This window comes from Nonomuraea sp. NPDC049269, from assembly GCF_043197155.1.
In the GTDB taxonomy this organism is placed as follows: Bacteria; Actinomycetota; Actinomycetes; order Streptosporangiales; family Streptosporangiaceae; genus Nonomuraea.
In genome coordinates this window covers 57,081-114,014 of sequence record NZ_JBICSO010000010.1, presented here as the reverse complement: position 1 = coordinate 114,014, position 56,934 = coordinate 57,081, and the positions used below count along the sequence as shown (strand labels likewise).

Annotated in this window: 52 protein-coding genes and 2 pseudogenes; 35 read left to right on the top strand and 19 right to left on the bottom strand. The window is 69.0% G+C overall.

Annotated elements, in window-relative coordinates:
* Positions 1–86: 86 nt before the first annotated feature.
* The 3 genes from ACGFNP_RS46795 to ACGFNP_RS46785 are packed head-to-tail and all read left to right on the top strand — an operon-like array spanning position 87 to position 1,317.
* Entirely contained in the window at positions 87–569 is a 483-nt protein-coding gene (locus ACGFNP_RS46795) for a hypothetical protein (RefSeq protein WP_393329495.1), read from the top strand.
* Between the two features lie 48 nt (positions 570–617).
* Positions 618–1,079 carry a recombinase family protein gene (locus ACGFNP_RS46790; protein ID WP_393329493.1) on the top strand — a complete coding sequence of 154 codons (462 nt, stop codon included), beginning with the start codon at positions 618–620 and terminating at the stop codon, positions 1,077–1,079.
* Entirely contained in the window at positions 1,060–1,317 is a 258-nt protein-coding gene (locus ACGFNP_RS46785) for a recombinase family protein (RefSeq protein WP_393329492.1), read from the top strand. The genes ACGFNP_RS46790 and ACGFNP_RS46785 overlap by 20 nt, the downstream gene beginning before the upstream one ends.
* Positions 1,318–1,827: 510 nt before the next feature.
* Here the strand turns inward: ACGFNP_RS46785 and ACGFNP_RS46780 are convergent.
* A complete protein-coding gene (locus ACGFNP_RS46780) occupies positions 1,828–3,219 on the bottom strand; it encodes a 2-oxoadipate dioxygenase/decarboxylase family protein (RefSeq protein WP_393329490.1) in 1,392 nt (463 codons plus the stop codon).
* 145 nt (positions 3,220–3,364) lie between these two features.
* Positions 3,365–4,288, bottom strand: coding sequence for a LysR family transcriptional regulator (locus ACGFNP_RS46775; RefSeq protein WP_393329488.1), 924 nt, complete (start codon positions 4,286–4,288; stop codon positions 3,365–3,367).
* Positions 4,289–4,421: 133 nt separating this feature from the next.
* Between ACGFNP_RS46775 and ACGFNP_RS46770 the strand changes: the two genes are divergently transcribed.
* The 3 genes from ACGFNP_RS46770 to ACGFNP_RS46760 all read left to right on the top strand — a co-directional run bounded on the left by ACGFNP_RS46770 (position 4,422) and on the right by ACGFNP_RS46760 (position 9,925).
* Positions 4,422–7,277, top strand: coding sequence for an FAD-binding and (Fe-S)-binding domain-containing protein (locus tag ACGFNP_RS46770; RefSeq protein ID WP_393329486.1), 2,856 nt, complete (start codon positions 4,422–4,424; stop codon positions 7,275–7,277).
* A gap of 14 nt (positions 7,278–7,291) precedes the next feature.
* Positions 7,292–8,449: a Glu/Leu/Phe/Val dehydrogenase gene (locus ACGFNP_RS46765; protein ID WP_393329484.1), complete on the top strand. Its 1,158-nt coding sequence runs from the start codon at positions 7,292–7,294 to the stop codon at positions 8,447–8,449.
* A gap of 150 nt (positions 8,450–8,599) precedes the next feature.
* Entirely contained in the window at positions 8,600–9,925 is a 1,326-nt protein-coding gene (locus tag ACGFNP_RS46760) for an NAD-binding protein (RefSeq protein WP_393329482.1), read from the top strand.
* Between the two features lie 7 nt (positions 9,926–9,932).
* On the opposite strand, the gene ACGFNP_RS46755 is transcribed toward ACGFNP_RS46760, so the two are convergent.
* The gene (locus ACGFNP_RS46755; RefSeq protein WP_393329480.1) at positions 9,933–12,203 is read right to left on the bottom strand and encodes an ATP-binding protein; all 2,271 of its coding nucleotides are present in this window, start codon (positions 12,201–12,203) and stop codon (positions 9,933–9,935) included.
* Between the two features lie 248 nt (positions 12,204–12,451).
* On the opposite strand from ACGFNP_RS46755, the gene ACGFNP_RS46750 reads away from it, so the two are divergent.
* The 13 genes from ACGFNP_RS46750 (at position 12,452) to ACGFNP_RS46690 (ending at position 24,891) form a co-directional block, all read left to right on the top strand.
* Positions 12,452–13,447, top strand: a complete 996-nt coding sequence (locus tag ACGFNP_RS46750; protein WP_393329478.1) for an ornithine cyclodeaminase family protein — start codon at positions 12,452–12,454, stop codon at positions 13,445–13,447.
* Between the two features lie 23 nt (positions 13,448–13,470).
* The gene (locus tag ACGFNP_RS46745) at positions 13,471–15,021 is read left to right on the top strand and encodes an aldehyde dehydrogenase family protein (protein WP_393329476.1); all 1,551 of its coding nucleotides are present in this window, start codon (positions 13,471–13,473) and stop codon (positions 15,019–15,021) included.
* A gap of 42 nt (positions 15,022–15,063) precedes the next feature.
* A complete protein-coding gene (locus ACGFNP_RS46740; protein WP_393329474.1) occupies positions 15,064–16,212 on the top strand; it encodes a branched-chain amino acid ABC transporter substrate-binding protein in 1,149 nt (382 codons plus the stop codon).
* Complete coding sequence (locus ACGFNP_RS46735) at positions 16,209–17,102, top strand: branched-chain amino acid ABC transporter permease (RefSeq protein WP_393329473.1); 894 nt, start codon at positions 16,209–16,211, stop codon at positions 17,100–17,102. Before ACGFNP_RS46740 ends, ACGFNP_RS46735 begins: the two co-directional genes overlap by 4 nt.
* The gene (locus ACGFNP_RS46730) at positions 17,099–18,085 is read left to right on the top strand and encodes a branched-chain amino acid ABC transporter permease (RefSeq protein WP_393329471.1); all 987 of its coding nucleotides are present in this window, start codon (positions 17,099–17,101) and stop codon (positions 18,083–18,085) included. Before ACGFNP_RS46735 ends, ACGFNP_RS46730 begins: the two co-directional genes overlap by 4 nt.
* On the top strand, positions 18,082–18,849 hold the full coding sequence (locus tag ACGFNP_RS46725) for an ABC transporter ATP-binding protein (protein WP_393329469.1): 768 nt from the start codon (positions 18,082–18,084) through the stop codon (positions 18,847–18,849). Before ACGFNP_RS46730 ends, ACGFNP_RS46725 begins: the two co-directional genes overlap by 4 nt.
* Positions 18,842–19,564 (top strand): ABC transporter ATP-binding protein, encoded by a 723-nt coding sequence (locus ACGFNP_RS46720; RefSeq protein WP_393329467.1) that lies wholly within the window; start codon positions 18,842–18,844, stop codon positions 19,562–19,564. The genes ACGFNP_RS46725 and ACGFNP_RS46720 overlap by 8 nt, the downstream gene beginning before the upstream one ends.
* Positions 19,565–19,578: 14 nt before the next feature.
* Positions 19,579–20,475 carry a LysR substrate-binding domain-containing protein gene (locus ACGFNP_RS46715; RefSeq protein ID WP_393329465.1) on the top strand — a complete coding sequence of 299 codons (897 nt, stop codon included), beginning with the start codon at positions 19,579–19,581 and terminating at the stop codon, positions 20,473–20,475.
* Between the two features lie 577 nt (positions 20,476–21,052).
* Positions 21,053–21,400 (top strand): hypothetical protein, encoded by a 348-nt coding sequence (locus tag ACGFNP_RS46710; RefSeq protein WP_393329463.1) that lies wholly within the window; start codon positions 21,053–21,055, stop codon positions 21,398–21,400.
* A 521-nt stretch (positions 21,401–21,921) separates the two neighbouring features.
* A complete protein-coding gene (locus ACGFNP_RS46705) occupies positions 21,922–22,863 on the top strand; it encodes a tyrosine-type recombinase/integrase (RefSeq protein WP_393329461.1) in 942 nt (313 codons plus the stop codon).
* 327 nt (positions 22,864–23,190) lie between these two features.
* Positions 23,191–24,003 (top strand): alpha/beta fold hydrolase, encoded by an 813-nt coding sequence (locus ACGFNP_RS46700; RefSeq protein WP_393329460.1) that lies wholly within the window; start codon positions 23,191–23,193, stop codon positions 24,001–24,003.
* Between the two features lie 30 nt (positions 24,004–24,033).
* Complete coding sequence (locus tag ACGFNP_RS46695) at positions 24,034–24,396, top strand: hypothetical protein (protein WP_393329458.1); 363 nt, start codon at positions 24,034–24,036, stop codon at positions 24,394–24,396.
* 57 nt (positions 24,397–24,453) lie between these two features.
* Positions 24,454–24,891, top strand: a complete 438-nt coding sequence (locus tag ACGFNP_RS46690; RefSeq protein WP_393329456.1) for a helix-turn-helix domain-containing protein — start codon at positions 24,454–24,456, stop codon at positions 24,889–24,891.
* A 224-nt stretch (positions 24,892–25,115) separates the two neighbouring features.
* Here the strand turns inward: ACGFNP_RS46690 and ACGFNP_RS46685 are convergent, their stop codons facing one another.
* From ACGFNP_RS46685 to ACGFNP_RS46670, 4 genes are all read right to left on the bottom strand, one after another.
* Positions 25,116–26,072: a tyrosine-type recombinase/integrase gene (locus tag ACGFNP_RS46685; protein ID WP_393329454.1), complete on the bottom strand. Its 957-nt coding sequence runs from the start codon at positions 26,070–26,072 to the stop codon at positions 25,116–25,118.
* A 464-nt stretch (positions 26,073–26,536) separates the two neighbouring features.
* A complete protein-coding gene (locus ACGFNP_RS46680) occupies positions 26,537–27,088 on the bottom strand; it encodes a zinc-binding dehydrogenase (RefSeq protein ID WP_393329452.1) in 552 nt (183 codons plus the stop codon).
* Positions 27,089–27,191: 103 nt separating this feature from the next.
* Entirely contained in the window at positions 27,192–27,353 is a 162-nt protein-coding gene (locus ACGFNP_RS46675) for a hypothetical protein (protein ID WP_393329450.1), read from the bottom strand.
* Between the two features lie 269 nt (positions 27,354–27,622).
* A complete protein-coding gene (locus ACGFNP_RS46670) occupies positions 27,623–28,246 on the bottom strand; it encodes a TetR/AcrR family transcriptional regulator (RefSeq protein WP_358341599.1) in 624 nt (207 codons plus the stop codon).
* Positions 28,247–28,384: 138 nt separating this feature from the next.
* On the opposite strand from ACGFNP_RS46670, the gene ACGFNP_RS46665 reads away from it, so the two are divergent.
* On the top strand, positions 28,385–29,200 hold the full coding sequence (locus ACGFNP_RS46665; RefSeq protein ID WP_358341602.1) for an oxidoreductase: 816 nt from the start codon (positions 28,385–28,387) through the stop codon (positions 29,198–29,200).
* Positions 29,201–29,308: 108 nt separating this feature from the next.
* Complete coding sequence (locus tag ACGFNP_RS46660) at positions 29,309–30,151, top strand: alpha/beta fold hydrolase (protein ID WP_393329448.1); 843 nt, start codon at positions 29,309–29,311, stop codon at positions 30,149–30,151.
* Positions 30,152–30,273: 122 nt separating this feature from the next.
* Here the strand turns inward: ACGFNP_RS46660 and ACGFNP_RS46655 are convergent, their stop codons facing one another.
* On the bottom strand, positions 30,274–30,483 hold the full coding sequence (locus ACGFNP_RS46655) for a hypothetical protein (protein ID WP_393329447.1): 210 nt from the start codon (positions 30,481–30,483) through the stop codon (positions 30,274–30,276).
* Between the two features lie 323 nt (positions 30,484–30,806).
* Complete coding sequence (locus ACGFNP_RS46650) at positions 30,807–32,447, bottom strand: FAD-dependent oxidoreductase (RefSeq protein WP_358341611.1); 1,641 nt, start codon at positions 32,445–32,447, stop codon at positions 30,807–30,809.
* 363 nt (positions 32,448–32,810) lie between these two features.
* Here ACGFNP_RS46650 and ACGFNP_RS46645 point away from each other — a divergent pair, with 363 nt between their 5' ends.
* The 5 genes and pseudogenes from ACGFNP_RS46645 to ACGFNP_RS46625 all read left to right on the top strand — a co-directional run.
* A complete protein-coding gene (locus tag ACGFNP_RS46645) occupies positions 32,811–33,860 on the top strand; it encodes an NAD(P)/FAD-dependent oxidoreductase (RefSeq protein ID WP_358341614.1) in 1,050 nt (349 codons plus the stop codon).
* A gap of 222 nt (positions 33,861–34,082) precedes the next feature.
* Positions 34,083–35,339, top strand: coding sequence for an FAD-dependent monooxygenase (locus tag ACGFNP_RS46640; protein WP_358341617.1), 1,257 nt, complete (start codon positions 34,083–34,085; stop codon positions 35,337–35,339).
* Positions 35,340–35,543 (top strand): hypothetical protein, encoded by a 204-nt coding sequence (locus ACGFNP_RS46635; protein ID WP_393329445.1) that lies wholly within the window; start codon positions 35,340–35,342, stop codon positions 35,541–35,543.
* A gap of 57 nt (positions 35,544–35,600) precedes the next feature.
* Positions 35,601–36,077, top strand: coding sequence for an isoprenylcysteine carboxylmethyltransferase family protein (locus ACGFNP_RS46630; protein WP_358341623.1), 477 nt, complete (start codon positions 35,601–35,603; stop codon positions 36,075–36,077).
* A 99-nt stretch (positions 36,078–36,176) separates the two neighbouring features.
* Positions 36,177–36,419, top strand: a pseudogene (locus tag ACGFNP_RS46625) (M55 family metallopeptidase); the annotation flags it as partial.
* Positions 36,420–36,605: 186 nt separating this feature from the next.
* Here ACGFNP_RS46625 and ACGFNP_RS46620 read toward each other — a convergent pair.
* From ACGFNP_RS46620 to ACGFNP_RS46590, 7 genes are all read right to left on the bottom strand, one after another.
* Positions 36,606–36,902 (bottom strand): Tn3 family transposase, encoded by a 297-nt coding sequence (locus ACGFNP_RS46620; RefSeq protein WP_393330110.1) that lies wholly within the window; start codon positions 36,900–36,902, stop codon positions 36,606–36,608.
* Positions 36,903–36,908: 6 nt separating this feature from the next.
* Positions 36,909–37,598: a Tn3 family transposase gene (locus ACGFNP_RS46615; protein WP_393330108.1), complete on the bottom strand. Its 690-nt coding sequence runs from the start codon at positions 37,596–37,598 to the stop codon at positions 36,909–36,911.
* On the bottom strand, positions 37,577–37,891 hold the full coding sequence (locus tag ACGFNP_RS46610; protein WP_393329444.1) for a hypothetical protein: 315 nt from the start codon (positions 37,889–37,891) through the stop codon (positions 37,577–37,579). Before ACGFNP_RS46610 ends, ACGFNP_RS46615 begins: the two co-directional genes overlap by 22 nt.
* Positions 37,891–38,643: a DUF4158 domain-containing protein gene (locus ACGFNP_RS46605; protein WP_393329442.1), complete on the bottom strand. Its 753-nt coding sequence runs from the start codon at positions 38,641–38,643 to the stop codon at positions 37,891–37,893. Before ACGFNP_RS46605 ends, ACGFNP_RS46610 begins: the two co-directional genes overlap by 1 nt.
* A gap of 437 nt (positions 38,644–39,080) precedes the next feature.
* Positions 39,081–39,302 carry a Tn3 family transposase gene (locus ACGFNP_RS46600; protein WP_358341629.1) on the bottom strand — a complete coding sequence of 74 codons (222 nt, stop codon included), beginning with the start codon at positions 39,300–39,302 and terminating at the stop codon, positions 39,081–39,083.
* Positions 39,303–40,080: 778 nt separating this feature from the next.
* Positions 40,081–42,726, bottom strand: coding sequence for a caspase family protein (locus ACGFNP_RS46595; RefSeq protein ID WP_393329440.1), 2,646 nt, complete (start codon positions 42,724–42,726; stop codon positions 40,081–40,083).
* Between the two features lie 523 nt (positions 42,727–43,249).
* On the bottom strand, positions 43,250–44,173 hold the full coding sequence (locus tag ACGFNP_RS46590; protein WP_358341635.1) for an NmrA family NAD(P)-binding protein: 924 nt from the start codon (positions 44,171–44,173) through the stop codon (positions 43,250–43,252).
* Positions 44,174–44,268: 95 nt separating this feature from the next.
* Between ACGFNP_RS46590 and ACGFNP_RS46585 the strand changes: the two genes are divergently transcribed.
* Positions 44,269–44,835 (top strand): TetR/AcrR family transcriptional regulator, encoded by a 567-nt coding sequence (locus ACGFNP_RS46585; protein WP_358341638.1) that lies wholly within the window; start codon positions 44,269–44,271, stop codon positions 44,833–44,835.
* Between the two features lie 177 nt (positions 44,836–45,012).
* Positions 45,013–45,384 (top strand): hypothetical protein, encoded by a 372-nt coding sequence (locus ACGFNP_RS46580; protein WP_393329438.1) that lies wholly within the window; start codon positions 45,013–45,015, stop codon positions 45,382–45,384.
* A gap of 299 nt (positions 45,385–45,683) precedes the next feature.
* On the opposite strand, the gene ACGFNP_RS46575 is transcribed toward ACGFNP_RS46580, so the two are convergent.
* On the bottom strand, positions 45,684–46,637 hold the full coding sequence (locus ACGFNP_RS46575) for a M24 family metallopeptidase (protein ID WP_393329436.1): 954 nt from the start codon (positions 46,635–46,637) through the stop codon (positions 45,684–45,686).
* A 315-nt stretch (positions 46,638–46,952) separates the two neighbouring features.
* On the opposite strand from ACGFNP_RS46575, the gene ACGFNP_RS46570 reads away from it, so the two are divergent.
* The 5 genes from ACGFNP_RS46570 to ACGFNP_RS46550 all read left to right on the top strand — a co-directional run bounded on the left by ACGFNP_RS46570 (position 46,953) and on the right by ACGFNP_RS46550 (position 54,093).
* The gene (locus ACGFNP_RS46570) at positions 46,953–47,525 is read left to right on the top strand and encodes an RNA polymerase sigma factor (protein ID WP_358341647.1); all 573 of its coding nucleotides are present in this window, start codon (positions 46,953–46,955) and stop codon (positions 47,523–47,525) included.
* Positions 47,522–48,484, top strand: a complete 963-nt coding sequence (locus ACGFNP_RS46565; protein ID WP_393329434.1) for a CU044_5270 family protein — start codon at positions 47,522–47,524, stop codon at positions 48,482–48,484. The genes ACGFNP_RS46570 and ACGFNP_RS46565 overlap by 4 nt, the downstream gene beginning before the upstream one ends.
* Positions 48,485–48,782: 298 nt before the next feature.
* Entirely contained in the window at positions 48,783–52,016 is a 3,234-nt protein-coding gene (locus ACGFNP_RS46560) for a S8 family serine peptidase (protein ID WP_393329432.1), read from the top strand.
* 315 nt (positions 52,017–52,331) lie between these two features.
* Positions 52,332–52,799: a hypothetical protein gene (locus tag ACGFNP_RS46555; protein ID WP_358341656.1), complete on the top strand. Its 468-nt coding sequence runs from the start codon at positions 52,332–52,334 to the stop codon at positions 52,797–52,799.
* Positions 52,800–52,851: 52 nt separating this feature from the next.
* On the top strand, positions 52,852–54,093 hold the full coding sequence (locus tag ACGFNP_RS46550; protein ID WP_393329430.1) for a glycoside hydrolase family 71 protein: 1,242 nt from the start codon (positions 52,852–52,854) through the stop codon (positions 54,091–54,093).
* Here ACGFNP_RS46550 and ACGFNP_RS46545 read toward each other — a convergent pair.
* On the bottom strand, positions 54,066–55,121 hold the full coding sequence (locus ACGFNP_RS46545; RefSeq protein ID WP_393329428.1) for an IclR family transcriptional regulator C-terminal domain-containing protein: 1,056 nt from the start codon (positions 55,119–55,121) through the stop codon (positions 54,066–54,068). The genes ACGFNP_RS46550 and ACGFNP_RS46545 overlap by 28 nt on opposite strands.
* Positions 55,122–55,811 carry a M20 family metallopeptidase gene (locus ACGFNP_RS46540; protein ID WP_393329426.1) on the bottom strand — a complete coding sequence of 230 codons (690 nt, stop codon included), beginning with the start codon at positions 55,809–55,811 and terminating at the stop codon, positions 55,122–55,124.
* A gap of 171 nt (positions 55,812–55,982) precedes the next feature.
* Here ACGFNP_RS46540 and ACGFNP_RS46535 point away from each other — a divergent pair, with 171 nt between their 5' ends.
* Together ACGFNP_RS46535 and ACGFNP_RS46530 are read left to right on the top strand one after the other, a co-directional pair.
* A complete protein-coding gene (locus tag ACGFNP_RS46535) occupies positions 55,983–56,393 on the top strand; it encodes a RidA family protein (RefSeq protein WP_393329425.1) in 411 nt (136 codons plus the stop codon).
* A gap of 34 nt (positions 56,394–56,427) precedes the next feature.
* A pseudogene (locus ACGFNP_RS46530) lies at positions 56,428–56,865 on the top strand (aminotransferase class V-fold PLP-dependent enzyme); the annotation flags it as partial.
* Positions 56,866–56,934 lie beyond the last annotated feature (69 nt).

Here is a 56,934-nt window from a genome sequence, read left to right as displayed (position 1 = left end):
CTATCTGTAGGTCGTCGGCTGGATACGACCGGTACGATCAGGAGAAGATCACGAGCTGGCGCACAGGTGTGGCACGAGGAGATTGGTTGAGCGACAGCGTGGCCGCCGATGCTGAGGACGAGGCCGGTGAGGCGGCTGCGCCGCCTCCGTTCGAGCCTGTGCGGGTGGTGCCGACTCGGCCGGATGGCTGGCCGGACTGGCTCGGCCGCAGGCCGATCAGCTCGGTCGACCGGGACAGGATCCTGAAGGATCTAAGCGCCGATCAAGAAGAGTTGGACGCTGTCAAGCGACGGGACGGCCTGCGCCTCGCACCGCTGTTCTCGTCTGTAACGATCGAAGGGTTCGGCGGGCAGGGTGATCCACGGAAAGTGGCCCGGCTGCGAGCCGCCATTAACGCTGCGTGCCGGGTCGCGGCGGGGGATCGGCGGACCAGTTATCACGCGACCGGTGAGCGCAGCACGATCGGGATCACGGGGCCGGACGCGCGTGAGCGGATCGCGATGCTGCGCCAGCAGCTCGCCAAGATCGGCGGTAGCCGCGGCTGGACGATCACCGAAGATCTGAACTGACCCAGCTCTCACGGCGAGCGAGGGTGGTGACTGTGTGTCGTCCCAGAAATGATCGTTATCGAGACACGGTCCAGTGATCTTGTCGATTCCATAGCATTCCAGGTCGACCATTCTCAAAAGACGCGCCCGAAAACAACGTCTCAATACAGAGTGACGTCACCGTTTGTGACTCACTTCTCCAGTGAGCAAGATCGGCTATGGGCGGGCCAGCACCCGCGATCCCAGCGCGACGCGCTGGCTGCTGCTGGATGCGACCGCGTCTTCATCGACAAGGCTTCCGGCAAGCTCGACCGACGGCCCGAGTTGGACGAGGCCCTGGATTACCCGCGACCGGGTGACACCTTCGTCATCACCCGCTTGTCCCGAGCCGCCCGCTCTTTGCGACATCTGCTGGACCTAGCGGCAGACTTGCGCGGGCGCGAGGTCGACCTGCTGGTGCTCAAGCAGGGTATCGACACCTCCACCCCCGACTGGGCGCCTGCAGTTCCACATGTTCGGCGCGTTCGATGAGTTCCTGCGCGAACTCATCGTGGAGGGAACACTTGAAGGTCTCGCCTCCGCGCGAGCTCGCGGCCGGGTCGGTGGCCGGCCACGGGCACTGGACGCCGATGGAATCGAGATGGCCCGAGCGCTGTACGAGATGAAAGGCCACGACGGCAAGCGCAAGTACACCGTTCAGCAGATCGCGGACCGGCTTGGTGTCGGCCGCGCCACCATATACCGGAGCCTCGATGCTGACCCCAGATAAGAGCCTGGCGGCGTCGCCCCGATAAGTCCCGCTCGACATGGGAGCCCCCAGGTGAGCACGATTGAGGAACCGGACCTTGACAGCATCGTCTCGGTCAACCGGAGTTATCCCGACCAGGAGATCTGGGAGCACGTGTCTCCCGGCTCACGGTCCAATGCCGGTCGCCACCGAGTTACCTGTCCTGGGAAGAGTTGGGCGGGGTGAGATCACCCTGTTGGTCCCCGCTGGTCAAGACCGTTAAGTGGCGGGATGGCGGGCAGGACGCTTCGAGTTGCTGAACGAACTGCAGGCGAAGCCCAACGAGATCGGTGCCGAGACCCACCGTGCCGACACGAGTTGAGCTGGTCATCTCCTGCGTAGTTGGTGCCGATCGCGGCCTGTGCTGGCGGCCGCTACGGCCCACCACGGTCAACGAGTCCGGCACCTCATTCGTGCTCCCCCGGGTGATGTGGCAGGGAAGTGACGATTTCTTACTGTTATTTGCCGCTGAAGATCCTTCCCTCATTCTCGTCAACGGTACCGCAAGGCGGTCAGCCCGAGCGCCCGTAGCGTAAGAGCCAGGGACTCGTCCTGTTGTGCCGCGTAGAGCTCGAAGGGATCGTGCACGGGTCGCTCGATGGTCTCGGTGAGCCATCGTGCGTCATAGTGGGCTCCACTCACGGTGGCGTTCCAGGTGCCTTCGCCTGTGAGGTTGGATTGGAAGATCCCAGCGGCCGAGCGAGGCAGGAAGTCCTCGTAGACGATGGGGTGGGCGGTGATCCAACCGTCTGCGAATAGTCCGGCGACGTCTGCGGGTGGTTGCCGCCGGTCGCCGGGACGTCTGGTGGCCGGTTGGTAGGTGAAGTACGCCAGGCGCTCGGTGAGCAGCTGGCGCTCGTTCCCGGGGAAGCGGGCCTGCCAGATGCTCCGGGCTAGATCCTGCCTGGTGACATGGGGATGGTCGGCGCTCCGCAGGTCGGTTTCGGTGACGAGCTCGTCGTACAGGGCGCGGCCGGCCGGGGTGAGGGCGAGGCCCCGTGCCTCGACCTCACCGAAGCGGACACGCAGCGACCCGGTGGTGACGCTGCCATCGGGTTCGCGAAACTTCCTCGGTTCGGCGAGTGCGCGAAAGGAGGTCTGGCGCAGTAGGACGTCCGGGCCGTCCCAGCTCGGCGGGCCCTGGACAGCATCGATCATGGCGATGCTGCGGGCCGCCATGCGCTGGTAGAGCAGGTCGATGTCGAGCACGCGCGGCGTGAGGTGGTTGATGTGCGTGCTGGAGACGCCGCCTATGTCGGCGGCGACGGCGGAGACGCGCTCCAGCTCCGCGTACCACGTGCGGTCCACCGGCTCGGCGGACAGCTTGAAGGCGACCACGGCGAGGGCGAGGAAGCGTTCGGCCTGTTCGTGCGGCAGCCCCGCGTCACGTTCGGCGCGGCGGGCAAGGTCAAGGAGCTCCGGCGCGAAGAGTTCGCGGCGGGAGAGGAACTTCTCCAGGCGGTCCTGCAGGTCGGCGTCGAAGAAGCGCCGGTCGGCGGTGGTGAGCAGGGAGGTGAAGACCCGGAACGGGTTGCGGGCCAGTTCGAGGGCGTCGATGGGACGGAAAGCGGTGGAGATCACCGGTACCGCGCTGAAGGTCGCATCGCGCAGGTCGTAGAAGCCCACGGGGTACATGCCGAAGGCGGCGAAGATCTGGGCCGCCTGGCGCATCTCCAGCGGGGTGCCGACACGAATGGCACCGTGGCGTTCTGCCGTGATCCGGTCGATGCCGCCCAGACGTTCGGCATTGGCGTTCTCACGCATCACCTCGTGGTTGACCTCGCCGGCGACGTCGAGGAGCGTGGTGTATGCGGGCACTTCGGTCCCGTACATGTCCGACAGGCGGCGGGCGAATGCGGCGCGCAGCCGCCAGGTGGGAACCATGCGAGTCTCCTGCGTGTCGTTCCACTGATCCGGGGCGCGGCTCGGTGGGGCCGCGGTTTCCAGCCTGGGAGCAGGGCGGCGATTAGCCAAGACCCAGCAGGGCAGGAGCTGGCGACCGCCAGACCAAGCTAATCTTGCCCTGCGATCATTCCCCTGATACGGCGAGCCACGGGTCGTCCGTGGCGACAGCCGCTTTGATCGCCCGCAGCGCGGGTTGCAGGAGCGGGTTGACGTTGGCCGCGCGATGGGCCACGAGGACGCGGCGATGAGCCAGATGAGAGGCGATCGGCTCGGCATGGACGCGTTCGTCGGGCACATGTCCCAGCGCGGGCACGACAGCCACGCCCAACCCTGCCCCGACGAGTTGGCGCACGACGTCGTAGTTGTCGCTGCGCCGCGTTATGGCGGGCGCGAAGCCGGCAGCCGCGCACAGGCGCTCCAGCGAGATCGCGCCCGCCGTGCCCTCCCGGCTGGTGATCCACTGCGCCGCCCGGAGTGCCGGCAGTCGCGCCGTCGCCTCGCCGGTGTTCGCGCGCTGATGCTGCGTCAGGAGCAGCAGCGCCTCGCGCAGCAGGGGCACCGTCACCAGCTCCGTCGGCCACCGCTGAGGCACGTGCCCGTACTCGTACAGCAGGGCAGCGTCCAGCTCGCCGTTGACCAGCATCTGGGCCAGTTCGTCCGGCTCGCCCTCCTCCAGCAGGATCTCCGCCGCGGGATGGCCGGCCACCAGGTCCGTCAGTGCGTCGGGCACCAGGCGCACGCTGGCCGTGGGGAAGCTGCCCAGCCGCAGGCGGCCCACCCGCCCGGCGGCCAGGTCACGTATCTCGTCCTCGAACTCCCCGAGCACCGCCAGCACTCGGCCGGCCCGCTCCACGAGCTGGTCGGCCGCCGCGGTCGGCCGGATGCCATGGGCTTGCCGTTCGAACAGCAGGAGGCCGCACGCCCGCTCCAGGCCCGCCATCTGCTGTGACACGCCCGAGGAGGTGTAGCCGAGCTCGCGCGCCGCGATGGCGAACGAACCGGTGCGGCAGACCACCTCAAGGGTGAGCAGATGAGTCGGATTCAGCATGAACCGGCTCCAGGCCAAGGATCGATTGCTCTCACAGCTACAGGCTACCGGGCTTCTGGCTCTTGGCCCGCCAGGCCCCTTCCCCTCACGCTGGAGGGGAACTCCTCCGTATGACTACGACCCGGGGGCCACCATGGCATCATCGGCCGGCGAGCCGATCCTGACCGCACTGCGCCGCGTCGTCCGCGGCGAGGTGACCGCCGATCGCGGCCGCCTCGCCCAGTACGCCGCGGATGCCTCCAACTATCGCCGCGTCCCGCTGGGCGTGGTCTTCCCGCTCGACCGCGAGGACGTCATCGCAGCCGTGGCGGCGTGCGGACACCACGGTGTGCCGCTGACCTGCCGCGGCGCCGGAACCAGCACCTCCGGGCAGGCCATCGGCTCCGGCATCGTCCTGGACTTCTCCCGGCACTGCAACCGCATCCTCGACCTCGATCCCCGGGCGCGCACCGCCCGGGTCGAGCCGGGGCTGGTCCTGGACGACCTCCAGGCCGCAGCGGCCCCGCATGGCCTGGCCTTCGGCCCGGATCCGTCCACCCACAGCCGGTGCACCATCGGCGGCATGATCGGCAACAACGCCTGCGGGTCACACTCCCTCGCCTGGGGGCGCACCAGCGACAACGTCATCGAGCTCGAAGTCCTCACCTACGGCGGGACGGTCCTCACCGTCGGGCCGATGACACCAAGCCAACTCGAGGACGCCATCGCCGAACGCGGCGAACGCGGCCGACTGCTGGCCGGCGTACGCGACCTCGCGATGGAGAACCTGAGCACATTGCGCACGGAGTTCGGCCGCTTTCCCCGGCAGGTCTCCGGGTACGCGCTGGAGCACCTCCTGCCCGAAGCGCGGTTCAACCTGGCCCGCGCCCTGGTCGGCTCCGAAGGCACCTGCGCCGTGGTGCTGTCCGCCAAGCTCAGCCTGGTACGCCGCCCCCGCGCGCGGGCGCTGGCCGTGCTCGGATACCCCGACGCGCCCGCCGCCGCGGACGCGGTGCCCGCCCTGGTTGAACGGGCGCCGATGACGCTCGAAGGCCTGGACCGGGCGCTGACCCGGATGGTCACCCGCCCGGCCGCGCTGGCGGCCGTCGAGCGCCTCCCCGCCGGCGATGCCTGGCTGTTCGCCGAGCTGGGGGCGGACACGCCCGACGAGGCCCGGCGCGCGGCGGCCGATCTCGCCACGGCGGCCGAGCGGACCGCCGGGTTTCTGGGCGCGTACGTCGCCACCAGCCCAGACGAGCAGCGGGCTTTGTGGGGGATCCGGGAGGACGGCGCCGGGCTGGCGACCCGGCTCCCCGACGGGTCCGAGGCGTGGCCGGGCTGGGAGGACGCCGCCGTGCCAGCCGAACGTCTCGGTGCCTACCTGCGCGACTTCAACGACCTCATGGCCCGCTACGGCTTGCGAGGGGCGGTCTACGGCCACTTCGGGGAGGGCTGCCTGCACGTCCGCCTCGACTTCGACTTCGAGACTCACGCAGGCACGGAGGCGTTTCGCGCCTTCCTGGCCGACGCCGCCCGTCTGGTCGCCGAGCACGGCGGCTCGCCCTCCGGGGAGCACGGCGACGGGCAGGCCCGCTCCGAGCTCCTGGACCTGGTCTACAGCAGGCAGGCGGTGGAGCTGTTCGAGCGGTTCAAGCGCCTCTGGGATCCCGGCGACAAGCTCAACCTCGGGGTGATCGTCCATCCTCGTCGCTCCGACCACGACCTGCGCGTCAGCCCGCGCCGCAGCACGATTCCGCTGCACACCATGTTCTCGTACCCCGACGACGACGGCGACTTCGGCCGCGCGGTGCGCCGCTGCGTCGGCGTCGGCAAGTGCCGGACCGGAGGCTCCAGCGGATCGGTGATGTGTCCCAGCTACCGGGTAACCCGCGACGAACGCGACTCTACCCGGGGCCGTGCCCGGCTGCTGTACGAGATGGCGCAAGGGGAGCTGATCGACGACGGGTGGCGCTCCCGAGAGGTCCGCGACGCGCTGGACCTGTGCCTATCGTGCAAGGGGTGCAGCTCCGATTGCCCCGTGGGGGTCGACATGGCGACGTACAAGTCGGAGTTCCTGCACCACCACTACCGCGGCCGCCTGCGCCCGCCGTCTCACTACTCCATGGGATGGCTGCCGGTGTGGTCCCGGCTCGCCGCCCGCGCCCCCCGCCTGGCCAACTCGGTCACCCGCTCGCCACTCGCGCCGCTGGTCAAGCGGCTCGGCGGGATCACCCCGCAGCGTGCCATCCCCGCGTTCGCGAGCGAGAGCTTCCTCAACTGGTTCCGCCGACGCGACGGCGCGCGGGAGGGCACCCCGGTGCTGCTGTGGGTCGACTCGTTCAACAACCACTTCAGCCCGCACGTGCTGCGGGCCGCCGTCACCGTCCTGGAGGCCGCCGGCTTCCAGGTGCACGTGCCGCCCGGCACCCAGTGCTGCGGACTGACGTGGATCAGCACCGGCCAGCTCAGGGTCGCCCGCCGGGTGGCCGCGCGCGCCGTCACGGCGCTGGAGACCCGTCCCGACGTACCTGTCGTCGGTCTGGAACCGAGTTGCACCGCCGCCCTCCGCGGCGACCTGCCCCGGCTGCTGGACACCTCCGCCGCGCGCCGTACCGCCGGTCGCGTCAAGAGTTTGGCCGAACTTCTGCTCGAGCACGCCCCGAACTACACGCCGCCGCGGATCGACGCCCGCTCCATCAGCCAGACACACTGCCACCAGCATGCCGAGGGCGGGTTCGACGCCGACGAGGAGATACTGCGGCGCGCGGGCGTGCACAACACCATCCTGCAGTCCGGCTGTTGCGGGCTCGCCGGGAACTTCGGCTTCGAGCGCGGCCACTACGGCGTCTCGGTCGCCGCCGCCGAGCAGGCGCTGCTTCCCGCCGTGCGCGCCGCCGCCCCGGACACGCTGATCCTCGCCGACGGTTTCAGCTGCCGCACCCAGATCTCCCAGCTCAGCGAGCGAACCGCCATGCACCTCGCCGAACTCCTCGCCATCACGACCACCTGAAGGAAACGCACGCCATGACGGACACGCTCGCACTTATCGACGAATGGGGACCGGAGAAGGTGGTGGTCGTCTCGCACCGCCGGAGTGGGATGAAGGGCGTGCTGGTCATCGACAACACCGCCCGCGGCACCGGCAAGGGCGGCACCAGGATGAGCCCGCACGTTACCGTCGGCGAGGTCGCCCGCCTCGCCAGGGTCATGACCTGGAAGTGGGCCGGCGTCGACATGTTCCACGGCGGCGCGAAGGCGGGGATCGCCGCCGATCCCGCCTCTCCGGACAAGGAGGCGATCCTGCGCGCCTTCGTACGCGCGCTGTCCAACGAGGTCCCCCGCGAGTACGTCCTCGGCCTGGACGTTGGCCTGACCGAGAGGGACGCGGCGATCATCCAGGACGAGCTCGGAGATCGGGGCGCCGCCGTCGGCACACCGCAGGAACTAGGCGGCGTCCCGTACGACGCGCTTGGCATCACCGGGTACGGCGTCGCAGAGGCCGCCGACGCAGCGGCCGGGGCGAGCGGGTTCTCCCTGGCCACGGCCAGGGTGTCCATTCAGGGCTTTGGCGCCGTCGGCGGCGCCGCCGCCCGGCGTCTGGCGGAGCTCGGCGCGACCGTCGTGGCCGTCTCCACTGCCCGCGGTGCCCTGCACGACCCAGTCGGCCTGGACGTCGAGCGGCTGGTCAAACTGCGCGAGATCCACGGGGACGCCCTGGTCGACGAGTACGGCTCGGTCCCCGTCCGCGCCCCGGGCACCGAACTGCTCGTCCCGTGTGACATCCTCGTGCCCGCCGCTCTACAGGACGTCATCGACGCCGAGCTCGCCACCCGCCTGCGGGCACGGCTCGTCGTCGAGGCGGCCAACCTGCCCACGTCCCCCCAGGCGCAGCGGGTCCTGGCGGAGCGCGGCGTCGGCATCGTGCCCGACTTCATCGCGAACGCCGGCGGCGTGGTGGCCGCGGGATTCGCCATGGAAGCCCGCTACTCGCCGTTCCGGCCTGACCCGGCACGGATCTTTCCGCTCGTCTCGGCCAAGCTGCGCGACAACACCGAAGCGGTACTGGCGACGGCCCGCACCTGCGGCATACCGCCCCACGAGGCGGCGCGCACGATCGCCCAGGACAGGGTCCGCGCCGCCATGCGGCTCAAGGGCCGCGTTCCCCTCGCGGAGCGGGCATGACAGCGGCCTACCACGCGGCCGGGCAGAGCACCACATCCGAAAGCGCCACGTCCGGAAGCAGCGCATCGCGCTGCCACTGCGGCCGGATCCTGAATCACTGCATGGGCTGCGGGAGCCTACGCTGCCTTGGCTGCGACCCCTACCGTTCCGATGACTGCGACCTCCTTTCCTGAGCCCGTCTACGTCGTCATCGGCGGCGAGGCGGCCCGCGGCGTCTGCGGCTCACTGCTGGCGGTCGGCCACACCGTGCGCCACCTCATCCAGCCCACCGACAAGGACCTGCACGAGGCGCTGGGCCAGCACGTCGCGGGCGTGGCGATCCTGCTCGACGACGATGTGGAATCTCTGCGCTATGCCCTCGCTGTGGAGCACATCCGCCCCAGCGTCACGCTGGTCGTCCAGATCTTCGACCGGACCGTCGCCGAACAACTGGTGCGGGTGGTGCCCAACTGCCGCGTCACGTCGCCGGCCGACGTCGCGGTGCCCGCCTTCCTGGCGGCCTGCGTCGCACCCGACCTGCTTGCGGTGACGCGGACGCCCTCCGGGCACGTCGCGGCCCGCTGGGACGGGAACACCGTCCGCCAGGAGCCCTACCGGCTCCCGCGCCCGCTGCGGCGGCGAGCGCGGATGGGCAGGATCAAAGGCCAGTTACGGCCGCACGACGGCAGCTCTCGCATCATGCTCGCCGGCCTGGCGGGGCTGCTCGCGGTGCTCTTCGCGGACTGGGCATGGTCCGTGGCGGTGCACCGCAGAGCACCGATCGAGGCGCTGTTCGACGCGGTGCGCACCGTGTCGACCGTCGGACCGGCGTCCACGCACGGCTCGGACGCCTACCTGCTGTTCGCCAGCGTCGCAATGATTTTCACCATGGTCTTCACCGCCGTCTTCACCGCCGGCATGGTGGACCGGCTGCTGGCGCCCCGCTCACTCGGTATCGTGGGCCCCCGGGCCCTGCCCCGAGCCGGCCACGTGGTTGTGGTCGGTCTGGGACAGGTGGGCCTGCGGCTGTGCACCCAGCTCCAGGACCTGGGCATCGGCGTGGTGGCGATCGAGCGAGACCCGGCCGCACCCAACCTCCGGGTCGCCAGGGCGCTCCGGGTACCCGTCCTCGTGGCCGACGCCATAGACGCCTTCGTGCTCGCCAAGGTCCGCCTGCACGCCGCGCAGGCCCTGGTGGCCGTGGCCTCCGACGACCTGGAGAACATAGCGGTCTCCGTGGCGGCGCGGGCGATCGCGCCCGATCTCCGCGTGGTGATCAGAGCAGGCGATCACGACGCCATCAGGGAGACCCGCTCCTTGTTCCGGATCGGCCTGGTCCACGACCTCAACAGCATGAGCGCAGCTTTCACGAGTGCGAGCCTGCGCGGGTTACTGCCGCGGGGCGTGCTGGCACACGACAGGCGACTCCTGCTCCAGCAGGAGGACGGCACGGTCACGCCGTGGCCACAGGCGGATCGGTGCGGTCATGAACGCTAATCGGCCGCTACGCACGGGAACGCTCGGACACCCAGACGGCTATCTGGGCGCGGGACTTGAAGCCGAGCTTGGCCAGGATGTGCTCGACGTGCCCCTCAGCGGTGCGCTGCGCGATCACCAGCGCGGCCGCGATCTCCTTGTTGCTCATGCCCCGCGCGACGAGCTCAGCGATCTCCGCTTCCCTCCGCGTCAAGGGCGACGGCTCCGCGACCTCCGGCGCAGCGGCGTCCTCCCGCCGCGCCAGCTCGATCAGTGCGGCCAAGGAGAGTGCTGTGCCCTTGTGCACGGCATCGTCGAACGTCCTCGCGGGCAGGGCACGCCGCACCGCCTCCTCGCAGCGCGCGTGGTGATCCGTCAGGTAACCAAAGAGCGGCCCGCCGATGGACCGCCACAGGTTTACGACCGCCCCGAGCAGCCGGGCGGCGCGCTCGTTCTCGCCCTGCTCCGCGGCAATCCAGGCCATCACCTCCACGCACATGGCGAGCCCGAGGCGGTCGTTGAACGGCCGCTTGAGCCGAATGCTCTCCAGCTCCAGCGCATACGCCCCGGACGCGTCGCCCACCCGCCAGGCGGCGATGCCGGACACACACAGCGCGTACGACTTGAACCACAGCTCGCCGTGCGCATCACACACGGCCACGCAGTCGTCGAAGAGCGCGGCTGCCTGATCATGGTCACCGAGATACGACTGGGCGGTGGCCAGGTACATCTGCGAGATCGCCGCGCTCATGCGGTCCCCGAGGTGCTCGTATTGCTTGCACGACTTGCCGAGCAGGATCACGGCCCGGGGCAGATCCTGATCGATCAGCGCGGCCAGCCCCTCGACGTGCATGCTCATCGCAAGAGTACGAGCATCACCCAAGCGACCGGCCAGCGCCCGGCCGTCCCGCAACACCGGTCCAGCGGAGGCGAAATCGCTCTGCAGGATCGCCAGCCGGGCGTTCACGATCAATGCCTTGGCCCGCACCGCGGTGGGGGCGGTGTCCAGGGATAGCAGCAGGTCGAGCCAGCGCCGCCCCTCACGCAGCGAACTGGTCGCGATCCAGTAGTAGCAGAGGGCGGCGGCCATCCTCAGCCCACGGCGAGCCTCATGCCGCTCGGTGACACAGAAATTCAGGGCCACCCGGATGTTGCCCTGCTCGGCGCGCAGGCGGGCGAACCACTCCGCCTGGCCGGGCCCGAACCATTCGGGCTCCGCCCGAGCCACCAGCCGGTGGAACCAACCCCGGTGGCGGCGCCGCAGCTCCTCCTCTTGCCCGAGCTCGCGCAGCCGTTCACGGCCGTACTGTTTGATGGTCTCCAGCAGCCGGTATCGGACCCGGTGGGCGTGCTCCTCCCTGATCAGGATGGACTTGTCCACGAGGCCGGTCACCACGTCGATGACCTCCTCGAGCGCGATGCCGTCCCCCGAACACACCTCCTCGGCGGCCTCCAGTTCGATGCTGTCGGCGAACACGGAGGCACGGGCCCACAGCAACTGCTCCTGCTTCGTGCACAGGGCGTGGCTCCAGCCGATCATCTCCCGCAACGTCCGCCGGCGTGGCAGCGCGGTCCGCGAGCCAGTGGTCAGCAGCCCGAAGCTGTCGTCCAGCCGCGCCAGCACCTGCGCCGGTGAAAGCACCCTCAGCCGAGCGCTCGCCAGCTCGATCGCCAACGGTATGCCGTCCAGGCGGGCGCAGATCAGCTCCACGGAACGGCGGTCGGCCCCGGTCAGCGTGAACCCTCGCAGCATGGTCTGGGCGCGCTCGGCGAACAACTGCACCGCCTCGTCGCGGGGCAGCGTCGGCACATGGAGCACGTGCTCGCCAGCGATGCCCAGCGTCTGCCGGCTCGTGGCGAGGATGCGCAGGTCCGGTAGGTGCTGTACGAGCCGGTCCGCCAGCTCGGCGCACTCGGAGATCAAGTGCTCGCAGTTGTCCAGGAGCAGCAGCGCCTGCTTGCCGCGCAGATTCTCGACGAGTACCTGCAGCGCGGGCCGTGCGGAACGATCCTGGATCTCCAATGCCTCGCCCACCGCGTGCACGAGCAGTTCCGGAGCCTCCACCGCGGTCAGGTCGACCAGCCACACGCCAGCGGGGAAGGCCCGCCGGACCTCGTCGGCGAGCCGCATGGCCAGCCGGGTCTTGCCGACACCGCCCACGCCGGTGAGCGTCACCACTCGCGCGGCCGATAGCAGCCGCCTGGCCTCCGCCAGCTCGCGTCGTCGGCCGACGAAACTCGTCACCTCGGAGGGCGCCCCGACGGCGGGGCGTTCGGCATCCGGTGCTGACTCAGCCATCTGTCGCCTCCTCGTGTCGATGTGGGGCGGTGCGCGGTGTGCTGCGCCGAATTCATCTCCTACACGATACGCCAGAAGGCGTCCAAAGCCCGAGCACGGCTTTAGTGATCTCGCGAGTTACGCCCTGCTCGCAATGTTGGTCACATTAGTTCTGTTCATGTGAGCCACGAACTTTTCGGTTGAGTGGAATCGCTGCATCTCCCAGAATCGAATGAACCGAAACCCCGATTGAACGCAGGGAGATCTACATGACCGGGACGGCGAGCAGGGCCGCCTTCGAGATCGCAAAGGGAGTTCGTGAGATTCTCACGCTCACCGAGGCCGAGGTCGAGGAGAACCTCGATCCCCAGGAGTTGCTGGACGGGCTGGAGGACGGATTCCGGGGGCTCGAACTGGGCGAGGTCCAGTCGCCTTTCCGGCCGGAGCTGACCGTTCCGGGCAAGGGCTTCTCCTTGGCCATGTCGGCCTGGCAACCGGGTTGGCAGATGTGCGTGAAAGTGGTGAACGTCTTCGACGGAAACCTCGATCTCGGGCTGCCCAACCACCTTGCCATGATTAACCTTTTCGATCCGGAGACCGGGGCGACGACCTGCGTCATGGACGGGACCTACATCACCGGGATTCGCACCGCGGCGTCCGCGGTGCTGTCCGCGCGACTGCTGGCCCGGCGCGACGCGCGGATCGCCACGATCGTCGGCGCGGGTGTCCAGGCTCGCGAGCACTTGCGGTTGCTGCCCCTGATCCGGGAATTCGACCGCATCAACGTGTACTCGCTCCACGTCGACGAGGCGGAGCGGTTGGCCGCTCGCGACGACATCGCTCACGCCTCGGCGGAGCTGGAGGCGGCCGTGCGCGAATCGGACGTGGTCTGCCTGGCCACGCACGCGGCCGCGCCGGTGATCGATCCGGGCTGGCTGAAGGCCGGCGCGCATGTGTCCTCCGTCGGGTACTTCCCGCCGGAGGGTGAACTGCCCCGCGAACTGGCGCAGCGGCATCGCCTGTTCGTGGAGTCACTCGACGCCTTCGAACCGGTGCCGATCGGGTGCTCCGAACTCTCCACCGCCGATCCCGGCAAGGCCACGACGCTGGGTGCGGTCGTCCTCGACCCACGGGCGGGTCGGCGGGACGACCGTGAGATCACCGTGTACAAGGCCATGGGGATCGGCATGGAGGACATGGTCGCGGCCAACCTCGTCTACCGTCGCGCGCTGCGCGACGGTGTCGGCGGGGTCATGGCGTGGTAGAGAGCGGAACCGGAGTCTGGCCCGTGACATCATCATCCCCGACGTCCCTTCACCCGCGATCCAGCGAGGGCCTGCGCCATCTGGCCCGGGCATGCCTGCAGCGGTGCGGCGTCGCCATCGACGCCTCCGCCCGCAGCACTGTCACGGCCCGCACGCCGGTGACGGGGGACGAGCTGTTCGACATCCCCGCCGCGGACGCCGCGGCCGTCGGAGCCGCCGTTCAGGCCGCCCACGAAGCCTTCTTGCAGTGGCGGACCGTGCCCGCCCCGGAGCGGGGACGGCTGGTCAAGCGGTTCGGCGAGCTGGTCGAGCGGCACAGGCACGACCTGGCCGAGCTGATCATGATCGAGGTCGGCAAGATCCGCTCCGAGGCGCTCGGCGAAGTCCAGGAGATGATCGACGTCTGCGACTTCGCCGTCGGCCTCTCGCGCCGCTTGGAGGGGCGCACCATGCCCTCCGAGCGACCGGGACACCGGCTCATGGAGACCTGGCATCCGTTGGGCGTCGTCGCGGTCATCTCCGCGTTCAACTTCCCGGCCGCCGTCTGGGCGTGGAACGCCGCGATCGCGCTCGTCTGCGGTGACACGGTCGTGTGGAAGCCGTCACCGATGACGAGCCTGACCGCCCTGGCTTGCTCGGCCCTGCTGGAGCGCGCCGCCGCCGAGTGCGGCATGCCCTCCGAGATCAACCGGCTGGTCATCTGCGACGTGCCGGCGGCCGGAATCCTGCTCGACAGCCCGCTGGTCCCCCTGGTGAGCGCGACCGGATCCGAGCGCATGGGCGCCGAGATCGCCCCGCGCATCGCCCGGCGCTTCGGACGCTCGATCCTCGAACTCGGCGGCAACAACGCCGCGGTGGTGGCGCCGTCGGCCGATCTGGACCTCGCCGTCCGGGGCATCGCGTTTGCGGCGGCCGGGACCGCGGGCCAGCGCTGTACCACCATGCGACGGGTGATCGCCCACGAGTCGGTGGCGGACGAGCTCGTCGAGCGACTCGACGCGGCTTACGCGAAGCTTGTGGTCGGCGATCCGTTCGACGAGGCCACGTTGGTGGGGCCGCTCATCGACGGCACCGCGTTCGGCGCGATGCGCCGAGCGCTGGACCGCGCCGCCCGAGACGGCGGCACCGTCGTCACGGGCGGCACCAGAGTTGACCGGGAAGGGGCTTCGCAGGCGTACTACGCCCGGCCGGCCATCGTCCGCATGCCCGGCCAGAGCGACATCGTGCGGCAGGAGACCTTCGCCCCGATTCTGTACGTCATGACGCACGACTCCTTCGAGGAGGCCGTACGGCTGCACAACGCGGTACCCCAGGGCCTGTCGTCATCGATCTTCACTCTGGACCAGCGCGAGGCCGAGAGTTTCCTCGCCGCCGACGGCTCCGACTGCGGCATCGTCAACGTGAACATCGGTACCTCCGGCGCGGAGATCGGCGGCGCGTTCGGCGGTGAGAAGAGCACGGGAGGCGGCAGGGAGTCCGGCTCCGACGCCTGGCGCGGCTACATGCGCCGTGCGACCAACACCATCAACTACTCCTCCGCACTGCCACTGGCACAAGGCGTCGCATTCGCCTGACAGAAGAGTCGCATTCGTCTAACAGAAGAAAGGAGGAGTCGCATGCGTGCCATTCCTCTGAAGTCCCTCGCGGCGGTCGCCGTCCTCGGCTTCCTGGCCTCCGGTTGCGGTCAGGGCCTGCTCGGCCAGGAAACCGGTGGCGAGCAGCAAGGCCCAATCGTCCTGGGCATGCTGATTCCGCAGTCGGGCAGCGAAGCCTCGATCGGGCCGTACATGATCAACGCGGCCCAGCTGGCGGTTGACGAGATCAACGCTAAGGGCGGCGTGCTGGGCCGCAAGCTGGAGCTGAAGACCGCCGACGACGCCTGCGACGCCCAGTCGGCCACGGCCGCCGCCAACAAGCTCCTCACCGAGGGCGTGCACGTGTCAGTGGGCGGCTACTGCTCAGGGGCGACGCTGCCCACGCTGCCCATCTTCGGCAAGGCGAACATTCCGATGATCATTCCAGCGGCCAACTCGCAGGAACTGGTCGACCAGAAGCTCAACCACGTCTTCATGATTAACGGCACCGGCTCGCAGCAGGCCGAGGCCGCGCAGAAGTGGATCGCCAAGCAGGGCGGTCGGCGTGTCGCGCTGATGCACGACAACACCAGCTACTCCAAGGACATCGCGCTGCGCACCCAGTCGAGTCTCGGCGCGGCGGCGGTCACCCTCGAGGCGGTGACGCCGAAGGAGAGCGACTACAGCGCCAACATCACCAACGTGCTGGCCAAGAAGCCCGACTTCGTCTACTGGACCGGCTACTTCCAGGAGGGCGGCTTGATCGTCCGCCAGCTGCGGCAGGCAGGCTACAAGGGTTCGATCATGGTCGGTGACGGATCGGTGTCGCCGAAGCTGGCCGAGATCGCCGGCGGCGAGGCGGCCGAGGGCGTTTACGCCACCATGACCCAGACGCCCGACACCCTGGAGGGTGCGGAGGGCTGGATCGAGGCATACAAGAAGAAGTTCAACGCCGAGCCAGGGCCGTACTCCAATCAGGCCTACGACGCGGTCCGGCTGGCGGCCGAGGCGGTGGGCAAGGCGGGCGGCACCGACGGCGCGAAGGTGATCGCCGCGCTGGAGGCGATCGACGGGTTCCCAATGTTCTCCGGGCCGCTGAAGTTCACGCCGGAGCACACGCTGGCCAGCGGCGGATTCCAGATTCTCGTGGTCAAGGACGGTGCCTTCGCCCTGCAGGATTCGCTGTCATGACGCAGCTCGTCTGGAACGGTCTGTTCGTCGGCTCGTTCTACGCCCTGGTGGCGTTGGGCTACAGCATGGTGTACGGGATCATCAAGCTGCTCAACTTCGCCCACGGCGACCTGTACATGCTGGGCGCGTTCACCGGTTTCGCGGTCCTCGGCGCAGTCGGGGGCGTACCCGCCTCGGTGGGGTTGGTGGCGCTGCTGGCCGTGCTGCTGGTGACCATGGTCGCCTCCGGCCTGGCCGGGGTGGCGCTGGAACGCATCGCCTACCGGCCGCTGCGCCGGGCGCCCCGGCTGTCCCTGCTGATCACCGCGGTCGGCGCGTCCTTCGCGTTGGAGTACGGGATGCGCGCGGTGGCCGGAGCCGATCCGCAGGTGTACCCGGTGCGGCTGGGCGGCACGGCGATCGAGGTGTTCGGCGCCCGGCTCACCCTGCAGCAACTGGTGCTGGTGGGGGCGGCCGTGGCGCTGATGGCCGGGCTGAACCTGCTGGTCACCCGCACCCGCGAGGGCCGGGCCATGCGGGCCATCGCGCTGGATCCGCGGACCAGCTCGCTGATGGGCATCGACGTGGACGCGGTGATCTCCCGCACATTCTTCCTCGGCTCGGCGCTGGCCGGGGCAGCGGGCGTGATGGCCGGTGCCTACTACGGGAAGATCGACTTCTTGATGGGGTTTCTGATCGGGTTGAAGGCGTTCACCGCCGCAGTCATCGGCGGTATCGGCAACCTCCCCGGCACCATGCTGGGCGGTCTGCTGCTGGGCCTGCTGGAGTCGTTCGGCACCTTCTGGCTCGGAGGCGAGTGGCGGGACGTGTTCACGTTCGGGGTGCTGATCCTTTTCCTGACGGTGCGGCCGACCGGGCTGCTCGGTGAACGCGTCACGGAGCGAGTATGACGACGGCCGACCAGAGCAAAACCGGGACCGAGCCGCGCCTCCTGGGGACGGGCGAGACCCCCAGCCGCGCCTCGAAGCTGCTGGGCAACAATCGGGTCGGGCTGGCCGGCCTGCTGATCGCGCTGGCGGCGCCGTTCGTGAACGCCAGCCCGTACGGGCTGGCGGTGATGACCAGCGCGGCGATCTTCGTGATGCTGGCGGCCGGGCTGAACATCGTGGTCGGCTACTGCGGGCTGCTGGATCTGGGTTACGTCGCCTTCTTCGCCGTCGGCGCCTACACCAGCGGCGTGCTGGCCACCCGACTCGACCTGCCGCTGGTGGCCACCGTACCGGTGGTGCTGGTGGTCACCGTGATCGCCGGGATCGTCATCGGCGCCCCGACGCTGCGGCTGCGCAGCGACTACCTGGCCATCGTGACGCTGGGCTTCGGCGAGATCATCCGCATCTCTGCCAACAACCTCGACATCACCGGCGGCCCGTCCGGCATCTACGGTATCCCGCCGCTGACCACCAGCCCGGTGGTCTTCTACTACCTGACTGTGGCCGTGGTCGCCCTGGCCGTGCTCGGCGCGGCCCGGCTCAGCCGCTCCCGCCTGGGGCGCGCCTGGCGGTTCGTCCGTGAGGACGAGGACGCCGCCGAGGCCATGGGCGTGCACACCTACCGCATCAAGCTGGCCGCCTATATCGCGGGCGCAGTCTGGGGCGGCCTGGCCGGCGTGCTGTTCGCCTCCCAGCTGTCGGCCATCTCCCCCAACAGCTTCACCTTCCTGCAATCAGCGCTGGTGCTCATGGCCGTGGTCCTGGGCGGCATGGGCTCGGTCCCGGGCGTCGTCGTCGGTGCCATCGTGATCAGCCTCCTCCCGGAGATCCTGCGCGACCTGGCCGACTACCGCTTCTTCCTGTTCGGCGTTCTGCTCATCGTCTTCATGCTGGCACGCCCCCAGGGCTTGTGGCCCGCCCGATCCAAAGAGGCTCTCAAATGACCCTGCTGCGCGTCGAGGATCTCCGCCTGTCCTTCGGCGGGCTGCTGGCCATCGACGGGCTGTGCTTCTCCGTCGGCCAGGCCGAGATCGTCTCGGTAATCGGCCCCAACGGCGCCGGCAAGACCTCTGCCTTCAACTGCGTCACCGGCTTCTACCGGCCCGCCAGCGGCCAGATCACGCTGCGCGGCAAGAGCCTGAGCGGCCTTCGCCCCTCGGCCATCGCCGGCCTGGGCATCGCGCGCACCTTCCAGAACCTGCGGCTGTTCGGCGAACTGTCGGTGCTGGACAACGTGCGCGCCGGCGCCCACCTGTGGCTGCGGCAGAACATCTTCGACGCCCTGCTACACACCCCCCGCTACCGCCGCTCCGAGCGCGAATACACCCAAGCCGCCCACCACTGGCTCGACTTCGTCGGCCTGCGCGGTGACCGCTACGGCGCCGCCCGCAACCTTCCCTACGGCGAGCAGCGGCGCGCCGAGATCGCCCGGGCGCTGGCCCGCCGCCCGGACCTGCTCCTACTAGACGAGCCCGCCGCCGGGCTCAACCACGGGGAGAAGGCCGAGATGCTCGACCTCATCCGCCGCATCCAGGCCCTGGGCATCGCCATCGTGCTCATCGAACACGACATGGGCCTGGTCATGGAGGTCTCTGAGCGCGTCGTCGTGCTCAACTTCGGCCGCGAGATCGCCGACGGCCGCCCCGAGGACGTCCGGCGCGACCCCGCTGTCATCGAGGCATACCTGGGGAGGGACTCCCATGCTTGACATCCACGGACTCGACGTCCACTACGACGGCGTGCACGCCCTGCGCGGCCTGTCCGTGACCGTCAAGCAGGGCGAGATCGTCGCCCTGCTCGGCAACAACGGAGCGGGCAAGACCACCACCCTGTCCGCGATCTCCGGACTCGTGCGTCCCAGCGACGGCACCGTCGTCTTCGACGGCCAAGAAATCACTCGTGACAAACCCCACACCATCACCGCACGCGGGCTGGTGCACGTCCCCGAAGGCCGCCGCGTCTTCTCCACCCTCACCATCCACGAGAACCTGCAGCTCGGCGGCTACATGGTGCACGACCAGGCCGAGATCCGCAAACGCATCGCCCACGTCTACGAGCTGCTGCCCCGTCTCGCCGAACGCCGTAACCAGCAAGGAGGCACCCTCTCAGGCGGCGAACAGCAGATGCTCGCCATCGGCCGCGCCCTCGTCACCGGCCCTCGACTGCTCCTTCTCGACGAGCCCTCCATGGGACTGGCTCCACTCGTGGTCACCTCCGTCATGCGGCTCATCGCACAGATCAACGCTGAGGGCACCTCCGTCCTCCTCGTCGAACAGAACGCCACCGCCGCCCTCGGGATCGCGCATCGCGGGTATGTCATCGAGAACGGCGTCCCCATTCTCGAGGGCCACGCCGCCGAATTGCGCGCAGACCCCAGAGTTGCCGACGCCTACCTAGGCGGCATGACACATAAGCCCAACTAACGTAGCGTTAGCCCATGGAGCTGAATTCAGGGACACTGACAAAGCTTCGAGCCTTCGAGGCGGTCGGGCGTCATCTTAGTTTCGCTAAGGCAGCTCAGGAGCTTTATGTAACCCCGGCCGCGCTCAGCCACCATGTGCGACATCTGGAGGAGGAGCTCGGGGTTCCGCTCATCACGCGCCTGCACCGGCGCATCGAGCTTTCTCCGAGCGGGATGAGGCTCCTCCCCGAGTGCTCGCAGGCGCTCCAGATCCTCAGCCGCGCGGTTCGAGAGGTCAAACGGACCGACCAGCAGGAGACTCTCACGGTCAGCGTCGCCCCGTACTTCTCGGCGAGGTGGCTGACCCCGCGGCTGGGCCGATTCTGGGCACATCACCCGGACATCGACCTGCGGCTGCACCACGCCTACCAGCCGGCCGACTTCTTCACCGACAACCTGGACGCGGGGATCAACTGGTGTCCGGGCGACTGGCCCAACGCCGAGAGCACGCTGGTGCTGCACGGCAGGCTCACGATCGTGTGCAGCCGCGCCTACCTCAAGCAGTTGCCTCCTGATCCCTCCCCCCACGATCTGCTCGGCCACAGGCTCATGTTCGAGTTCAGCATCGAGCATCTGATCCGCTGGTTTGAAGCGTCCGGCGTCAAGCTTCCCGAACCGCCCAGAGCCGACCAGGTAGACGACTCGCACACGCTGCGCAGGCTCGCCTTGGACGGCCACGGCGCTGCCCTGTTCTTCTCTGGTCTGATTCACGAGGACCTCCGGACCGGCCAACTCGTCCGCCCGTTCGACGTCGAGATCGATCCGGGCAGCGCATACTACCTGACCAGGCCGAAGGACCGGCCGGTCGGGCGACGACTGAAGCTCTTCACCGCATGGCTGATGAGCGAGATCGCCACGAGCCCCTACGTGTGATCGGGGCCGCTCGCTGCTCTACAGTGTGGCGACCATGGACGCACCTCACGTTCTTCCCCTTCGCCTGGCGCGTGCCTACCGCGCTGTAGGCCATCGCTGATCAGATCTCCACTGGGTCACCTCGAGGACCTGATGCCCGAGCACGGCGGTAACACTGGCATGGTCAACCTGCACAGTGACCGGGCCTGTGTGAGATCTTCGCCACCTCCGCCAACGCGTCCGCGTCCAGGTAAAAGAACCGCTCCAGATCCTCCGGCGACGGATCCGTCAAGAACCGCCGATACCAGGCCCTCTGCTCCTCAGACAAATACTGAAACGACATAAACCGTGACGGTATGAGATCAATGACCGCTTGCCAGCCGGTACACCCAAACCGAGATCAACCCGTCCGCGGCGCCTCGGCTCGCACCCCCCTGACCTGCGCCGGAGCTTACCGTTCAATTCCGGCCGGATAGTCCCAAGACCCCTTAGTCGTAGTTCTTGGCGATGATGTCCCAACGGACCGGCCTGGTCATCGCCGGCGCCAGGTTCGCATACCGGGCCAGGTCTCCGTAATCGGTCTGGGAGCTTGACCCTTGTGCTGCTCGCGATCAGCCCACTCGCAGTCAGCCACCTGGTTGTCGCGTGCGTATGGGCCGCGATCTGGGGCACAACCGACGGAATGGTCTCCGTCGTGCAGCAACACCGGCTGGTGACCCTTGCACCCGCCTCGGCACCAGTTCTCCTTGGCCTCAACTCCTCCGCGATCTACCTCGGAGTTGCGATGGGCGGTGGACTTGGCGGTCTGGCTCAAGACTGGCTGTCGGTCACCGTGCTCGGCGTTCCCGCTGCCGTCCTGGCATTGCTCGCCACCACCATCACCCTCGCCGAGGGGAGAATCGACACGGTGAAGGGCTCACTGAGGGCAGCCGAGAACCGCCGCTGACGCAGCCAACGGGCTGTCTATAACGCCAATGGATTAAGACCGGCAGGGTGGAACTGCTCGCCGCGATCCGGCGCGATGCCCGGTCAGGTCTGTCGAACCATGCCATGCAACGCAAGGGCGGCATCGGGTATCACACGGTCACCGCTGCGTTGAACTCGGAGTGACCCGAGCCACGTTGCGCGGGGGCTGGTGTTCCGGTTGAGGATCCATTTACGGAACACCAGCTCATTCCCTCCACCCTTCACGCCCGTCTCCCTCACGAGATCACGGCGCTCGTGATGCTCGCACTCCCGAAAGCCGCAGTCGAGCACACCGAGTAGAGAACCCATGCCGCCCCACATGTCGGCGAGCCCGTCCGTAGAATCCCCTTCATGTACGTGATAATTGGCTATTATCACGTACATGAGCGATCACGGCGGCGCGGCGACCAGGAGATGCCTTTGCCGAGGCAGTGTGCGACTTCGGCACGTTATCCGGTACATCGCTCGGGTCGGAACAGCGCTCACCGCCCGGGGGCCAGCATGAGCTCGGCGCCGAAGGTCGCCGCCCTGCGCGGCGGGTACATCACCCTCGCCGAGGCCGCCGACGCCTTCCTCGCCACCTCGCGCACGGCCAATCCCAACACCCACCGCGCCTACGCCTCGGCCATCGACCGCGTCAACGCGCTGCTCGGCCGCAAGCGGCCGCTCGCCGAAGTCGCCGACGCCGAGATCGGCACCGCACTCGCCGAGTTGTGGGGCGCGAGCGCGCCGGCAACCTGGAACCGCAACCGCGCCGCCATCGCCTCCTGGCTGTCCTGGTGCCATGCCAAGAAGCACTGGGCCGCCCCGTCGGTCCCGGCTGACGCCGAACGCCGCAAGGAGAGCGCCGACGAGACCCGCGCGGTCGCGAAAGCCACCATCCACCGGCTGCTGTCGCGCCGCGACATCCCCCTGCGGGAGCGGGCGCTGTGGCGGATGCTCTATGAGACCGCCGCCCGGGCCTCCGAGATCCTGGCGCTGAACGTCGAGGACCTCGACCTGGAGCACCGCCGCGCCCCCGTCCAGTCCAAAGGTGGCGCCGTCGAGTGGGTGTATTGGGACAGTGGCACCGCCCACCTGCTACCTCGCCTGCTCCGGCTGCCTGACGGCACCTCACGTACCCACGGCCCGTTGTTCCTATCCGAACGGCGCCCCGTCCCGGCCCGCCGCCCGGCCGCCGCCGACATCTGCCCGCGCACCGGCCGCGCCCGCCTCGGCTACGACCGCGCCCGCGTCCTGCTGGAGAAGTACGCCGGGCTCGACCTGCACCAGCTGCGCCACAGCGCCGCCACCCACCTCGGCGAAGCCGAGGTACCGCTGCAGCTCATCATGGGCAAGACCCGGCACAAGAACCCCCGCACCGCCATGCGCTACGTCAAACCCGGCGCCGAAGCCATCGCCAAGGTCACCGAGGTCCTGGCACCCCGCCGCCGTACCCACTGATCAGCAACTTCTCCTAGGCGAGCCGAGGACACTGCCCCTTTTTCCTCGTACTTGGTCACTAGCCCCTACTTGGTCTGCCTCCCAACATCAACCCCTTGTCGCGCCAGTGCCGTCTCCTCCGACGAGCAAGCCGCTCGCCTCAAGATCCACTCAATGTGGGTTTTGGGCTTATGTGGGCTGACCCCCAGTATCGGGCGATCCGCTAGGCCCGTTTTCCGGCCTTGGGGGACATCGGTACAACCGTTGATGGTGGCAGGCCGTCGGTCTTCAACTCTGCGGGAACATTTGTCCAAGACTGGCGGCGGGCCGCGCGTGCATAGTCTCCGCATGAGTGAATACGACATTGAACGTTCGCATGGGATGCACGTGGTCCATGACGGCCCGCGGCAGGCGCCGCCGTTGTTGCTCATCCACGGGTCGGGGGCCTCGGGCGGTTTCTGGGGTCCGGTGGTCCCGGCGCTGGCTGGTCACCATCACGTCATCCGGGTCGACCTGCCGGGTTGCGGTCAGTCCCCGCCCGCGCCGTCGTATGACGTGCCCGCGCAGGCGGGCCAGGTGGCGGCGCTGCTGGACGACCTCGGCCTTCGTCACGTCGCCGCGGCCGGGCACTCCAGCGGCGGCTACGTCGCCACCGCGCTTGCCGAACAACGTCCCGACCTCGTGGGTTCGCTCGCACTGATCAGTAGCGGCCCAAGTCCGGATGCGCTCCTCCGGCAGCCGTTCATCCTTCGGCTCCTGCTGGCCCCGCCTTTGGGCCCGCTCCTGTGGCCGAGGCGTTCGGATGCGATGATCCGCAAGGGGATCAGCGCGACGGCCGTTCGCCCGGTGGACCTCCCGGACGACGTGGTCGCCGACGTACGGGGCATCACCTACCGCGTGATGAGGACGGTGCTGCGCCGGAACACCGCCTACATCGCCGAACGGAGCATGCCCGAGCGTCTGGCCGCCCTCGGGGTCCCCGTTCAGGTGATCTTCGGCTCTGCCGACCCCCGTTGGGAGCCGTCGTCGGCGCACCAGTACGACGCGGTGCCGAACGCACGGGTCGAGCTGCTGCCCGGCGTCGGGCACCTACCCATGGTGGAAGAGCCCGAGACGACCAGCAAACTGCTGCTGAGCTTCACGGCAACGGGCCGCCGATGACCCGTGATCCCTGATGCCTAGACTGGCCATGTGCTGCCGACCGGGACGCCACCTGACCGGGCGTGGGTGGACGTCGCAGTCCCACGCCCGTCGGTTCGGCTGCCGGGGGTCAGCATGGCCGGGTTTCGCCATCGTGCCCCGGCCTTGGTGGACATCGCCATGGTCGCGTACCCGTCCGTCACCCTGCTCGTCGATCTGAGCGAGGGAGGCGTCGTCTACGAAACCCATGGCCGGCACGAGCGCGGCAGTGTCGTCGTCGGGCTCCTCCCCGGCGATCTCCGGGCGGCTGGCTGGGGAGCCGGCCAGTGCCTCCAGATCCGGCTGGAGCCGGTCGCGGCGGCTGCGTTGTTTCGGCGCGTCGACCGAGCTCAGCGGGACGGTGGTAGCCCTTAAGGAGGTCTGGGGCCGCGACGCGCCGTCGCGTCGTGGGACGAACGGTTCACGATCGCGGTGGACATCCTCGGCCGACGGCTGGGTGCCCACCCACCGGTCGATCCGCAGGTCGCCTACGCCTGGCGGCGGACGCTGTCCAGCCGGGGGCGGGTGCGGGTCGACGGCCTGGCGGACGAGGTCGGCTGGAGCCGCAAGCGCCTGTGGTCCCGCTTCCGGTCCCAGCTCGGCATCACACCCAAACGCGCCGCCCGGCTGGTGCGCTTCGACCACGCCGCCCACCTACTCGCGGCGGGTCACGCCGCCGCCCGCATAGCCGCCGAGAACGGCTACGTCGACCAGTCCCACCTTCACCGCGAGGTCGCGACGTTTGCCGGGCTCACGCCCACGGCCCTGGCCGTCGCGCCGTGGCTCGCGGTCGACGACGTTGCGTGGCCGGCTTCATCGCCGACCCAGCGCCCGGCGAAGGATGGCGAACGCATCCGCGACCTTCGTTGAACAGCTTGCCTCCACGATGCGGCTGCCACGCGCCGTGCAGGTGGAGAGACCCGCCGTGTCAGGGCGGTTTCGTCAAAGTCCCCGCGGAAGGTTCGCTGGTCGGGGTCCCGGTAGCAATGAAGAAGTTTTCAACGAAATAGCGTCTGACCTGCGGATAGCCCGGTCTCTGCGGCTAAGGTCTCGATTCGCTTACGGTGCGGATCATGGAGCGACGATCCCTAATTTCAGCGAGGACGTCGGCGTTGGATGGGGTCGGCTTCAGCGGTGACGCGGGCGGAGGTCTCCTCGCCGAGTTGTACGTAGCGGCCGAGGCTGGCCAGGTGCTGGTGGCGGCTCTTGGCCTGCAGCTCGGGCGCGGTGCGGCCGGCTTGCGCGAGATGCTGCAGGGCCGAGTGACGGAGCTGGTGCAGAGTCCATCCCTGGCGGTGCGGGTCGAGCTGGGCTGTGGCGGTCTTGAACAGGTATTCGGCGCGCGGGTAGGACAGCCGGCCATGGCCGGTTACGGGGCAGACGTCGCCGGTTGCGGGCGCCCGGCGGCCGGAGGTGGGGGCGCGCCGGTCGGCCAGAAACACCGGCCCGGCGGTGCGGCCGGTCAGCAGGCGGGGCAGGATCCGGGCGGTGGGGGTGGCCCAGTGCACGTACTCGAGGGCGCCGCCCTTGGAGACGACGCGGGCGCGGCGGAACTCCAGGTCGAGGTCCCCGATGTTGAGGGTGAGGATTTCCTCGGCTCGGGCGGCCGTGTCGTACAGGAGCCGCCATAGCACCCGTTCTCGCAGCGCGTGCGCGGGGTCGGTGAACAGCTTCTCCAGCCGGGCGGCCGGGATGGCCCGATCACCGCGGCGGGCGGGCTTGCGACGCTCCAGCCGCCGGGCCGGGTTGGTGACCAGGAGTTCCTGGCGCTGGGCCCAGGTGGTGAAGGAGACCAGCGCGGACAGGTGCCGGTTCCAGGTGGCGGCGGCCGCGCTCTTCCACTGGTCCATCACCGCGGCGTACTGCTCGGGCGTGAGTGTGGCGACCGGATGCTGCGGCCCGGCCACGGTGGTCAAGCGGGCGAGGGTCTCGGCGTAGCTGGTGCGGGTGGTGGCCGCGGTGAGGGACTCCAGGAAACGGTCGGCGGCGGCGGCGACCGTCGAGCCGGTCGCGGGGTCGGTCGGCGGGCCGGGGAAGGCGACGACGGACACGGGCGACCTCCTCCAGGGCGATGTGACACATAATGTTGCCGAGTCGCCGTCGTGGCGGCGGATGCCGAGCTGGGCGGACATGGGTCGGCAAGGTCGAGTGACAGATAATGCAAGTTCTGTGTCACAGATGTGCGGCGCCATGGGCAGTGGCTAGGTGGTCGTTCGCGACCGGGCCTCGGCGGCCCCATGAGGGGGGCAGACCAAGTACGAGAGAAAGGGATAGTCATGTCGCTGACCAGGGCGATCACACGGCCCCACCCAGCGTGCCGCATGGCTCGCCAGCACGTTCGCCAACGGCGCCAGCGCCTGGCAGATGGTTACCCCCAGACCCGGCACAGAGCGCCACCCGCGCCTTACACCGCACCGGGGCAACGACGTTCGGGAACCTGGTGCCCGCCGAGCCGTCCCGGCTGGGGACGGTCAAAAGGCAACGGGGGTCCACCGACGTCTTGGTCAATGGGTGATCACGATCTTGCCGTTGGCCTTGCCCTGCTCGACGTAGGCGAGGGCGTCGAGGGTTTTAGAGCTGCCAGGGCCTTGAGCTGGGCACCGTCGGCGCGCATGAAGAAGAACGAGTACCGGACGCCCAGTCGCTTCGCCCGGCTGCGGACCTTGCGGCTCAGCACGGCCATGACCGGCTTGAGGAGCGGCTGGCCGAGCTGTGCGGCGAAGGCCGGGTCGGGTGGGCCGACCACGCTGATGGCCAGTCCGCCGGGCTTCAGGACCGTCAGCGACTTCTCCAGGCTGGCCGGGCCAAGCGAGTCGAGGACGACGTCGTAGCGGTTGAGGACGTCGGCGAAGTCGGTCGTGGTGTAGTCGATGGCTTCGTCGGCGCCGAGGTCTCGGACCTTGTCGATGTCGCGGGTGTGGGCGGTGGTGGCGACGTACGCGCCGAGGTGCTTGGCGAGTTGGATGGCGGTCGAGCCGAGGCCGCCGGCGCCGGCGTGCACCAGCATCTTCTGTCCGGGGCGGACGTCGGCGAGGTCGACGAGGCTCTGCTGAGCGGCGAGCGCCACCAGGGGTACGGCGGCGGCCTCGGCGAAGGAGAGCGAGGAGGGCTTGATCGCGACGTCGTCGGCGTCGATCGCGATCGACTCGGCGAAGGTGCCGATCCGCAGGTCACGTGGTCGCGCGGGGATAAAGGTCGTGGCTATGAGTGAGCCTTACCCGGACGAGTTGGTCGACGTGGTGGACCTGTACGTCGATGTCCAGCAGGTTCTGCTCAACCGGCTGGCCGCCGGCGCTGACCTGGGCCGTGTCGTGGTCGCCATGCAGGCTCACGAATTCCTGCAAACGCGGTCCGAGTGGGCGGAGCGGCGGCCGAAGTACCATCGTCTGCTGGCGGCGAGGCGTTCGGCGACTGACCGTGCAGTTCAAGCCCGGCGACAGCGCGCATGCGGTGGAGCAACTCGACTGGATGCGGGCGCAGTTCTTCGCCAACCGCCCAGACGACCGCCCTGCGGCGCGTAAACCTACGGGCCGTGTCTCCGCGGCGTCGAAGTGGGCCGACCGCATCAGATGCCTGTGCGACGAGGCCGGCCGTGCCGTTCTCAGCGGTGGTGCGGGCGAGGCAACAATGCGAACGCGCTCTCCGCAATCGAGGTCAGGCGGGCGGGACTGTGGCCGTACGCGCCGACGACATCGGTCCCGCGGATGATGGTCAGCAGAAGGTACGCGAGGTCGTCAGGATCCGCGTCGGGGTCGATGTCGCCGTTGCGCTGCGCCGCTCGCACACAGTCGGCCACCGCCGTCGTGAGCACGGAGAAGCAGTCGTTGGCCAGGCGTTGCACCTCGGGGTCGGAGGTGCCGAGTTCCAGGGCCATCTTGGCGGCGAAGCAGGCCGCCGCCGCCCGGTCAGGGGCGGGGGGTACATCGGCGGCGAGTGGCACCCCGTGGACGGCGCGGAGCAAGTATCTGTGCAGTCGTTCCAGGGCGCCCTCGTCCGGTCCGGCGAGCGCCTTCGGCGCAAACTGCCCCAGCCGGGCGAAGTAGCCGGCCATCGCTTGCAGCAATACGCCGTGCTTGCCGTCGAACGCGGCGTAGAGGCTGCCGCGGCCCATGCCGGTGGCGGCGCTGATGTCGTCGACGCTCGTGCCGTTGTAGCCCGTGGTGCGGAACTGCCGCTCGGCGGCATGCAGGACGTGGTCGTGGTCGAAGCTTCGTGGTCTCGCCATACACAAAAGGTAGAGCCGACCTGCCGTACTTGACAACTCAGTACAGAACCGCCTAGGTTTCTGACAGTTCAGTACACAACCATCCTGGGATCCCGCACTGGGCACGACGAAGTCATGCCCGCAACCGAAGGAACCAACATGCAGACAGCTTCCCCAGTGGCCCTTGTGACGGGCGCCTCCTCGGGGATCGGGCGGGCGGCAGCGCTCGCCCTCGTGGACGCCGGCTTCGCGGTGGTCGGCACGAGCCGCAACGCGGCGAATGCCGGGCCGCTGGCCGGGGTGACGTTCCTCGATCTCGACGTGGCCAGCGACGAGTCGGTCCGCTCCCTGGTCGAGGAGGTGATCGAGCGGTTCGGTCGGATCGACGTCCTGGTCAACAACGCGGGCGTGGGCGCGGTCGGCGCTGGCGAGGAGAGCTCGATCAACCAGGCCAAGGAGGTCTTCGACATCAACGTCTTCGGTCTGATGCGGATGACAAACGCGGTGCTGCCCCACATGCGCGCCCAGGGCAGTGGCCGCGTGGTCAACGTCTCCTCGGTACTCGGTCTGATCCCAGCGCCCTTCATGGCCGTCTACGCTGCCGCCAAGCATGCGGTCGAGGGCTACTCCGAGTCCGTCGACCACGAGCTTCGCGAGCACGGCGTCCGGATGCTGCTGGTCGAGCCGGCCTACACGAGCACGAGTTTCGAGGCGAGCAGCCTGGCACCCGACTCGCCCCTGCCGGTCTACGCCGCGCAGCGGGAGATCGCCCGAGACGTGCTGGCCACCGCCGTGCGCACCGCCGACGACCCGGACGTTGTCGCGAAGGTGATCGTCGCGGCCGCCACCGATTCCAAGCCTAAGCTCCGGTACACCGCCGGCTCGATGGCCGCACGCGTCAGCCTCCTGCGCCGGATCGTGCCCTCGCGCGCCTTCGACAACCAAATCCGCAAGCTCAACCGGCTGGCCGGCTGACCCCGCAGTACACCCGGCGCCTGAGCAGACGCACATGTCCAAAACCAGAGACACCGAAGCCAGCATCAGCATCTGTCGTCCGAGCGCTCTTGGAGAAGGCTGACACACATGGAGTTCGAACGCGTCACCTTCGACCTGCCACATGGCACCTTTCACGCGCTGCAGGGTGGTGATCCCGATGGTCAACCGACGCTCGTCTTGCACGGCTTCCCGGACCATCCGCCGACCGCGACGCCCTTCCTCGCCGAGCTCGGCCGCCGCGGACGTCACGTCGTCGCACCCTGGCTTCGCGGTTACGCGCCGTCCCCGACCGCGGGGCCGTTCGACCTCGCAGCCCTCACCAGCGACGTGCTCGCGCTGATCGACCGCTGGTCTCCCGGGCGAGCCGTGGAGTTGGTCGGCCACGACTGGGGCGCCGCGATCACATACCATACCTGCGTCACCGCGCCGGAGCGGATCGAACGCGCGGTCACGCTCGCATTCCCCCACCCACTCACGTTCCTGAGCCGGCCGCGCCCCGCTCAGCTACGCCGAAGCTGGTACATGGGGCTCTTTCAACTGCCGGGAAGCGGCTTGATGGCCACCGCCCGCGATCTCGCCCTCATCGACCGCCTCTGGCGTCAATGGTCGCCCAGCCTCTCGCTCGATCCAGCTCTCCAGGTGGAGCTACACGAGCACCTGCGGGCGAGCATGCCCGCGCCCATCAAGTACTACCGGGCGATGCTGCGACCCGGCATGCTTGGGGCGACGCGCCGCCTATCTCAGCCGATCACGGTGCCCCTGCTGCAGCTCCACGGTGCCGACGACGGCTGCATCCTCCCCCCGCAGGTCGACGACCGACATCGGTTCGCCGCCCCGCACGCGCTGGAGGTCGTCCCCGACGTCGGTCACTTCCTGCACATCGAGGCTCCCGAGGCGATCGCGGAACGGATCGCGGCATGGGCCCAGTAGCGGATCACTCGGCCCTCGCGGCGAGACCACCGGGATGGGCGGCGCGGGGCGGACTCTGACATGGCGTTGTCGCCGACGGCGGGATGGGGCGGATCTCCGCCCGGTGACCAGCGATGCAACCTTCAACCCGGTCGGTCAGAACCGTCAGGTGAACGCTGCTCGTCGATGAAGGCGACCATCAGCCGTTGCAGAGGTCGAGCTCCCCGACGAAGAAAGTTGTCCGCCTTCAGAATCGCGTCCTCACGCAGCCGACGGTTCTCCTCGTTCTCCTCGATCGTGACCCCGGGCGCCTCGCCGCCGTCAATCTCGGCCTGGGCGACCCAGCGCCACAACGACTTCTGCCTACCCCGACCTTCTTGGACACCGCCAGCACCGCCACGGTATTTGGTCGGGTACTCGGCACGGTGCTACAGCACCAGCCGGACAGCTCGGGATCCAACTGCTTCGGCATGACATGCATCCCTTCCAACTCAGAAAGAATGCGGCATCAAACCGGCAAGGCCCCGCGAGGAGCATCGACTGCTCCTGGATGCGATCCGGCGCTGGGGCTCGGTGGACGCCGAGCGCGATTCCGCTCCGGTCACATCCGCCGGACCGGGGTCGAGCTGACCCGGCATCCGGAGCTGTTCAACCATGGCTCGCCGTAAGGCTCGGGTCAGAACGTCCTTCTGCTGGCGAGGTAGGCGTGGACTGCGGAGATGACCACGGATCCCTCGCCGACGGCCGATGCCACCCGCTTGACGGAGTCTGCGCGCACGTCACCGACGGCGAACAGCCCGGGTATCGAGGTGGCGAAGCTGTCGTGGGTGAGCACGAAGCCCTTGGCGTCGAGGTCGACACCGATGTCGTGCAGCCAGGTCGTGCAGGGGTCCGCGCCGATCATCAGGAACAGTGCGGCCGCGTCGAGTCGTACGTCCCGGTCGCGGGCGCGGTCGTGCCAGGTCAGCCCGCTGAGCCGGCTGCTGCCATGGACGGTGGACAGTTCGCAGCGAGGGTGCACGGTGATCCGCTCGTGGTGGGTCAGGCGCTGCGCCAGGTAGTTCGACATGGTGTCGCACAGGTCATCGCGGCGGATCAGGACGTGGACGTGGCCGGCGTTCCGCGCGAGAAACAGGGCCGCCTGGCCGGCGGAGTTGGCGCCCCCGACCACGACGGCGTTCCGCCCGGAGACCGAGTTGGCCTCCAGTTGGCTTGCGGCGTAGTAGACGCCACGGCCCTCCAGGTCGGCCAGGCCAGGCAGGTCCAGGCGCCGGTAGCGCACGCCGCTGGCGATGATCACCGCTGAGGCGAGGACGTCGTACTCGTCGTCGAGCCGCACCCGAAACCCGCCGGGCACCTCCGACAGCCCAGTGACTGAGCGGGGTGATAGAAGCCTGGTCCCGAACTTGACCGCCTGCAGCATCGCCGCCCGTGCCAGTTCAACCCCGGACACGCCGCGGTAGAAGCCGAGGTAGTTCTCGATCCGTGACGAGCTGCCGGCCTGGCCGCCGATGGCGACGTCCTCGACGACGACCACGTCCAGTCCCTCCGACGCCCCGTACACAGCAGCGGCCAGCCCCGCCGGTCCGGCGCCCACCACCAGCAGGTCACACCGGGAATCGTCGGCGATGCCCCACAGGTCGATTCCCAGCGCGGTTGCCAGGTCACGCGTGGTCGGCGCTGTCATTACGCGGCGCTGTGGCGTGACAACGGCCGTACCGGTCTCGGGCAAGGCACAGGTCTGCGCCAGCTCCGACCACGCCGACGGGTTCGAGCGCAGCACCGTCCGGTAGGGAATCTGGTTGCGTTCAGCGAAGTCCTGGAGGCGGTGCAGGTCGCGGTCGTCGTCTCCGGCCAGTACCAGACCGCCCTCGCCTTTCCTGCTCAGGAAGCGCCGCCGGGCATCCAAAGCGGACAGCACGACATCGCTCAGCTCCCCCGAGATCTCCACCAGCCGGCGCAGTTCCTCCACCCGAACCCGCAGGATCGCGGTGTCTTTCATGGCCACGCCCTGGAAGACGGCGCGTTGCCCCATCAACATGCCCAGCTCGCCGACGAAGTCACCGGCCTCGATCACGAAGACGACCCGGTCGTCCCGGCGGTCCACGAGGAGCACGCCACCGGTCAGCACGAGGTGCAAGTCGGTGGGATCACCGGCGTCCCACAGCAACTCGCCGGGCGTGGGGTGCAGCTCCTCACCGGATGACCGCAACAGGTCCAGGGCGTGTTGGCTCAACACCGGCCAGGCCTCATCAACCTCGTCCAGCCGACGGGACGAGTAATGGGTCAGCTCGTCCGGCACGGGGATGATGCTCATGCTTCTCCCTTACCTGGCAGGCGAATCGCTCCGGTCACGATTCTCCTCCGCTCGTTTCGCCGGCGTCGGCCCCGACTTCCGCTTCCCCAGGCTCAACTCTCGCCACGGCCATCGCGACCGTGCCCAACCACCACAGCGAGAGCCCTTCCTGGACCCTGACCAGCCTAATCGTTGTTTTTGCGCTGGAAACTACGGGCGGCCCCATACGCAGAAGGTTAGGCCGAACTGCCGTACTTGACAACTCAGTACAGAACCGCCTAGGTTTCTGACTGTTCAGTACACAACCGTCCTGAGCTTGCCGGACCGGCTTGGTCCAGGCGTGCAGGACCGCGACGCCGCGAAGGCGGCTTGGGGGTTGAACTCATGACACAGGTGACCCAGCGACCGCCCTTTGGCGAGGACTCCGCGAGCGATGCGCTGGCCGAGGGGACCGTCGACGCGGTGGTGATCGGCGGGGGCGCCGCGGGGCTGAACGGTGCACTGATCCTCGCCCGCTCCCGCCGCTCGGTCGTCGTGATCGACAGCGGCTCCCCGCGCAACGCGCCCGCGAAGGCCGTGCACGGCTTGATCGCCTTGGACGGCACCCCGCCGCCCGAGATCCTTCGACGGGGCCGGGAGCAGGTGCGCCAGTACGGCGGACGCGTCGTCCACGGCGAGGTGGTCTCGGCCGAGTCTGCCACCCCGTCGGCGGACGGGGACCTGCGGTTCACCGTCACCCTGGCCGACGGCCGCAGCATCACCGCTCGCCGCATCCTGGTGGCCACCGGCCTGACGGATGTGCTGCCGGAGGTGCCCGGGCTCGCCGAGCACTGGGGGCACAGTGTGGTGCACTGCCCGTACTGCCACGGCTGGGAGGTGCGCGATGAGCCCATCGGTGTCCTCGCCATCGGCGCGGCATCCATCGGCCACGCGTTTTTGTTCCGTCAGCTGACCGAGGACCTGACCTACTTCACCCACGGCACTGACCTGGACGAGGACAGCCGCGCCCGCTTCGCCGCCCGCGGCATCCGCATCATCGACACCCCGGTCACCGAGGTCGTCAACGACGAGGACGGTGCCCTCGCCGGGGTGCGCCTGGCCGACGGCCGGGTCGTGGCCCGCCGCGTCCTGGCGGTCGGCCCGCAGATGCAGGCCCGCACCCAGGGCCTGGAAGGCCTGAGCCTGCCGGTGCAGGACCTGCCGAACATGGGCCGCGGTTTCGCCTCCGGCCTGGCCGGCACCACCGAGGTGCCGGGTGTGTGGGTGGCCGGCAACGCCACCGATCCGGTCGCCCAGGTCGGGGCCTCCGCAGCGGCCGGCGCGCTGGCCGGCGCCGACATCAACAGGATGCTGGCCATCGCGGACACCGACGCGGCCCTCCAGGGGATCGCCGAGGTAGGCCCAAAAGGGCCACAGGATGATCTTGAGCCCTGAGATCTCAGCCCGTCACCCGCTCGCCTCACCTTCGTTGGTGGGGAAACCGATCTGTTTTCCCAGACTGGAAACCGATCAGTTTCCAGACGGTTTTCAGCCATGCCCAGCAAGCAAGCAGCAGGAGCGTCCCGCCGAGGTCAACGCCACACTCCTCGACTTCCTCGCCCGCCTCGACGACTCCACACCCTCAGGCTTCCTGAATAGCCGACCCACCCCAACCAGATGCAGGACACGACAATGTCGGAGCGCAATCCCATGGACAAGAACACGACATCGCGACAGCGGGCCCTGGTGGTCGGCCTCGGGATCAGCGGGATCGCCTCCGCGCTGCGACTGCATCGCGCGGGCTGGGACGTGGTGGTGCTGGAGAAGGCCCCCGAGCGGCGCCGCGGCGGATACTTCATCGCCCTGTTCGGGACCGGGCTCGCCGCCGCCGAACGGCTGGGCATCGCCGATGCGGTACCGAATCGCTTCGCTCCGGAAGGCGTGAGCTACGACGTCGACCGCACGGGCCGGCGCCGCCGCGGTATAGGCTACGCCGATGTGTTCGGCGGGTCTCGAATGGTGATGCGGGGCGACATCGAAGACGCGGCCTTCACCGCCCTGCCCGACGAGGTCGAGATCCGGTACTCGACCGTGCCGATCGCGCTGGACCAGTACCTCGACGGGGTGGACGTCGAGATCCGCGACCTGACGACGGAGACGACGACCGTCGAACGGTTCGACCTGGTGGTCGGGGCAGACGGACTGCGCTCGACGGTGCGCCGGCTTGCGTTCGAGCCCGAGCAGAGCCCGATCCGTCGGCTGAACTACATGATCGCCGTGTACAGCCTGCCCGAGCCGGTACCCGGCTACCGCCTACAGGACGGGCTGTACATGGCCGAGGCGGGCCGATCGGCGTGGGTGTTCTCATTCGCCGACCGTCCGCCGTCGGTGCTGTTCTCCTACCGCACCGACGACGTGGACGCCGAGTTCACCCGGCCGGCCATCGACTCGCTGCGCGCCGCCTACGGCCCCGAGCCCACCGGCTCCACGCTCGGTTGGCTGCTCGACCAGTTCGAGAAGGCCCCGGACCACCTGTTCGACTCCGCCGAGCAGGTGCACCTCGACCACTGGCACCGCGGCCGAGTCGTGCTCGTCGGCGACGCCGCGTGGTGCCTGACCGTTTACTCCGGCATGGGGGCATCCACCGGCCTGGCCGGGGCGGACCTGCTCGGCACCATGCTGGAACGCCACCCGCACGACGTGCCACGAGCGCTGCAGGACTGGGAGGACCACCTGCGCCCGTTCATCGACCACCACCTCGGCAGCGGTGTGAGCATGCGCGGTTTCTTCACCCCAGGCAACCGCGCCGAGTTGCTGCTTCGGTCCGTGATGATCCGCCTCGCCCGGCTGCCGATCGCCGGCCGGCTGCTCGCCAAGATGATGACCAACAGGGCGCGGATGAAAAGTCTGGATATCGCCGCCGCTGCAGCGTGAGTGGAGTTCCTCGAATACGAGCGGGAGAACGAGGTCGTCTGGGCCCGCAACGACTTCGTCGAACGAATGCTCGGACGCAAGCCGCGCACGGCTTTCCGCACACTATCACTGCGCACAACGCAGGATCACTGCAACGAACACAGTGCAACTGCCATCGGAGGTCGGGATGAAACCGAAGAACGTGTCACCGCAGCACCTCGTTGAGGGCATCGCCGTCGCTGCATCCGACCAGAGCTGCTCGATTTCGGTGGGGATCCGGCGATGAACGCCCCGGCCCTAGCCCGCGGCGCCGCGGTGCAGGTCAAGGCGCCGCCGCTGTTGTACGGCCTTTCCTTGGCTGCGGCGCTGGCGGTGCACCAGTGGGTACTGCCCTTGCCGCTGTCGCTGCCGGGGCTCACCTACGCCGGGCTGGTTCTGGTCGTGGCGGGGCTGGGGTTGGGCCTGTCCGGTGTGGTGACCGTGCTCGCACACCGCACCACGCTCGCGCCGCACCTGCCGGTGTCGCGGCTGGTCGTGGCCGGCCCGTACCGGGTCAGCCGCAACCCGATGTACACCGGACTGTCGGTCGCCCTCGTCGGCGCCGGCCTCTGCGCCGGGTCGTGGTGGCCGCTGATCGTGGCACCGCTGTGCATGCTGGCCACCTACCGGTGGGTGATCCGCGCCGAAGAGGCCTACCTGCTCGACCGCTTCGGCGCCGACTACCAGCGCTACCGAGCTCAGGTGCGGCGCTGGCTCTGACCCACCCTGCAGGGCCGACAGGCCGGGCTCTGCCCGTGAGCCGACCGCACCACATCTCATCGCTTCCCCCGCAGGCGTGCGGGTGCAGGATCTCGGGGCATGGCCGGCCTGCAGGCCGGTGCCCAGGCGGCGATGTTCGTGGGCTACCACGCCCGCGCCGGCACCGGTGGCGCGGTGCTCGCCCACACCATGGCCGACGCCGTCCTCGACGTCCGCATCAACGGCACCTCGCACGGCGAGATCGGTATCAACACGCTACTGGCCGGCTCCTACGGCGTGCCCGTCGTGCTGGCCAGCGGCGATGAGGCGGCATACGCGGAGTTCAAAGCCCCGGCGCCCCAGGCCGCACCGTGCCGGTCAAACGCGGTCTCGGCCAGCACACGGCCGCCTACGGCATGCTCCACGTCATCGCCGCGCTCACCCAGAACGGGCCGTAGGTACCCAGGGGGTGGCCCGCGCCCGGCGCAAGCCACCCCTACGATCAACCGCCTGCGCCCCCTCCCTGCAGAAGGCGCGGCGCAGAACCTGTCAGGGCGTCAGCCCCAGCTCGCGAAGTTGCGCGGGCCGCAGCGGCCGCCAGCCGCTGGTGTCGAGCTTGGCCAGCTCCGCCTCCACGTCAACATTGATGACGCCGAAGAAGTTGATGTTGTCGCTGTGGCCGGGCGAGATGTGCGACAGGATCTCGTCGCTCACCTCCCGGCCCTGGGAGCGCAGCTCCAGCACCGCTCTGGAATAATATTCTGTCGTCCAGGCGACCACGGAGTTGGTCAGCAGGGTCAGGCACCACGCCTGCTCGGTCTGCTGCTCCAGATGCGGGCGGGTGATCGTGCCCTACTGGGCGTAGTGCAGGTCACGGCGCAGCGCGTGCAGGCTCTCGCCCTTGTTCAGCTGACGGGAGATCTTCCTTCTGAATGCTGGGTCCGACAGGTATTTGGCCAGGTGGACGGTCCTGCGCAGCATGCCCCATTCCTTCAGCGCGGCGGCCAGGGTGTTCTGCCGCGAAGCGGCCGACCACTTGCCGACGATCAGCGAGGCGGTGGCCTGCCCGTACTTCAGCGACCCGGCCATCCGCAGCAGATCCGGCCAGCAGCCGGCCACCAAGTCCTCGTTCCAGCGCGCGCCCAGCAGCGGCCCGGCATGCGGATAGCGCTTGGCGATCTCGGTCGGAGTCTCCTCCCGCACCAGGGTGACCCGGGTCAGATCCCGCAACCGCGGGGTCAGCGCCTTGCCGACCAGGTCGAACAACGCAAAGTCGATCAACGTTGCTCCGTGACTATCGGTCGCGTGCTCGGCGATCGGAAGGTCGGTCGCGTTGCCCAGGAAGTCGTCCAGGACGAAGTGCGCCTCCCGCGCCGTCGGCACGATGATCTTCGTGCCGTACGTCGACCACTGATCGGAGACATGGGTGTACGTGGACAGCACCTGACCACCGTGAATGACCATGTTCCGGCCGGTCAGCGTCTTGCCGCGGACCGGGAAGCGCTGGCCGTCGGAGGAGCTCATGGTGCCACCGCCGAACACCTTGGCCAACTCCAAGCCGTAGTGGTGGTCAACGATGACCGTGTTGGCCTCGCGCCGGCCATGCCCGGCCCGCCCTGGAGGTCGATCGCGGCCAGCACGTTCGGCGTGAACTGGCGCAGGTAGGTGTAGGAGGACTCCAGCTCCGACAGCCGGCCGTGGTCCCGGGGGAGCGGCTTCCACGCATCGGAGGTGATCTCCCGCAGCCGCTGCATGCCGATCCGCTCGCGCAGCATCCCGCCCACCTCATCATCAGGGATCGACGGATCGGCCAGCACCGGCAGGATCACGTCCATCACCAGCTGCCGGGCCTCACCTGATGCGCGTCGATCGCGCGCAGCCAGGTCAGCTTGTCGATCGACGTCTTCACCGACGTCGCCGAGGCGTCCCGGGCCGGGCTGACCAACCACTCCAGCCGGGTCATCCCCAACCCCTCATCGACGGCCAGCATCCGTTCCAGGTCGGAGCGGACCTCAGCGGTCAGCAGGTGGCCCACCCGCTGCGAGGTCAGATCCGAGGCCGCCTTGCGGGCCGTGCCGACCATCTTGGCCAAGATGAGCGCGCCGGGCCGGATCACCTTGGCCGCCCTCAGGTACTCGCGCGCCAGGTTGAACAGCAGCGTGGGCGAGTCGTGCTCCATCGCCCGGTCCAGCAGGAACTGCTCCAGCTCCGTCATCGCCTGGCTGCCCGCCGGCGCGGTCTGCCACTCCAGATACTTGGCGATCAGGCCCAGATGATCCGAGCGGGTCTGATCGCGCTTGCCGTACAGCCGCAGCGCCGCCGGGGTCACCCCCAGCCGCTCGGCCACCCGCGCTACCGCCACGGCCGGTGCCGCGGCCACGTCGTCGGGCACGAACCCGAGCCAGGGCAGCGTGCACAGCTGAACCAGCATGCCCAGCTGGTCGATGGTCCCCCGCCCCTTGCCCGGATCGACGAACGCCACATCCGCCGCCGTCGGCGTGAAATACCGGATCAACTCATCGCTGGCGATCTCCGGGTACGAACGCAGCTGCTCCAGCTGCTCCTCGGAGAACATCTTCTCGGACAAACGCACCACCTCTACCTGCCGTACCGGATGAAACCGGAACGAACGTAGCGGCAGTGATCACTAACTCGTCAAATGCAACCGTTTCCCCAGTTCAGGGGCTATTTCGTTGGAAATTTCTTCATTGCTACCGGGACCCCTGGTCGTGGCCGCATCTCGAGAACTTCCGGCTGAGCCAGCGCGATCGTGAGCTGCCAAGCTGTGGCCAGGCCGACATCGACGCCTGGCGCCTACCTGGGGTGTCACCGGAAGACGAAACGGGCCGCGGGCTGATCACCGGTCGTTAGGATCTGGTGGTTCGCGCTGGTTGGTAACGGTTTCCGGGGGTTCGGGTGGCGTCGATCGATCGGACGGCCTATCCGAGGTTCGTGAGGGCGGTGTCTGCTCGGGAGTGGGCGGAGCGCTCGCTCCCCGCGGGTCGCACGCTCGGCCAGCCCCTTTCAGGCAGCCTCAGCCAGAGCGGTGAAGTCGATCTCGGGCAGGTCGGGGTCGAAGTCGTCGGGGCGCAGCCGCAGCACGTCGGTGGCGTACAGGCCGAACCGGCCGATATGCGCGGTCAGGTAGGGCGACAACTGCGCCACGTCCTCGGCGCTGATTTCCCAGCCCTCGGCCAGCAGCCGGCGCATCACCTCCATCATGTCCAGCGCCGTGACGATGACCACCCCGACACCGGCCAGTAACGTCCCCGCCGTCAGCGCGCCCCGACCAATCTGGAGTCAGGTGGGCCTTGCCGCCGGCGTGCTGGGCGCCCCCGCCGGCGTCTCCTTCGCCCACCCCTTGCTCGGACTTGCGCTCGGAGTTCTGGAGACGGTCATCATGGTGACCATCCTGTTGGCAGCGCTGCTAGGCAGCGAGACCATCAGCGAACGCGCGTTTCGTCTACTGCGCTGGCTGGCCAACCGTCCAGAACCTCCCGCCCCTGGCCATGGCGCTCCCACCGCACCCGGCCACACCAGCCAAACCCTTCATAGCCGAGCGCGCGCTCACGGAAGATCGCAAGCTCTCTGGTCAACACGCAGCACTTGACAGAGAACGGCTGGTCAAGCTCTCAACGATCCACCGGCGCGGCAACTGCGGGAAGCCTACTTGCCTGACGTGCCTGACAGACCTCCAAGCGGCTGACCAGCCGGTTCGCTTGACAACCCCAGATAACGGTCGCTGCGCGTGCGATCGTTATCTGGGGTTCTTGACCTCTTCTCGCAGGTCAGAGATGAGATGATCTTTTCAGGCACGTAAGGCATGTTGACCGATCTTGAAGGCATGTTGCATCGATAGCGTCGCCAGGCGTTTTGGCCGATCGCGCGATGGCGATTGTCTCGGCGGAGACCACCGCGCATACCGACATGCCACTTGAACTGCATGGATGTAGTTTTCGGCAGGCGCAATAATCGACGCTCTCAGAGCCGTCCGCTGAGCGACCCGGCCGATCCCTGGCCATGATCAGCGCTTGACGTTCCACTTTCGCACCGTTTTGTCCGTCCCGGTGGTGAAGAGCGCCTGTCCGTCCGCCGTGAACGTGAGGTCGGTGACCTTGCCGGTGTGGCCGGTCAGCGGCGTGAGCCCCTGACCGGTCGCGGCATCGAACAGAGCCGGTTCGCCCTCCTTCGTCACGGCGGCGATGAGCTTGCCGTCCGGACTGAACGCCAGATCGCCCCGCACCATCGCGGTCAGAGTCGCGCGAACCTTCCCGGTCGCGAGGTCGAAGAGGCGGACGCCCCCGTCCTTGTCGGTCGCGTACGCCTTGGAGCCGGGCGTGAAGCCGGCGAAGCGCCCGGCCTTGGCGACCGAAGCCAGCCGTTTCCCGTCGGGCACGCGCCTCAGCTCGAATCCGTCCTTGCCGCTCGGCAGCGTGTCGACGAGCGTCTTGCCGTCGGGGCTGATCCACACCGGGGAGGAAGCGTTGTCCAGCGTCGCCGTGGCTTTGCCGCCGACCACGTCCCACACCTTCGTCACCCCGCCGGCGGCACCCGTGACCAGCACCTTCCCATCCTGGCTGAACCCCATGCTCTGGATCCCGTTATGGTGGCCGGTCAACGTGGCCAGCAGCTTGCCCGTCGAGGGGTCCCACAAGCGGATCGGCGCGTCAAAGGGCTGGTCGGTGGCGAGCGCGCTGGCCGTGGCGACGGTCTTGCTGTCCGGGCTGAACGCCACGGCCGCCCCCTGGTGGCCGGTTAACGAGGCCATGACGTCGCCCCTGCTGGTGTTACGCAGCGAGACGGTCGTCGTGCCACCCGAGAGGACACCCAGCGACTCGCCGTCCACCGTGGTGACTTCGCGCTTGCCGTCGAAGTAGGCAGCGGCGACCAGCTTGCCGTCCGGGCTGAAGACGACGCCGTGGTCCGTGTCGAACGTCGACACCTTCTGGCCGGTCGATGTGTCCCACAACCTCGCGATCTGCGCGGCGGCCTGGTCGACCGGCGGGTCGAGCGTGACCACCCAGCGGCCGTCGGGGCTCAGCTCGGCGGACTCGATCGAGCCGTCGTGACTCAGCGTGATCATCCCCAGCGTCGCCCCGAAGCCTGCCGGGCCGTTGCCGCTCTCTGTAGTGCGCTGTTTGGGCAGTGCGGAGAAGGTACCGATCGTCGCGGCGATGGCGATGGCGACGACGAGGCCGATCGCGCCGAAGACCAACACGCGTCGGCGCTTCGTGACGGCCACCGGGGCGCTGCCGGGTGGCGACGGCGATGGCGTCTCGACCTGAGGCGCCTCGACCTCAGGCGTCTCGATTGCGGGCGTCTCGATTGCGGGCGGAGGTACGGCGGGCGGGGACAGCCGGGGCGGCGCGACGTCACCCAGGGCGGCAGCGGCGGCCTCCCGCACTTGCCTGCTGTCATCGTCGTCGCGTAACCCGGCGAGCGCCTCACGGGCGGCCCGCCGATAGCCCTCGCGCCCCCCGGCCAGCAGCTCGGCGAGCGCTCGCACCGCCTCCAGCCTCAGCACGGGCCGATCGCTGCCGAGATCGGCGCGGACCCCCTCCGGCAGCACGGCCGGGCGGACGCTGCGCGCGACCACCAGCGCCCCGGTCGTCTCGAAGCTCCACTTACGCGGCACCTGCCCGACCCCGGCCTCGCGGACGCGCCGGGCGACGTAGTCGAACAGCTCGTCAACGGTGATCTCACCATCGTGATCCAGATCGGCGCCCCCGGTCCTGAGCCCGTGTACCAGCGCTTCGGTGAAAACGGACGGCTGAGCCTCGTAGGAGGTGAGCCGGCCGCCCTCGAACGCGTACTCGGTCGCGCTGGACGCGGTCAGCACCGTACGCCCGGACCCACCCCCGCGGAACTCGTCCCCGAGGTAGACGGTGCGGTCCGCGCGCACCGGAGTGTCGCGCGCGAACGCCCCGCTGTAGCAACAGTCCAGCACCAGCAGCACCGACCGCGACGCGGACTCGCTCATCTGCTCGGAGATGAACGACGCCGGCAGCCCGGTCGCCGCGAGCGAGTCCAGCTCGGTATCGGCCGCCGCCAGGTAGAGCCGGCCCCGCTGGTCCTTGAGCCCATGACAGGAGAAGTGCAGGAGCAGGACGTCGTCAGGCCGCCGGTCGGCGAAGAGAGCCGCGACCCGGCGGCGCAACACGGACTCACTGGCATCGGTGAGCGTTTCGACATCGAAGGCACCGATGCCCGGTTCGCCGAGGACCTGGGCAAGCGCCATGATGTCGGAGACCGGCGAACGCAACCGGCTCAGCCCGGGATCCTGGTAGACCGCGTTGGCCACCAGAAGCGCGCTCCGCCGGCCGGCCGTACCGGAAGCAGCCGCACCACCAGACGTAGCACCGGCCTCGACGGAGACCAGGACCCGGCGACGACGTGGATGCGCCTGCCGCCACCGCTGGACGTAGTCCGCGATCTGCGCCACGGACGCCGCCGTGGACAGTCCCGTCACCAGGAAGCCGATCCCGGCGGCGAGCAGCTCGGCCGACCGGGTCCCGTCAGGGGCCGGCCCCTCCACCGCCCGCGTGACCCCGGAGATCCCCGACGCCATCAGGTCCCGGCGGAGCTGGATGGCCAGCTCCTCGACCTCCGCCGGATCGACGTCGGCCCCGGCCGGGGTGATCCGCAGTGAGAAACCGTTCTCTTCTGACATCGCCGCTCCGGATCAGGATGTCGAACGTGGCAGACACCCCGATGCTGCCCGAGGAACCAGCCGCGCGCCACGTTTTCCGGGGGTCGTCTCATGGACTCCCGTCACCGGGAATGCGCGCGGCCGACAGTCGGCGCGACACCTACGCTGTCGTCCCGTTCCCCGAAATCGCCACTTGAAATGAGAGAGCAAGACCAGTGACCACCCCAGATACAACTGGCGAACCGCAGGTCAACGATGACTTCACACGGCTGGCAGCGGTCAGCGCAGCTGGTGCAGCGCCGCTCGCCCAGACGCCGGTCGCGGTCGCGCCCCGGACGAGGAGCGGCAGCGATCGTTATCTTGGGTTGTCAAGCGAAATAGATGGTCAGCTGCTTAAAGGCGTGTCAGGCACGTAAGGCAAGTAGGTGCGCAGCAGTCAGGCGTGGCGGGCCATCTTGACGGCTGAGATCAGCAAGACGATGGCCAGGGTAGGGATGAGGACCAGGTCCGGGATGACGCCGAGCAGCCGGCCGCCCCCTCTGTGTCAAGCCGCGGGCCGCAGGTGCTGCCGAGCCCATTCCTCGAAGCTGGTGAGCGAAAGGCCGAGGTCCCTGGCGTACTGCGGGCGGGCCGGCTGGCCGGCTATGTTCATCCACTCGTGTGAGGCGCCCATCGCCGGCATTCCGGCGGCGAGTGCCTGCTCCTCGGTCATGTCCGGCGCGGACAGGTGCGTGCCCAGCGCGCGGGAGAGAACCTCGGCGACCTCCGTCATCGACAGATAGTCGCTCGCCAGCTCCAGCTCGACCCCGTGGAACCGCTCCGGCTCGGCGATGGCTGCGGCGGCTGCGCTGCCGATGTCGTCCACCGCGACGAGGGACAGCCGGGTGTCCGGCTTCACGACGCTCACCAGACCTCCTTCAACACCCCGCGGGAACAGGAAAGCCATGGACGGCAGGAAGTTATCCATGAAGAAACCCGGCTTGAGGATCGTCCAGCGGGAGAAGCCGGCCGCGCGAACCCGGTCCTGGATCGTGCTCTTGGCTCCCAGACTGGCGTCCAATGAGCCCCAGCGGCCTGCGATCCAGCCAGGAGCCTCGGTGTGCTGACCGGCGCCACTGGTGGACGTGTGTACGAACTGCGGCACTCCCGCAGCCTGCGCGCCCTCGATGAGGTTGACGGCCTGGGCCACCTCTCCATCGAAATCGAAACCTTTGGCGGCCATGGCGGGCATCTGAACAGAGAAGACGGCGCGGACACCCTTGGCGGCCCGCACCACCGAATCGCGATCGTGGAGATCACCGGTGACCAGATCGGCGCCTAGCGCCTCGACGGCCTTGGCTCGCTCGGTGTCGGGGTAACGCACCAGAGCGCGTACGGAAACGCCTGCAGCGAGCAGGGCACGAGCGGTGGCGCCGCCCTGCCTGCCGGTGGCGCCGGTGACCAGGACGGGTGCGGAATCTGCAGACATGGTGCTCCTCAGGGCTATAAACGGCGGGGGCCGCCGATTTCTGTGCGATAAGATATGGCGGGCCCCGCCATTTAGCAACCCTGGAGATGACGCCCATGCCCGACCGCCAGCGCGCGGACGCCCGGCGCAACTACGCGCGCATCCTCACCGTGGCCGAGGAGGAGGTCGCCGCGCACGGGGCCGGCGCCTCCCTGGAACAGATCGCGCGCATCGCGGGGGTCGGCTCGGCCACCGTACGCCGCCACTTCCCGACCCGCCGGGCGCTGCTGGAGGCGGTCTCCCATCAACGCATCGAGGCCCTGGCCACCCGCGCCCGCGAGCTAACAGACAAGGGCGACAGCCGCGATGCGCTCCTGGAATGGCTCAGTGACGTCGTCGCCTACTGCGTCGCGGCCCGAGGGCTGGCGGCGGCACTGGCCTACGACGGGGCCGAGCCCGACCCCGTACACGAGAACACCTGCTCGGCGATGATGGCAGAGGCGGGGAACCCCCTGCTGCAGCGCGCCGTGCAGGACGGGGCAGTGGCGGAAGGCGTCACCGTCGCCGACCTGATCGCGCTGATCGTCGGCGTCGTCCTCGCGACGGAGCACCACCCTGACCCGGCGGCCCGCGCGGACCGGCTGTTCCGGCTGGCCGTGGCGGGCCTGAGCCCGCGGGGCTGAGAAGCCTGCTCGAAAGACCGTCCCTCGTCCTGCCTGCTTGATGCGAACCGTCAGGCGGCGAAGCGGCGGCAGGCGAACTCGAGTCCGGCCACCCCCGCTGCGGTCAAGACGATCTTCACTTACGTCTACCGCGCACCCGATCGCTTCGACGGCTGCTCCAGCAACGTGTGCCGGTTCGTGCACACAAGCGTGCGCGTGCCCGGCGGGCTTGACGGCATCGCGATGGTGGTCATCGACTCGAAGGTCAGCAAGGTCTACCTGTCGCGGCACATCACCGAGCCGCCCACCGTGGCCAAGCATCTCTTCGCCGCCTGGAAGCGCGGCGACGAGTACAGCGGCATCGAGGTCGCCACCTCCACCACGGTGCAGAAACTGTTCAAGGTCACCTACGGCCCGCGCGGCGCCACCCACTTCTTCCAGGGCTGCAGCAAGGAACCGCAGGGCTACTCGTGCGCCTACTCCTATGAGGGCAGCGCGATGCCGATGCACGTACGCGGCTCCAGGAACGCCGGCTACGAGGTTCGCTCGATCTCCTACCTGGCCGACTGAGGGGAGAACAGTCAGGGACTGTCGTTGGCTCCGCCGTCGCCTCAAGCGGCGAGCCGGGCACTTACCCGGTCGTCGCCATCGCCGCCGCCGTCATTTGCAACCGCCGACTCGCCAAATGAGACGACGTCTTATGGCTGCCCGGTTCAGCACCGTGCCTTACCTGCCTGACAAGATCATCTCGCTCTGACCTGCGATAAGGGGCCGAGAACCCAAGATAAGCATGGCGGGCGCGGGCCACGTCCACTGGTATCGGCATGGCATTCCTGTTCACATTCGTCGTCATGATGTGGCGGCGGGGTTCAGGGCAGTCGCGGGCCGGCGTCCCGCTGGGTGGCGAGCCAGGCCTCCACCTCCTCGGCCCGCCGTGGCAGGCCGACAGAGAGGTTGACCGCGCCCTCGGCAGTGACCAGGATGTCGTCCTCCAGCCGGATGCCGACCCCGCGCAGTTCGGCCGGCACCATGTCGTCCTCGGGCTGGAAGTACAACCCTGGTTCGACGGTCAGCACGTTGCCTGCGCTGAGTTCGCCCTCGCGGTAGTGGTCCGGGCGGGCTGCGGCGCAGTCGTGTACGTCGATGCCGAGCATGTGGCCGAAGCTGTGCAGCGTCCAGCGCCGGTAGAGCATGGAGGCGGGATCCATCGCCTCGTCGGCGCTTACCCGCAGCACGCCCAGCTCAGCCAGTCCCTCTGCGAGCACACGCATGCAGGTGAGGTGAACGTCGGCGACCTTCACGCCTGGTTTGATGGCCTCCATACCGGCCTGATGGGAAGCGTAGACGATGTCGTAGACCTCGCGTTGGAGCGGGGAGAAGGTTCCAGAGACGGGCAGGGTGCGCGTCACGTCGGCGGTGTAGAGGTGGTTGTTCTCTATGCCCATGTCCATCAGCAGCAACTGGCCGGGCACGGTGAGGCCGTCGTTGCGCTTCCAGCACAAGATCGTGGCGTGCGGGCCGGCACAGACGATCGAGCCGTATCCGACGTCGTTGCCGTCGTGGCGGGCGCGCAAGCCGAAGACGCCTTCGATGAGGCGCTCGGACACGCCGCGGTCGGCCGGCACCACACGGGCGACGTCCTCGAAGCCGCGGACGGTGGCGTCGATCGCGTCCTGCAATTGGGCGATCTCCCACTCGTCCTTGACGAGTTTCAGCTCGGAAATCGCCGCCGCGAGCTCACGGTCGCGGTTGCCGGTGGTGGGCACGACCGCGTCGACCCGGGGGTCCAGGCCGCACCGGACGCCCCGCCGGGCCTGGTTCATCACTCCGACGCCGGCCGCCAATACACCTGAAGCGTCCCGGCTTCAGCGGAGTCTCCATCAAAGTCGGAGCGGTTCATCTCTTGATGTTTCCCTCCGCCGAGACTGCACCGGCGTCACGACAGCACGCTCGCGAAGGCCGTCAAAAGACCAGCGCCCGCAACCGCTGACCCGATATCCGGTCCGCCGGCCCGGAGACCTGAGCCACGGTGAGCGTCGGACCGTACGGCACCATGCGGGAAAGCGATCGGGCGGTTGGAAGAAGTTCAGGTGAGTATCGCCGATCCCGAGAGGTGCCCGCATGACGGAGACCCACACGTGACCCCTGGACCAGGCGCGGTCGAGGACGTCATAGATGCCCAGCTCGCCGCCCAGGCCGGTCGTGATCCCGCCGTTTTCTCGGCCGTCTACGACCGGCACTTCCGAGACATCTACCGGTACATCGCCGGACGGCTGGACGTACAGGCCGCCGACGACCTGGCCGCCGAAACCTTCCTCGTCGCTCTCCGCGGAAGAGAGAAGTTCGACCCCAAGCGTGGCGGCCTGCGCCCCTGGCTGTTCGGGATCGCCACCAACCTCGTGGCGCGGCACCGCAGCAAGGAGGCCCGCCACTACCGAGCCCTGGCTCGCGTGGGGGCGGAACGGGATGCCGACAGCCACGAGACCCAGGTGGTCAGCGCGGTCAGCGCCCAACTACTGCAGCCTCAGCTGGCGAAGGCGCTGATGAAGCTGACCCGAGGCGAGCGGGACGTGCTGCTGCTGATGGCGCTCGGCCAGCTCAGCCATGAGGAGATCGCACAGAGCCTGCGGATCTCGTACGGCACCGTCGGCTCCCGGCTCAGCCGGGCCCGAAAGAAGCTCCGCATCGAACTGAAGGACATCGAACCATGAACGAACTGGAGATGATCAGCAAGATGCTGCACAAGCCCGATCCCTCCGACACCGTCGTACGCGAAGGGCGGCTCCGGCTCCAAAACGCCCAGGCACGACCGAGGCGCAGGAGCTTCGTTTGGCTGACCGGAGGTATGGGCCTCACGGCGGCCGCGGCCGCAGCTGTGGCCGTGGTAATCACCACCAGCGGAACGCCTGTGGCGGTGACCACCGGTTCGCCGAACGGGACGCCTCACAGTGCGTCGGCGGTGCCGGCGCAACTGTCCAGCACTCAGATCCTGCTCGCGGCCGCCTCCACCGCGCAGAACAGGTCCGGCTCAGGGACCTACTGGCATATCAAGGCCGACCACAGCGTGCGCGCCGGGAAGAAGACACTTCCCACGAAGTCCTCCGAAAGCTGGGTCAGGCGCGACGGGCAGGCATGGGTGCCCTCCGACGAGGGCGACACCGTCTACGCGGCCAAGGGCCCCAAGACGTTCTCCCTGGCCGACAACCACGTCAGCTTCTCCCAGATTGAGAAGCTGCCGACCGATCCGAAGGCGCTGAAGGCGTGGATCGCCGACAAGGTCGACAACGGCGATGGCGATGCGGATCCCGCCGCACGCGAGTGGTTCGTGGCCAACTCCCTGGTCAACCTGCTGGGCGACTTGCCGGCTCCACCGGAGGTTCGCGCCGCGGCCTTCCGGGCGCTGGCCACGATTCCCATCGTGAAGAGCATCGGCACCATGAAGGACGACCTGGGCCGCGCCGGCGACGGCCTGGAGATCTCCGACCTCGGCGTGGACCTGAAGGTCATCATCGACCCGGAAACCTCGCTCGTCGTCAGCCGCAGCTACCACAGTGGCAAGGACGGCAAGATCTACAAGGAGGGGACGACCACGGTCCGAGTTTCCGAGTGGACCGACACGCTGCCCCCCGTGGTCCCCGAACCAGAGCGAACCGGCCCCGCCCGCGGCTGAAACACCCACGGCTGAGGGACCCGCCCGGCTGTTCTGCAGCGAGCGCGCGTTGGCGGCACTGGCCGCACTAGACACGATGCAGTCTGCGGGAGTGGGTTCTGGGCCGGTGTGTCGCTGGCGACGATGCGGATGTGGGCCTTGGCGTTCGCCCCGGAATGGATGCGTGAGAACGGGGGTGCGCAACGCGCCTGACCCCGGCCCCGGTCTCCGCTGTCCTGCGGACGTTCCTGACATGCCGTGGAACTAAACCTAATCAGCCCACTACGTAGTGATATCTCCCTGATGATCGGAGAACTGAGTGCAAAGAACGACAAGGTGGGCTGGTGTCGCCGTGCTCGCCGCGGCCATGACCGTCCAGTCGGCCGCCCTGCCACAAGCGGCCGCGGAGCCGGCCGCCCCGTCACAGGCCGTCGCGGCGGCCGGCGACCAGCCGGTGACCAGCGTGCGGACGGTCACGCTGGTCACCGGCGACAAGGTGACCGTGACCGGCCCCACGAGCGCGGCGGTCGAGCCGGGCGAGGGCAGGGAGCAGGTCACCTTCCTCACCGACGTGGTGCGGGGACGGCTGCGCGTCTTACCCGACGACGCTGCGCCCCTGGTGCGGGCCGGACGGTTGGATCCCCGGCTGTTCGACGTGACCGGACTGCTGGAGCTCGGATACGACGACAGCCGCAAGGATCTTCCTCTGCTCGTGACCGGCGCCTCCGGTCCCGCACCGGCCGTCCGCGCGATGAGCGGGTACAGGTCGCTGGCCGCGGTGCGCGGCTTCGCCGTACGGCAGCGCCAGGGCGAGGCCACACGGACGTGGCAGGCACTCGCTAGCGGGACGGGCAAGATCTGGCTCGACGGGCGCCGACGGATCACGCTGGACGTGAGCGTCAAGCAGGTCGGCGCGCCGCAGGCGTGGGAGCGCGGGCACACCGGCGCCGGCGTCAAGGTGGCGGTGCTCGACACCGGGATCAACGCCACCCACCCCGACCTCGCCGGGCGGGTCGCGGCGCGGGCCGACTTCACTGAGATCCAGGACGAGCGCGACGTGATCGGCCACGGCACCCACGTGGCCTCCACCATCGCGGGCAGCGGCGCCGCATCGGATGGCAGATACCGTGGTGTCGCGCCCGGCGTGACGCTGCTGGACGGCAAGGTGTGCGAGTCGACCTATTGCGCGGACTCGGCCATCTTGGCGGGCATGCAATGGGCGGCCGAGCAAGGCGCGAGAGTCGTCAACATGAGCCTCGGTGGCCCCGACACCCCCGGAACCGACCCGCTGGAGGAGGCCGTACAGACGCTCAGCGAGCGCTACGGCACCCTGTTCGTTGCGGCGGCCGGCAACTACGGCGCCGATCGCACGCTCATCTCACCCGGCACCGCCGACGCCGCGCTGCAGGTCGGCGCCGTCAGCAAGTCCGGCGCGCAGGCCGAGTTCGCCAGCCGCGGGCCGCGCGCCGGTGACGACGGCCTCAAGCCGGACATCACCGCCCCCGGCGTGGACATCACCGCGGCCCGCGGCAAGGACAGCCCAGGCGACGGCTCCTACGTCGCCATGTCCGGCACCTCCATGGCCACGCCGCACGTCACCGGCGTCGCGGCGCTGCTGGCCGGGGCACATCCCGACTGGAAGGGCGACCTGCTCAAGGCGGCCCTCATGGCTGCCGCCCGGCCGCTGCCGGGGATCGGGGTCTTCGCGCAGGGCGCGGGGCTCGTAGACGCCGACCGCGGCACGCGCCAGGCCGTGACGGTCGAGCCGTCCGCGCTGAGCTTCGGACAGCAGGCGTGGCCGCACGATGACGACCAGCCGGCCAGCAAGAAGATCGTCTATCGCAACCACCAGCAGCAGCCGGTGACCCTGCGCCTGGAGGCGCGGGGCGACAAGGCCTTCAGCGTCGCACCCGCGACGCTGACCGTCCCCGCGGGCGGGCAGGCGGAGGCCGTCGCCACCTCCGACACTCGCGCCGGCGGGCCCGACGGCCTCCTCAGCGGGCACGTCGTCGCCACCGGCGACGGTGACCTGGTCCTCAGCACGCCGGTCGGGGTCGACAAGGAGAAGGAGAGCTACGACCTCACCCTCAAGTTCACCGGAAGGAACGGCGGTCCGGCCACCGACGTCTTCGCAACCCTGTACCCCATGGACGCCGCTCAGACGCCGATCGACGTGGAGAACCCCGAGGGGCCGGTCACCGTGCGGCTGCCCAAGGGCAGATGGCTGGTCAGGACCACCATCCTCGACGAGCAGACCAAGACGCTCCTCGTCCACCCGGGCCTCGACCTGAACCGGTCGCAGACCCTGGACGCCGACGCGCGGCTGGGCCGGCCGATCTCGCTGACGCTTCCCCGAGCGGACGCCGTCTCGCTGCAGTCCGAGATGGTCTACCAGTACCAGATGGACGACGGGACGTCGCGGGCCTGGGGCTGGCTCGGCAGCTCCTACGAGGGGAGGTACACCGCTCAGCTCGGCCCCGCCCACGCCTATCCGGGCGTACGCACCAAGGTCGCCGGGCTGTGGGCCGCCGCCCGGACCGGCAGCCCGTACGCCTACAGCCTGGCCTGGTTCCACTCTGGGGGCATGGTCAACGGATTCGAGCGGCGCGTGGCGCAGCAGGACCTGGCCGCCATCCAGACCGACTACGCCCGCCACCTACCCGACGCGGAGGCCCGCGCCTACAGGGGCGCCTGGCCGCGCGACGGCGCCGTCTTCACCTTCCTCTCGCCCACCACGTTCGGCACGCCGTTCAAACAGGTCGAGTACGTCAACACCGACGACGGCATCCGCTGGCAGCGTCACCTGTTCGAGTACGGCTCCGACGGCCGGCTCAACCGCTTCGACTCGCCCTTCACGGTCTACCGATCCGGGAGGACATACACGGAGCTGTGGAACCGCGGCGTCTTCTCGCCCGCGCTGCCCTGGGCGGGCGCGGAAAACCTGAACGGCGTCAGCCGCACCGGCGACGTCATCTCGACCGACCTGCTCATGTACGGCGACGGCAGAGGATCGCTCGGCTCCTCCACCCGATCCACGCAGCGCACCGCCCTCTACCGCGACGGCACCCTCGTCGGCGAGCAGCCGGAGACCAGGACGAGCTTCACCGTGCCCGCGCGGGAGGCCGCCTACCGTCTCGTCGTCGAGAGCGAGCGGGGAGCACCCGCGACGCTGTCCACCCGTGTGTCTGGGGTGTGGACGTTCCGGTCCGGGCACGTCGCGGGCGACACGCCCGCGCGACTGCCCGTGTCGATCGTACGCTTCAGCCCCGCCCTCGACGCCGAGAACTCCGCCCCGTCCGGACGGCGCTTCACCGTGCCGGTGACCGTTCAGCCGTTGGAGGGAAGCACCGCTCGCCCCGTCAAGCGGCTCTCGGCGGAGGTCTCCTACGACGACGGCGCCACCTGGACCAAGGCCGAGGTCCACGGGTCGGCGGCCGTCCTGCGCCACCCGGCCGGCGACGGGTTCGTGTCGCTGCGCGCCCGGGCGGTGGACGGGGCGGGCAACACGGTGGAGCAGACGGTCATCCGGGCCTACCGCATCCGGCCGTCGTGACCCGGTAACCATCACCCGTTGGAGCGGCCAGCGCCCAGGGTGCTGGCCAAGCGGAATGCGGGGCAAGTGGGGGACACGGACGGAACGCCGCGATCCAGGCCATCTTCGACGACCAAGGCGGGCATCGAGGGTTCGCTGACCTGCTCGTGCAGGGACCGGCGCCAGCCATGGTGACGATCACCTCGAACTGGTGATCGTCGAGGCCTGAATTCATGTCGACGGTGACCCTCATCGCCCAGGCCCGAAAGTGATCCATCTTTGATGTGCAAGATAGCTCCGCCGAGGCGAAGCCGTATCGTGATCCAAGGGAGTTTCATGGTCAACCGATATCGGACGCTGCTGGCGGCGGTGGCTGGCATCGCCACGCTGGCGACAGCCGCTGTGGCCCCTGCGCAGGCGTCCGCCGTCGCCCCCGTCAGCGTGACGTTCGCCGCGGCGGAGGACGTGTTCGTCAGCCAGGCCGAGCCGGCCAAGAGCTTCGCGACCGCAACCTGGATGAGCGTCTGCGGCACCGCGTGCGGCAGCGCCACCGCCGGGCAGCGCGCCGCCCTGACCCGCTTCAAGGTCACCGGCATCCCGCAGGACGCCGAGGACGTCAAGGTCACGCTGGACGTGGTCTCGGCCAGAACGACGGACAGCACCGTCTCCGCCCGCCCGGTGGCGGGAGGCCGCCACCACCTGGAACACCCGTCCGGCCCTGACCGCGCCGGTCATCGACTCGCACACCGGCTTCACCACCGGCCAGGCGGCCAAGCTGGATGTCTCCTCGGCCGTCCAGGGTGACGGTACGTACGCGTTCGCCCTCACCGGGACCGACGCCACCACGACCGTCCTGATGTCCTCGCGCGAGACCGGGAACCGGGGACCGAAACTCACGGTCACCTACACGGATGGCACCGGGGGCACCGGGAACGAACAGACCGACGGGTCGCTGCCCTTCACCCTGCCAGGCACGGCGGCACTGCGGGCATCGGCCAAGAAGGTGTTCGCGCACTACTTCAGCCCCTATCCGATCGACGGCTTCACCGTCGACATCCTCTCCGTGACCAGCGCGCAGTGGACCCGGGTGCAGAACCTCGTCAAGGCGGCCGAGGCCGTGGATGCCGGCTTCAAGATCGTGCTCATGCCCGACATGAACGGTCTGGCCTCGGTGGACAGCTCCGCCTTCGCCACCGCCATGGCCAAGCTCGCCGCGTCGAAGTCGGTCTACCGGCTCGCCGACGGCCGCCTCGTCGTCGCGCCCTTCAAGGCCGAAGGCCGCACCGCCGCCTGGTGGTCGGACTGGATGAAGACCATGGAGACGCAGCACGACATCAAGGTCGCCCTGGTGCCCACGTTCGTCGACTTCAACAAGCACCGCGACGCCTTCGCCTCCATCAGCTACGGCTTCTCGAACTGGGGCAGCCGCAGTCCCGCGGCCAACGCCGGCCTGAAGACGAACATCGACCGCGCCCACGGCATGGGCAAGATCTGGATGCAGCCGGAGTCCGTCCAGGACGAGCGTCCCAACCAGAGCGTGTTCGACGAGGCGGGCAACACCGAGAACCTGCGGGCCACCTGGAAGGGGGCCATCGACGGCAAGGCGGAGTGGGTGCAGCTCACCACCTGGAACGACTACTCGGAGAACACCCAGTTCGCCCCCTCCAGGAACGCCGGCTGGACCTATCTGGACATCAACGCCTATTACCTGACCTGCTATAAGCTCGGCTGCCCGAAGATCACCAATGACACGGCGTACCTGACCCACCGGGTCCAGCCGGTCTTGGCCGAGCCGTCGTACGCGCAGACCAAGCTGATGAAGCTGCGCGCTGGCAGCAGCGCGGCCCGCGACACCGTCGAGGTGCTCACCATGCTCACCGCGGCGGGCAAGGTGTCCATCACGATCGGCGGCACGACGCAGACCTACGACGCGCCCGCGGGGGTGTCCGCCAAGACGTTCCCGCTGAAGGCGGGCACCGCTTCGGCAACGGTCACCAGGAGTTCGGCCGTCGTGGCAAAGGTGGTCTCGCCGTACGCGATCAGTGCGACCCCGTACGTGCAGGACCTGCACTACCGCGCGGCCTCCAGCGAACGCTGACGCGGCGCGCCGGATCCCCGGGGCCGGGCGTCCCGGGGATCCGGAGGGTAGGCGGGCTCAGACTGCCTGCGCACCCGGGCCAACTCGACGGTGAGGTGGTCGTAGTCGACGATTGTGCGCGGGGTGACCGCCGCGAGCTCCACTCCCTTGAACATCGCCGCCACCTGCTCCTCGGGTAGGAAGGCGAGCACCGCCTTGCAGGAGGCACGGGCGTGCATGTGCCCGGTGTAGCCCACGTCGAGATTGCCGACGCTGACCGCGTGCAGCCCGGAGATGTACTGCTGCAGCGTCAGCGTCCCGTGGTGCCAGCCGGAGATGTAGGACGTCTCGTGCGTCATGTTGTGCAGCCGGGTCAGGATCACCGCGAGCTCCGGTGACGGTCCCGACCTGCGCTGGAGGTGCCTGTTTAGCGACGCCGCGCGGTGGCCGACGTCGTACCGGCCGCCGGGCAGGCGCACCACGTAGCCGCTGGCCAGCAAGGTGCGCAGCAGGTGGTAGCAGGTGCCGAGCTTGATGCCGAGCTGGCGGCTGAGCACCTTCGCGGTGGCAGTGCCGTCGGCGGAGGCCACGGTCTTCTCGCTCATGCCCGCCGCCCCGGCAGGTCTCGCCCTGTCAGATCTCGCAGGGCGAGGGCGAGCACTCCCGCGGCCTGCACCACCGCGTCCTCCTCGACGAACTCGGTGCGCGTCTCGGAGCGAGACGATCAGCTCGTGCTCGACGGGCGTCTCCCACCCGGTCCTGCCCTCGCCGTCCCAGCGCACGGTCGGCGGGTGCGCGCGCAGCCAGTCGTCGGTGGCGGCGACCTGGTCGAGGACGCGCTGGAACTCGCCGCGCACCGCCGCCACCGGCTCGCCCGGCGCGACCCCGATCCGGCCGGACATCGTGGCATGGTCGGGGACTGCCGCCCGCCAGTTCCCCGCGCTCGCGGTGCCGATGGCGAAGGGGATCGCGGTCGGCACGTCCGCGAACAGCGGATGCCGGTAGCCCTCGCCCCGTTTGCGGCCGAGCTCGACCAGGGACTCACGCACCTAGATCAGCCGTTCGAAGGCGTCCACCCCGCGCCACGGCGCCGAGGTGTGCGCGGAGCGCCCGGTGACCTCCACGGTGAAGAACTGCAGGCTCGTGCTGATCGGCACGATCGCGCCGCCGGTGGGTTCCAGGATCAGGGCTGCGACCGGATCCGGGACCTCCAGGGCCGCTGCCCGGGTGCCCACGCCGGTGGTCTCCTCGGCGACGACAAGCTCGATGGCCACGTCGATGTTCGGCTCGACGCCGAGGTCCTCCAGCGCGGCCAGCGCGTACAGGCCGGCTGCGATGCCGCCTTTCATGTCTACAGAGCCCCGTCCGTACACCCGGCCGTCGGCACGGACCCCGGCGTACGGCGGATGCGTCCACGCCTGCTCATCGCCCGCGGGCACGACGTCGAGGTGGCCGTTGAGCACCATGCAAGGCCGCCCGCGGCGGCCGCGAAACCAGGCGATGAGGTTCTCCCTCCACTCGGCCCGCGGTTCGCCGTCCGCCAGCCCGGTCGACGCGATCGGCTGCCGGATGACCGGCCAGCCCCGGCGTGCGAACCACTCCGCGTACAGGCCGGTCACCCGGTCCTCCCAGCCGCTCTCGCTGGCCTGGCGGACGCTCGCGGACAGCAGCTCCAGCATGTCCTCGGCCAGCGCCTCCACCTGGGCCAGCACCTCGGCGTTGCTCGGTTGCGGTGGCATCCGGTCACCTCCCTTTGGCCGTTTACTGTGCGCTGTCGCCTCGCTGCACCGCATCAGAATGAAACCGTTTTTCGACTATCTGAAATTCAGTATGCGGACACGTGAAATGGCAGGTCACACTTGCCTAGCGTGCTCATGTCTCAAACCCGGTCTCCGAGGAGGAGCTCACCGATGATCCGCCGCTGGAACCCCGACACGCTGGCCCCTCCGATCGGCCAGTACAGCCACCTCGCCTCCGTACCGGCCGGCCACGAGCTGGTGATGATCTCCGGCCAGGTGGGCGCGCTGCCGGACGGCACGCTCGCGGGCCCGGACGCCGAGACGCAGACGCGGCAGATCTTCGCCAACATCGAGCGGCTGCTCGACTCGCTCGGCGCGGGGCCACACCATGTGGTGAAGCTGTTCACCCTGGTCGCGGGCGCCGAACACGTCGAAGGCTGCCGCGCGGCGCGGGCGGAGACGTTCGCGAAGTGGTACCCCGGCGGCGACTGGCCCGCCCATTCGCTCGCCGTGGTCACGGCCCTGGCCGCCCCGGAGCTGACCGTCGAGATCGAGGGCGTGGCCGCCCTGCCGCGTCGATGAGCCCGGAGGACTTCCGCGGACTCTTCCCCGCACCCTGTTCGCCCCGCTGGTCGGGGCCGACCCCGCCACGATCTCGACGCTCGGCTCACTCGCCGAGGCCGCCGCCACGGTCGCCGGATCCCTGCCGCGCGGCCGAGTCGTAGTGGCGGCCGAGGAGTTCCGCAGCAACCTGTTCCCGTGGCTGGCACAGCACGACGTGGTTGCCGTCCCGGCCCGCGACGGCGCGACCCGGGTGGAGGACCTGATCGCCGCGCTGGACCACGGCACCGTGCTCCTCGCCGTCAGCGAGGTGACCAGCAGGGAAGGGCAGCGGCTCGACCTGGCCAGCCTGCGGGAGGCGACCGATCGGGTGGGCGCGCGACTGTTCGTCAACCTGACGCAGTCGCTGGGCGCGCTGCGCTTCGACCCGGCGACCGTGCGTCCCGATTACCTGGCCGTGCACGGCTACAAGTGGATGCTGTGCCCGCGTGGCGCGGCCTGGCTCGTCACCAGGCCGGACCGGCTCGGCGACCTGATGCCGCTCGCGCCGAGCTGGAAGTCC

What these genes read in the sequence shown, in the direction of transcription:
- ACGFNP_RS46790 (WP_393329493.1), top strand. Translation starts at nt 618, where the DNA reads ATGATCGTTATCGAGACACGGTCCAGTGATCTTGTCGATTCCATAGCA.
- ACGFNP_RS46785 (WP_393329492.1), top strand. Translation starts at nt 1,060, where the DNA reads ATGTTCGGCGCGTTCGATGAGTTCCTGCGCGAACTCATCGTGGAGGGA.
- ACGFNP_RS46780 (WP_393329490.1), bottom strand. Translation starts at nt 3,219, where the DNA reads ATGGTTCCCACCTGGCGGCTGCGCGCCGCATTCGCCCGCCGCCTGTCG.
- ACGFNP_RS46775 (WP_393329488.1), bottom strand. Translation starts at nt 4,288, where the DNA reads ATGCTGAATCCGACTCATCTGCTCACCCTTGAGGTGGTCTGCCGCACC.
- ACGFNP_RS46770 (WP_393329486.1), top strand. Translation starts at nt 4,422, where the DNA reads ATGGCATCATCGGCCGGCGAGCCGATCCTGACCGCACTGCGCCGCGTC.
- ACGFNP_RS46765 (WP_393329484.1), top strand. Translation starts at nt 7,292, where the DNA reads ATGACGGACACGCTCGCACTTATCGACGAATGGGGACCGGAGAAGGTG.
- ACGFNP_RS46760 (WP_393329482.1), top strand. Translation starts at nt 8,600, where the DNA reads ATGACTGCGACCTCCTTTCCTGAGCCCGTCTACGTCGTCATCGGCGGC.
- ACGFNP_RS46755 (WP_393329480.1), bottom strand. Translation starts at nt 12,203, where the DNA reads ATGGCTGAGTCAGCACCGGATGCCGAACGCCCCGCCGTCGGGGCGCCC.
- ACGFNP_RS46750 (WP_393329478.1), top strand. Translation starts at nt 12,452, where the DNA reads ATGACCGGGACGGCGAGCAGGGCCGCCTTCGAGATCGCAAAGGGAGTT.
- ACGFNP_RS46740 (WP_393329474.1), top strand. Translation starts at nt 15,064, where the DNA reads ATGCGTGCCATTCCTCTGAAGTCCCTCGCGGCGGTCGCCGTCCTCGGC.
- ACGFNP_RS46735 (WP_393329473.1), top strand. Translation starts at nt 16,209, where the DNA reads ATGACGCAGCTCGTCTGGAACGGTCTGTTCGTCGGCTCGTTCTACGCC.
- ACGFNP_RS46730 (WP_393329471.1), top strand. Translation starts at nt 17,099, where the DNA reads ATGACGACGGCCGACCAGAGCAAAACCGGGACCGAGCCGCGCCTCCTG.
- ACGFNP_RS46725 (WP_393329469.1), top strand. Translation starts at nt 18,082, where the DNA reads ATGACCCTGCTGCGCGTCGAGGATCTCCGCCTGTCCTTCGGCGGGCTG.
- ACGFNP_RS46720 (WP_393329467.1), top strand. Translation starts at nt 18,842, where the DNA reads ATGCTTGACATCCACGGACTCGACGTCCACTACGACGGCGTGCACGCC.
- ACGFNP_RS46715 (WP_393329465.1), top strand. Translation starts at nt 19,579, where the DNA reads ATGGAGCTGAATTCAGGGACACTGACAAAGCTTCGAGCCTTCGAGGCG.
- ACGFNP_RS46705 (WP_393329461.1), top strand. Translation starts at nt 21,922, where the DNA reads ATGAGCTCGGCGCCGAAGGTCGCCGCCCTGCGCGGCGGGTACATCACC.
- ACGFNP_RS46700 (WP_393329460.1), top strand. Translation starts at nt 23,191, where the DNA reads ATGAGTGAATACGACATTGAACGTTCGCATGGGATGCACGTGGTCCAT.
- ACGFNP_RS46670 (WP_358341599.1), bottom strand. Translation starts at nt 28,246, where the DNA reads ATGGCGAGACCACGAAGCTTCGACCACGACCACGTCCTGCATGCCGCC.
- ACGFNP_RS46665 (WP_358341602.1), top strand. Translation starts at nt 28,385, where the DNA reads ATGCAGACAGCTTCCCCAGTGGCCCTTGTGACGGGCGCCTCCTCGGGG.
- ACGFNP_RS46660 (WP_393329448.1), top strand. Translation starts at nt 29,309, where the DNA reads ATGGAGTTCGAACGCGTCACCTTCGACCTGCCACATGGCACCTTTCAC.
- ACGFNP_RS46650 (WP_358341611.1), bottom strand. Translation starts at nt 32,447, where the DNA reads ATGAGCATCATCCCCGTGCCGGACGAGCTGACCCATTACTCGTCCCGT.
- ACGFNP_RS46645 (WP_358341614.1), top strand. Translation starts at nt 32,811, where the DNA reads ATGACACAGGTGACCCAGCGACCGCCCTTTGGCGAGGACTCCGCGAGC.
- ACGFNP_RS46640 (WP_358341617.1), top strand. Translation starts at nt 34,083, where the DNA reads ATGCAGGACACGACAATGTCGGAGCGCAATCCCATGGACAAGAACACG.
- ACGFNP_RS46630 (WP_358341623.1), top strand. Translation starts at nt 35,601, where the DNA reads ATGAACGCCCCGGCCCTAGCCCGCGGCGCCGCGGTGCAGGTCAAGGCG.
- ACGFNP_RS46610 (WP_393329444.1), bottom strand. Translation starts at nt 37,891, where the DNA reads ATGGACGTGATCCTGCCGGTGCTGGCCGATCCGTCGATCCCTGATGAT.
- ACGFNP_RS46595 (WP_393329440.1), bottom strand. Translation starts at nt 42,726, where the DNA reads ATGTCAGAAGAGAACGGTTTCTCACTGCGGATCACCCCGGCCGGGGCC.
- ACGFNP_RS46590 (WP_358341635.1), bottom strand. Translation starts at nt 44,173, where the DNA reads ATGTCTGCAGATTCCGCACCCGTCCTGGTCACCGGCGCCACCGGCAGG.
- ACGFNP_RS46585 (WP_358341638.1), top strand. Translation starts at nt 44,269, where the DNA reads ATGCCCGACCGCCAGCGCGCGGACGCCCGGCGCAACTACGCGCGCATC.
- ACGFNP_RS46575 (WP_393329436.1), bottom strand. Translation starts at nt 46,637, where the DNA reads ATGAACCAGGCCCGGCGGGGCGTCCGGTGCGGCCTGGACCCCCGGGTC.
- ACGFNP_RS46565 (WP_393329434.1), top strand. Translation starts at nt 47,522, where the DNA reads ATGAACGAACTGGAGATGATCAGCAAGATGCTGCACAAGCCCGATCCC.
- ACGFNP_RS46555 (WP_358341656.1), top strand. Translation starts at nt 52,332, where the DNA reads ATGGTCAACCGATATCGGACGCTGCTGGCGGCGGTGGCTGGCATCGCC.
- ACGFNP_RS46550 (WP_393329430.1), top strand. Translation starts at nt 52,852, where the DNA reads ATGTCCTCGCGCGAGACCGGGAACCGGGGACCGAAACTCACGGTCACC.
- ACGFNP_RS46540 (WP_393329426.1), bottom strand. Translation starts at nt 55,811, where the DNA reads ATGCCACCGCAACCGAGCAACGCCGAGGTGCTGGCCCAGGTGGAGGCG.
- ACGFNP_RS46535 (WP_393329425.1), top strand. Translation starts at nt 55,983, where the DNA reads ATGATCCGCCGCTGGAACCCCGACACGCTGGCCCCTCCGATCGGCCAG.